The following is a 57,671-nucleotide window of genomic DNA, read 5'->3' as shown; positions in this document are numbered from 1 at the left end:
TTCCTCATATTACTTTAAATCTTCTCCGTCATAAAAAATAGGAAGGCTCTCGCCCTCCTAAAGCCACTTATAACAAATTAATGAATTTGTGCTGCAATATCTTGGTCAGTTTGTTCAACGATGTCCGCAACTTTAAGCAACTGTGCATTGATTTCATCAAGCAAGGTCGCAAACTCATCAATTTTTGGAGACAATGCTGTAAACTGTTGATCAAAGCTATCAAAAGCTGAACCTTTCCAGTTACTTCTGATAGTTTCTTGTTCGTTGCTTAATGTACGAAGAACTTGTCTTACTTCTTCGGCACCACTAGTGTATTTTTGAGCAGATGTACGTAGATCTTCTGGTGTTAATTGAATTAAAGCCATGTGAATCTCCTTTAAATTAATTTATACCTTCATTATATCAACAATTTTAGCCAACCGCAAGCTTAAAACTCAATTTTATGATAATTAATTAAAGATAAAACCCTTTTCTATCTAAGGATAAGTAAAAAGTCTTGGATGTACTGCCCCTAAAAAGTTAGACAGATAATTCTAACCTTTGGGTCAGTTCTTCCCTTTTTTGACATTCTTTTCTACTCAGTAATGATTAACCCGTTTCAGTATTTAAGAGCCGAAAAGTTCGGTATGAATGATATTCTTACTTATGTGACTGGTTTCATTTTGAAACTTTTAATTATAATGGTTTAAAATGAAACTAAAGATAGCAACCCATTAATCAAAAAAGACCAATCTTCTAATACCCTAAGACTTCTCTTCTGTGTTATACTGATATCAGTACATTCTTTGAGAGAGGAAATCCTATGAAAATCCATAAAACTGTCAATCCTGTTGCCTATGAAAACACCTACTACATAGAGGGAGACCATCACCTGATTGTGGTTGACCCAGGTAGCCATTGGGAAGCCATTCGCAAGACTATCGAAAAAATCAACAAACAAGTCTGTGCGATTCTGCTGACCCACACCCACTACGACCATATTATGAGTCTCGACTTGGTGCGTGAGACTTTTGGAAATCCTCCAGTTTATGTAGCAGAGAGTGAAGCATCTTGGCTTTATACACCTGTAGATAATCTCTCCGGTCTCCCTCGTCACGACGATATGGCAGATGTGGTCTCAAAACCTGCTGAGCACACCTTTGTTTTTCATGAAGAATACCAGCTTGAAGAATTCCGTTTTACTGCCCTACCAACCCCAGGCCACTCTATCGGTGGTGTTTCCCTCGTCTTTCCTGATGCCCATCTAGTCTTGACTGGAGATGCTCTTTTCCGCGAGACCATCGGACGGACTGACCTCCCTACAGGTAGTATGGAACAGCTTCTCCATAGCATTCAGACGCAACTCTTTACTCTTCCTAACTACGATGTCTATCCTGGACACGGTCCAGCTACGACCATCGCTCACGAAAAGACCTTCAATCCCTTTTTCTAGCAAGCAAAAAACCAAGGATGCTATCCTTGGTTTTAGTCTTACCAAATAATCACACGATCCTCTGGTGAACGCCACATACCGTCGCCTTCTTTGACATCATAAGTTGTAAAGAAGTCATCGAAGTTTGGTACTTGGATGTTGACACGGAGTTTAGCTGGCGCGTGCACGTCAACACTGGCCATGAGTTTCATCAACTCTGGACGACCTTTCATGCGCCAGATGCGAGCAAAGTTGTGGAAGAAGTCTTCGGCTGAGAAGTCTGGCTCTCTCTTGGCAGCTTCAAGGGCTGCAGCAATCCCGCCCAAGTCGGCAACGTTTTCGGATACGGTTAGTTTCCCGTTAATCGTTGCGCCGTAAGATTCTTGCCCATCAAACTGGTCGATAACTTTCTGCGTTTTTTCTTTAAAGGCAGCATAGTCGCTTTCTGTCCACCAATCCTTAAGACTACCATTTTCATCAAAAGAAGCGCCATTTGTGTCGAAGGCATGAGAAATCTCGTGGGCAATAACAGCACCAATACCACCGTAGTTAGCAGAAGATGACTGGTGCAAATCATAGAATGGAGCCTGTAAAATGGCAGCTGGGAAGACAATCAAGTTCTTCTGAGGATTGTAGTAGGCATTAACCATGTGAGCTGGCATACCCCACTCCTTGTAATCAACCGGTTGGTTCCACTTGCTCCAGCTGTGCTTGATTTCCACACGCGCAAAGGCTAGGGCATTCTCAAAGAGACTGGCAGTTTCATCTACTACTTTGTCCTTGTAGCGTTCTGGCAATTCCTCTGGATAACCAATATAAGGCTTGATAACATTGAGTTTGACAATGGCCTTATCTCGCGTTTCAGGTGTGAGCCAGTCGTTCTTAGCCAAGCGTTCCTTATAAACGTCAATCATAGTCGCTACTTTTTTCTCTACGTCTGCCTTAGCTTCTGGGGAGAATTTTTCATGCGCATACCAGAGACCAAGAGCTTGCTTGAAAGGACCTTGGGCCAAGTGATAAGCTGCCTTGACCTTATCCTGAGCTTCTGGAACACCTGAAAGGGCACGACCATAAGCACCTGACAGGACACGAATCTCATCCGTGAGATAGCTTGTTGAGAGATTCACCACACCCAAAATCAAGGTTGCTTTGAGTAGAGGCCACGCTTCTTCACTATAGAATTGGTCTGCTGCTTGCCAGAAACGTTCTTCATCTACGATGACCTTGTCTGGCGTTTGTCCAATCACCTGTTGGAAGAAATCATCCAAAGGTAGGGCAGGAGCAAATTTCTTGAAATCTTCATAAGCGTATGGATGGTAGAGTTTGGCATATTCTGAACTTTCTTCGTTAGAAAGCACCACCGCTGCAATGCGACGGTCCAATTCCAATCGTTTCTCTATTAAATCTGCGATTTCCTCATCTGAAAAATCATAGGCTTTGAGAAGATTTGTGGTACTTTCCTTCCAAAGAGTCAAAAGCTCCTCACGCTGAGGATGGTCTTCAGCGTAGTAGGTTGTATCTGGCAAGATAGTTCCTGGAGCACTGGCCCAGAGAACATTGGTTCTGGCATCCATAAAGTCTGGTGATACTCCAAATGGAAGGAAGTTTGGCTTCCCTGCTAGTTCAAACTCTGCCAGTTTGCTGGTAAAATCTGCAAAGCTCTCCAAGTCTTGGTACTCCTTGAGTAGAGGAAGGACAGGCTTGATCCCATCTGCTTCTCTCTTGTCAAAATCACGTACCATACGATGGTACTTAACAAAGTTTGCGAGGATAGCATCCTCTGGGACATCCTCACCTGCCAACCACTTGTCCGTAGTCGCTAGCATCAACTCTTCAATTTCCTCGTCTAGGTCAATAAAACCACCTGTTCGAGATTTATCAGCTGGAATCACAGCTGTTTTTTCCCATTCGCCATTGATTGCATCATAAAAATCGTCTTGATAACGTGTCATCTTGTTCTCGCTTTCATATTTTCACTTATTCCTAGCTTAGCAAAAAAATCTAGGGAATGCAATCAAAAATAAATTTCTTGTATCTTTCATTTTATTGTTATTTTATTAAATTTTTTAAAATTAACTTGACTTAATTTTTTTTTTAATGTATATTAAATACGGGAGGGAGGAATTTGTTATGATACGTATTGAACACCTCAGCGTCTCCTACAAAGAAACGTTGGCACTAAAGGATATTTCACTAGTGCTCCAAGGACCAACGATTACCGGAATTATTGGTCCAAATGGTGCTGGAAAATCAACTTTATTAAAAGGTATGTTGGGAATTATCCCACATGAAGGTCAGGCCTTTCTCGACGACAAAGAAGTCAAGAAATCTTTAAATCGAGTTGCCTATGTCGAGCAAAAAATCCATATCGACTACAATTTTCCTATCAAGGTCAAGGAATGTGTCTCTCTGGGACTCTATCCATCCATACCGCTCTTTCACACCTTAAAAGCCAGCCACTGGAAAAAAGTGGCAGATGCACTTGAAATCGTTGGGCTCTCAGACTATGCTGATCGCCAAATCAGCCAGCTCTCAGGAGGACAATTTCAACGTGTGTTGATTGCCCGTTGCTTAGTGCAGGAAGCTGACTACATCTTTTTAGATGAGCCTTTTGTCGGGATTGACTCGGTTAGTGAAGAGATTATCATGAATACGCTGAGAGACCTTAAAAAAGCTGGTAAAACAGTTCTCATCGTCCATCATGACCTCAGTAAAGTCCCCCATTATTTCGACCAAGTTTTGCTTCTCAATCGAGAATTAATAGACCTTGGTCCGACCGAAGAAACCTTTACCGAGGCCAATCTCAAAAAGGCCTACGGTAACAAACTCTTTTTCAATGGAGGTGACCTATGATAGCAGAATTTATCGATGGATTGCAAAATTTCCATTTCCTACAAAACGCCTTGATCACAGCTATTGTCATCGGAGTCGTTGCTGGAGCTGTGGGATGTTTTATCATCCTGCGTGGAATGTCTCTCATGGGAGATGCCATCTCTCACGCAGTTTTGCCTGGCGTAGCCCTTTCCTTTATTCTGGGAATTGATTTCTTTATTGGAGCGATCATCTTTGGTTTGATGGCTTCCATCATCATTACCTACATCAAGGGAAACTCTATCATCAAGAGTGACACTGCCATTGGTATTACCTTTTCATCTTTCTTAGCCTTAGGTGTCATCTTGATTAGTGTTGCCAAGAGTTCGACAGACCTCTTCCATATCCTTTTTGGGAATATCCTCGCTGTCCAAGATACAGACATGTGGATTACCATTGGTATGGGGGCATTGATTCTCTTGATTATCGGGATTTTCTTTAAACAACTATTGATTACATCCTTTGACGAGCTTCTGGCTAAAGCCATGGGAATGCCCGTTAATTTCTACCACTATCTGCTCATGGTGCTCTTGACCCTTGTGTCAGTCACTGCCATGCAAAGTGTTGGAACCATTCTTATCGTGGCCATGTTGATCACCCCAGCTGCGACGGCTTACCTTTATGCTAATAGCCTAAAGAGCATGATTTTTCTTTCATCAGGCCTAGGAGCTCTGGCTTCTGTTGTAGGGCTCTTTATCGGCTATAGTTTCAATCTCGCAGCAGGATCCAGCATCGTGCTCACATCCGCCAGCTTCTTTCTAATCAGTTTCTTTATCTCTCCTAAGCAACGATACTTGAAACTGAAAAACAAAAAAATCATTAAATAACGGGGAAACCCTTCTGGAGGAATCTAATGAAAAAATTAGGTACTTTGCTTGTTCTTTTTCTTTCTATCATTGGATTAGCTGCCTGTGCTAGCGGGAAAAAAGATACAGCATCTACAAACCAAAAACTAAAGGTTGTAGCAACTAACTCTATCATCGCTGATATTACCAAGAATATCGCTGGTGACAAGATTGATCTTCACAGTATCGTTCCTGTTGGTCAAGACCCACACGAATACGAACCTCTTCCTGAAGACGTTAAGAAAACTTCTCAAGCTGATTTGATTTTCTATAACGGAATCAATCTTGAAACTGGTGGCAATGCTTGGTTTACCAAATTGGTTGAAAATGCCAAGAAAACTGAGAACAAGGACTACTTTGCAGTTAGCGACGGCGTAGACATCATCTACCTCGAAGGTCAAAACGAGAAAGGCAAAGAAGATCCACACGCTTGGCTCAACCTTGAAAATGGGATGATTTATGCAAAGAACATCGCTAAACAGCTGATTGCTAAGGATCCTAGCAACAAGGAATTCTACGAAAAAAATCTCAAAGACTATACTGAAAAACTAGACAAACTGGACAAGGAAGCCAAAGAGAAATTTAACAATATCCCTGCTGAAAAGAAACTCATCGTAACCAGCGAAGGATGCTTCAAATACTTCTCTAAGGCTTACGGAGTTCCAAGTGCCTATATCTGGGAAATCAACACGGAAGAAGAAGGTACACCTGAACAAATCAAGACCTTGGTTGAAAAACTTCGCCAAACAAAAGTTCCATCACTCTTTGTTGAATCAAGTGTCGATGACCGTCCAATGAAGACTGTTTCACAAGACACAAACATCCCAATCTACGCACAAATCTTTACTGACTCAATCGCTGAAGAAGGGAAAGAAGGCGACAGCTACTACAGCATGATGAAATACAACCTCGACAAGATCGCTGAAGGTTTGTCTAAATAATCCATTAAAAAACGTCGTTCTCACGTGAACAGGCGTTTTTTTATCGCTTAATTTCCAGTCAAATCATTGGAAAAATCTGACAATTCTCGGTAAAATAAAAGAAAAAAGGAATGGAGTAGTTTCATGACCACTTTTCTCGGAAATCCTGTAACCTTTACAGGTAAACAACTGCAAGTCGGAGACAAGGCACTTGACTTTTCTCTTACGACAACAGATCTCTCTAAAAAAACGCTAGCTGACTTTGATGGAAAGAAAAAAGTCTTGAGTGTTGTCCCTTCTATCGATACTGGTATCTGCTCAACGCAAACACGTCGATTCAACCAAGAACTAGCCAACCTCGACAACACCGTCGTTCTTACCGTTTCTATGGACCTACCATTTGCCCAAGGACGCTGGTGTGGGGCTGAAGGCCTTGACAATGCCATCATGCTTTCAGACTACTTTGACCATTCTTTCGGGCGCGATTATGCCCTCTTGATCAACGAATGGCATCTCCTTGCGCGTGCTGTCTTTGTTCTCGACACTGATAATGTCATCCGTTACGTAGAATACGTTGACAACATCAACACGGAACCAGACTTTGAAGCTGCTATTGCCGCTGTTAAAGAACTGGATTAAAATCAAAGCCATTATGGCAGAAGGCTAGAGAAATCTAGCTTTTTTTGATATACTAGATGGAGAGAAAAGACAAGAGGAAACGAATGACGCCAAATAAAGAAGACTACCTAAAATGTATTTATGAAATCGGTACGGAAATGCAAAAAATCACCAATAAAGAAATTGCTGCCCGTATGCAGGTCTCTCCACCTGCCGTAACAGAGATGATCAAACGCATGAAAAGTGAAAATCTCATCCTCAAGGACAAGGAGAATGGCTATCTATTGACAGATATTGGCCTCAAACTGGTCTCTGAGCTTTATCGTAAACACCGTTTGATTGAAGTCTTTCTAGTTCACCATCTAGATTATACCAGCGATCAAATCCATGAGGAAGCTGAGGTCCTAGAGCACACTGTATCCGACCTCTTCGTAGAGAGACTGGATAAACTACTGGGCTTTCCTAAAACCTGCCCCCACGGAGGAACCATCCCAGCCAAGGGAGAGCTCTTGGTCGAAATTAACAACCTACCTCTAGCAGATACCAAAGAAGCCGGTAACTATCTCCTGACTCGGGTTCATGATAGCTTTGATCTACTCAAATACTTAGAAAAGCATGAAATTCATATCGGTGACCAACTCCAAGTCAAACAGTTTGATAATTTTTCCAATACTTTTACACTGGTCAACAAAGGTGAAGACCTCCAAGTTAGCATCGATATCGCCAAACAACTCTATGTCGAAAAAATCAACTAACCCCTTATTCCTGAAAGAAATCCCTCTCAGGGATTTTTCATTATTTTAGTTGTAAGTCCCATTCGTTTGTTGTAAAATGAAGTTAGATAAAAGAGGGAGGTTTTCCTATGAAAAAGCTCTTTAGAATTCATTTTGTAGCCATTGCACTCAGTGATTTGCTACTATTAGCAATTTTTATCTCCAAAACCGATCCCTCTGTAGAGTGGATGCTACTCTCTGGCTTTATTTTCATCCTTGCTCAGGGACTACTGCTATTTCGCTTGGTCTTCCGACTCAAACATCATTTCCCTGAGATTTATCCTCAAATCAATAAAAAGATTCGCTTCTACTATTTAGGGGTTCTCACCATTGACTTTCTATTATTTGTCCTTTTAGCCTTCACTAGTTCTCAGCGATTTTCCTCTCTTATGCCAATCGTCACTTCTTGCCATTCTACTTTTTATTATATAATGGCTAGCCACATAAGAGAAAACTATCCAGACTTTTACGACAAACACATTTCTTTATGGGATTGTTTCTAAACAAAAACCAAGCCAGCTGGGCTTGGTTTTCTTATCTATTTTTTGTATCAAGGATAATGGTGACTGGTCCGTCATTGACCAGTTCAACCTGCATATCTGCTCCAAAGATACCTGTCTGAACAGGTACTTCCTGAGCCAGTTTTTGATTGAAAGCGTCATAGAAGTCAGCTGCCATATCCGGCTTAGCTGCACCTGTAAAGGCTGGACGATTGCCCTTCTTAGTATCTGCAAAGAGGGTAAACTGAGAAATAGAAAGGATTTCGCCCCCAATATCCTTAATAGACAGATTCATCTTGCCTTCTGCATCTGAAAAAATCCGCATATTGACAAGCTTTCGGACTGCGTAATCCAGATCCTCCTCTTGGTCCCCTGGGCCTACACCGACCAGCAATAAAAGCCCTTGATTGATTTTTCCCTGAACCTGACCTTCAATACTCACTTGAGCTTTCTTGACTCGTTGAACGACGATTTTCATAAAAATCCTTTCTAGATCTTAGCCGTTGGTCCGTTTGACAGAGTAGACTTCTGGCACACTTTTAATCTTATCAACTACTGTCGTTAGAGTTGAGAGATTTGAGATTCCAAAGGACACATGGATATTAGCAAATTTCATATCCTTGGTTGGTTGGGCGTTAACGGTTGAGATATTCTTAGCTGTGTTGGAAAGAACTTGCAGAACATCATTTAAGAGACCTGTACGGTTGAGGCCGTAGATATCGATGTGGGCAATATATTCCTTGCTTGAGAATTGATCTTCCCATTCCACATCAAGGAGACGTTGTTCGTAGTTTTCTTGGGCGCGAAGGTTCATACAGTCCACACGGTGAATAGCCACACCACGCCCCTTGGTGATGTAGCCGACAATGTTGTCACCCGGCACTGGATTACAACACTTAGCAATCCGAACTAGGAGACCTGAGGCGCCTTCAATGACCACACCGCCCTCATGCTTGACCTTGAGCTTCTCCTTATTCTCAACCTTAACCTCACCACCCTTAACTAACTCATCAGCCTCTGCCCTAGCTTTGGCACGTTCCTCCTCACGGCGTTCCTTTTCAGTCAGACGGTTAAAGACGGTAGTAGCACTGATTTCTCCAAAACCAATAGCAGCAAAGAGGGAGTCTTCTGTCTTGTAGCTGGTCTTTTGAAGGACTTGGTCCATGTGCCGCTTGTCCATATACTTATTAGCCACATAGCAATTCTCTTGGAGCTGATTAATCAGCAGTTCGCGTCCCTTATTAACAGACAATTCCTTGTCTTGGTTTTTAAAGAACTGACGAATCTTGTTGCGCGCCTTGCTGGTCTTAACCATGTTGAGCCAGTCACGACTCGGGCCAAAAGAATTGGGGTTGGTTACAATTTCGACCTGATCCCCAGTTTTGAGCTTGGTTGTCAGCGGAACCATACGGCCATTGACCTTGGCACCAGTCGCTTTTTCACCGACTTTGGTATGGATTTCATAGGCAAAGTCGATCGGGCCTGAATCTTTCGGAAGTGAACGAACTGCACCATCTGGAGTAAAGACGTAAATCTCCTCCGCCAGATACTCTTCCTTAACGGACTCGACAAATTCCTTGGCATCGTCAGCCTGGTCCTGTAATTCCATCATTTCCTTGATCCAGTTCATACCAATCGCAGACTCTTTGCTGTTGACCTGACCTTTAATGCCTTTCTTATAGGCCCAGTGAGCTGCTACCCCGTACTCAGCCACTTCGTGCATTTCTTTGGTACGAATCTGGAATTCAATCGGCCCTTTTGGTCCATAGACAGTCGTATGGATAGACTGGTAACCATTGGCCTTCCTGTTGGCAATATAATCTTTAAAACGCCCTGGCATGGGTTTCCAAAGTTCATGTACATAGCCAAGCATGGCATAGACATCGCTATGAGTCTCTAGGATACAGCGAATGGCAATCAGGTCATAAATCTCCTCAAAGCGTTTCTTCTTATCCTGCATCTTGCGATAGATAGAGTAGATATGCTTGGGACGGCCGTAGATTTTCCCTTTTAGATTGCGTTCGGAAGTGTAGTCCTCTAACTTGGTTACTACTTCATCGACCAAAGCCTCACGCTCTCTGCGTTTTTCCTTCATCATGTGAGTGATCTTGTAAAACTCAGTTGGATTGAGATAGCGGAAGGACAGGTCTTCTAACTCCCACTTGACGCTGGAAATACCCAGACGATGAGCAAGCGGTGCATAGATTTCCATGGTTTCTCTGGAGATACGCTCTTGCTTGTCTTTTCGTAGGTGGTTAAGCGTTCTCATGTTATGCAAGCGGTCAGACAGTTTAACCAAGATAACGCGAATATCCTCAGACATGGCCATGAGCATCTTGCGGTGATTTTCCGCTAATTGCTCCTCGATCGATTTGTACTCTACCTTACCGAGCTTTGTCACCCCATCAACGATAATCCGAACATCATGACCGAACTCTCGCTCCAAATCATCCAGCGTTGCCTCCGTGTCCTCAACCACATCATGCAAAAAACCACAGGCAACGGTTACGGCATCTAGCTTAAGCTTGGCTAAAATCCCTGCCACCTGAATGGGATGAATAATATAGGGCTCGCCAGATTTACGGTATTGACCACTATGGCATTCAACTGCGTAAACCAAGGCTTTATGTACAAAAGCAACATCTTCTTTCGATAAATATTTTTGCGTTAAAGCGACAACCTCATCGCCCGTCAAATTCACTTCTTTCGGCATTTATTCTCTCCAATTCTTCCTACCATTTTATCACTTTTTTAAGAATATTAAAACTAGAAAAGCCTGTTTTCATGCCTAGACTAAGCATTTAAAAGAAAAAACACTGCAAGAGAGACTCTGCAGTGCTTTGTTATTTTATTTATCTTAGTAAACTGTTTTCTCAGTTTCCACGTCGAAGAAGTGTGCTTTGTTCAAGTCAAATCCAAGTTCAACTGTTGCACCTGTTTGCAAGTAGTCACGAGCATCCACTTTGGCAACAAATTCGTCTTTACCAACTTGACAGTAAAGGTGAGATTCTGAACCAAGCAATTCTGATACAGAGATGGTTGCTTTGACAACTGATTCTGGGAATGTTTCAAGGAAAGCAGGTTCTGCATTCACATCTTCAGGACGAATACCGAAGATCAATTCTTTTCCTTCGTAGCCTTTTTCACGAAGAACTTTCAAAGCACCTTCTGGAACTTTCAAGCGGAAACCGTCAGAAACAATTTCGTTGCCTTCTAGTTTCACATTGATAAAGTTCATAGCTGGGCTTCCGATGAATCCTGCTACAAATTTGTTAACTGGGTTTTTGTAAACTTCTTGAGGAGTTCCGATTTGTTCAACACGTCCGATAGTACCTGTACCAGCAGGGTTTTTAGTTGCTGACATGATAACGATACGGTCTGCAAGTGTCATCGCTTCTGTTTGGTCGTGAGTTACGTAAATAGTTGTAGCTCCGATACGACGGTGGATTTTCGCAATTTCAGCACGCATGGATACACGAAGTTTGGCATCCAAGTTTGACAAAGGTTCGTCCATCAAGAATACTTTTGCATCACGGACGATGGCACGACCCATGGCAACACGTTGACGTTGACCACCTGAAAGGTCAGCTGGTTTACGATCCAAGAATTCTTTCAAACCAAGAATCCCAGCAGCTTCTTGTACACGTTTGTCGATGTCTTCCTTGCTGTATTTACGCAATTTCAAACCGAAAGCCATGTTGTCATAAACAGTCATGTGTGGGTAAAGAGCGTAGTTTTGGAATACCATGGCGATGTCACGGTCTTTTGGAGCTACGTCGTTGACAACCACGCCATCGATAGATGCAGTACCTTCTGTGATGTCTTCAAGACCAGCAATCATACGAAGAGTCGTTGATTTACCACATCCTGAAGGACCTACGAAAACGATAAATTCTTTGTCTTTGATGTCCAAGTTGAAGTCTTCAACTGAGTAGTGTTCGCTGTTTGGATATTTTTTGTAAATGTTTTTAAGATTCAATTCTACCATCGAGGTGAACTCCTTTTGTCTTTTGATAGTTTTATTATAGATGAAAACGCTTTACTTTTCTATGGCAAGGTGACCAAAAAAATAAAAAAGTTCTGTGCAACTTGCACAAAACTTTAGAGAATATCTGGTAAAATCAACTGATAACAAAGGGTGAGATCCGTCAACTCCTTCAACTGAAGTCCTGTCAATTCCTCCCATCTATCAATCTTGTATTGGAGAGAATTGCGGTGCAGATAGAGTTGCTGGGCTGTTTTAGTTAAGACAGCACTATTTTCCCAAAGGGAGAGAATGATTTCCTGAATCTGATCCTGATCCAAGATCATCTGGTGCAGGCATTCTTTAATGACTCTCAGGTCCACTAGTCTTTCTCCCATACTCCATAGATAGAGTTGTGAAAAGGTGTGTACACCTTGGTGACCCTGACGCCACCATGTCTTAAACAAATCTCGCTCCGCTTTGATCAAGTCTGATAGGGCTTGAGGGCCTGTCTGAGACCAAACCTGACCTAACATGATAGATAGACGAAGGCCAAAGTCATACTCAACCGCTTCAATCGTATCAGATAAGGTTGAGCGAACAGAGGTATACTTATCTTGTTGAAGCACAAATATATAATCCTGAGCACCGACCTGTAGCACTGTTTGGCAGTTGGGAAAAAGAGTCCGCATCATGTCTAGCCAAGAGGATAGATTTTCCTGTTGGAAATAGGAAAGATGGCAATAAACCAGCTGAATTTTTTTAAATGTTTGCGGTGGCTGCCCCTTCCCCTCAATCAGATAGGGATACCAAGGATTGAGCGAACGAGCCTGCTCTTGCTGGGTCAAAAGGGCAATCAGCTGCTTTTCACGCTCGCTGAGTCCAGATTCCTCCAGCATAATCCACTGCTGAGAAGCTAAAGGGAGGGTGAGATAGCCTGGTTTCTCAATCGGCTGATCTGAAATCTGAGCCTCAGGAAACCAGTCTTGTAATTCCTTTGCAATCATATCCTAGCCCTCCACTTTTTGGATGCACCAAGAAATTAGGGTCTCTAGACGCTCCACATTTTCAGTCAGATGGAGATAGCCCATCACTGCTTCAAAACCTGTAGACATGCGATAGGTCACCACATCAGCATTTTTAGCCTTTGTGTGGCTATTGGTATTGCGACCTCGTTTGTAGATTTCTTCTTCTTTATCCGTCAAGACTTGCTCCTCCAACATGAGGGAAATCAAGCAAGCCTGAGCCTTGGCTGAGACATACTTGGTCGCCTCTTGGTGGAGCTTGTTGGGTTTGGTCATGCCTTTGAGGATGAGATGGCGACGGATATACATGGAATAAACCGCATCTCCCTCAAAAGCTAGCGCAATCCCGTTAATGAGATTGACATCAATCACGTGTCCACCTCACTCCATCTTTTGTATCCAGTAGTTTAATTCCTTGAGCAGCCAATTGGTCACGGATTTGGTCTGCTGTCGCAAAGTCACGATTAGCACGCGCTTCTTGACGTTTTTGGATTAAGGCTTCAATGTCTGCATCCAAAACTTCCTCTACAAAGACAATCCCAAAGACTTCCAACATATCTGCAAGAGCTTTCTTAACACTTGCATCATAGTTGCCAGAGTTGATCCATTTGGCCATTTCAAAGACTACTGTGATACCGTTAGCTGAGTTGAAATCCTCATCCATAGCCGCCACAAACTTATCTTTAAAGGCTTGTAACTCTTGAGTATCTACAGTTCCAGAAAATGGTTGCTCGTAGGTGTTCTTTAGATACTTGAGATTGGTCTCTGCGTCACGCACTGCCTTTTCTGTAAAGTTGATAGGCTTACGATAATGTTGTGTCGCAAAGAAGAAACGAAGCACTTGTCCATCAAGAGTTTTAAGGGCATCATGGACGGTGATAAAGTTGCCCAAGGACTTAGACATCTTGACATTGTCGATATTGACAAAGCCGTTGTGCATCCAGTAGTTAGCGAAGGTCTTGCCTGTTTTTGCTTCTGACTGAGCAATTTCATTGGTATGATGAGGAAACTCCAGATCGGCTCCACCACCGTGAATATCAATGGTATCGCCCAAAATCTCTGTTGACATGACCGAACACTCGATATGCCAGCCCGGACGACCAGATCCCCATGGACTGTCCCAAGAAATCTCGCCTGGTTTTGCAGCTTTCCAAAGGGCAAAGTCTACAGGATTTTCCTTGCGAGCTGTTTCTTCATCTGTACGACCTGAAGCACCCAGTTCCAAATCTTCCAAAGTTTTATTGGCCAATTTAGCATAGTTATGTGATTTTTCTACACGGAAGTAAACATCCCCTTGACTCTCGTAAGCATAACCTTTTTCAATCAAGTCAGCGACAAAACGAATGATGTCATCCATAAACTCCACTACACGCGGATGGCGAGTCGCAGGTTTCACGCCCAAGGCCGTCACATCCTCACGAAAGGCAGCGATATACTTGTCCGCAACCTCCTGAGGCGTGATGCCTTCTTCCTTGGCACGGTTGATAATCTTATCATCCACATCTGTAAAATTGGAAATATAGGCAACCTCATAACCACGGTATTCAAAGTAGCGACGAATGGTATCAAAAGCCACTGTTGAACGGGCATTCCCCACGTGGATATAGTTGTATACAGTTGGCCCACAGACATACATCTTAACCTTGCTGTCCTCGATTGGGACAAATTCTCGCAAATCACGAGACATGGTGTCGTAAATTTTAATCATGCGATCCACTCCCTTCTCTATTTCTGACTTTTTCGGCTGAAAACCAGCTCTGCAAAAGGGCCAAATTGTCTGAGGCTATCCAGTTGGTAAAAGCGCTGCCCTTCCTCTTGGGTAAAGAGGGGAACCCCCTTTCCTAGGATAAGGGGCGCTATCTGAATAATGAGGTGGTCGAAAAGATCCGCATCCAAGAGCGGTCCTACCAAGGAATTACCACCAATCACAAAGACATTTTTGCCTTTGTCAATCTGGTGAACAAAATCCACCACATCCCCAGCTACTGGCTGGTAATTGCTGACAGGCAGGTGTCTATCATGCGTAAAGACATAGTTTTCCGTAGCTTGATAAAAACTTTCTACATCTTGCAAATCCTGAATTTCCTCAAAGGTCCGCTTGCCCATGATGGTGATATCCATTTGCCTGTAAAAGTCATCATAGCCTGTATCCTCTACAGAACCAAGCTGATGCAGCCAGTCTATCCTGTGCTGGCTGTCTGCCAAGTAGCCATCCATGGTGATACAACCGTAAAAATATACTGCCATTCTTGTAGTTACCTTTCTAGTTCCTTTGCTATTGTCAAAGCGATAGTGAAAAAAGTCATGGCATCAGCTGTCCGCTCTTCATGGCGGGCATCCCAGGTTCGCTTATGATGATCCACATAGTCAGCTGTGTAGAAGAACTGATAGACTTTACTCTTGCGAAATTGACTCCAAGCCATGATAGCTGAAGCTTCCATGTCCACCACTTTGGCTCCAGCAGCCAAGCGACGCTTGACCTTATCAGGCGTTTCTCGATAAAAGGCATCAGTCGTCCAAGACTTTGTTCGAATGTGCTCAATGCCAGATTTGTTCAAAGCTTCTTCCATGGTTAAGAGTAGAGTTTCATCATAAGCTATTTCATCACTTGCAGGAGCGTAATGGTAACTTGTACCTTCATCACGTAGAGCTGAACTTGGTAGGATAATCTTATCTGCCTGAATAGACTGATCTAGAACTCCGCAAGAACCCAAAACAATAAAGTTCTTAAATCCTCTTGCTTTGAGTTCTTCTAAGAGTCCAACAACCATCGGGGCTCCAATCGTAGCTATAGCAACGGCTACCTTACTCCCATCTTTTTCATAGATATACCATGGAAGTTTGCCATTTAGATTGGTTAAATATCCACCTTCGTATACATCTTCAAACTGCTTTACTCTTTCAACGATTTCTCCATTAAAAGATAAAATAATTGTGTCACAGATTTCTCCACCACCACGAATACTTCGATCAGTTGGTTCGATAACAGCAGGTACATTTTCGAATTCTTCTAATAGCATTTACCTAACCTCCTACCTAAAGCATTACAACTCTCTACAACCCCGACGATCTGTGACTAGCTTCTCTAGCCTGCTCTAGTTTATTGACGTAGTACTCGCGTTTTTCTTCGACTTCGTGGATCGTTGGTTCATCCTTCTGTCCATGAACTCGGACGATTTTAGCAGGAATTCCGACGACAGTCACATCACTAGGTACGTCTGCCACGACAACTGCTGCAGCACCGACCTTGGCATTTTCACCAATTTCCACTGGTCCAATAACTTGGGCATGGGCTGATATGAGAGCTCCTTTACGAACTGTTGGATGGCGTTTCCCTACATCCTTACCAGTCCCACCAAGAGTCACTCCGTGGTAAAGCATAACGCCTTTTTCAACAATTGCCGTCTCCCCAATCACCAAGCCTGAGCCATGGTCGATAAAGACACCTGACTCTATCTGGGCACCCGGATGAATCTCAATCTGCGTCCAAAAGCGCCAAAACTGACTGTGCATTCGAGCCAGGAGTTTGAAGCCATGCTTCCAGAGAAAATGCGAGAGACGGTGGGCAGCTAAGGCCTTGACACCTGGATAAGTCAGCAAAACTTCCAAACTGTTGCGTGCCGCTGGATCATTTTCTTTTACAATATCAATGGTTTCGCGCCACCATCCCATACATTTCTCCTTTTCTTATTCTGAATCTTTTGGCGTATCTGTAACTTCTTTCTTAGGTTTGTGGTCCTTGTGATGACGTGGACGGTGAGGTCGCTCAGACTTTTCGCCTTTTTCATCATGCTCAGGTTTTGGCGGACGAGGAAGAAGTGCCTTCATAGAGGCATCGATACGGCCTTTTTCATCAATCTTGATAACCTTAACATCGACTTCATCACCGATAGCTACCAAGTCCTCGACACGGTTGGTGCGAGTCCAAGCCATTTCAGAAATGTGCACAAGTGCATCTGTCTTATCAAAGAGGTTGACAAAGGCGCCAAATTTCTCGATACGAACAACTTTAGCATGGTAAACTTCATCGACTTTGGCTTCACGAACCAAACCAGCAATGATTTCTTTGGTACGGTTAATGGCATCTTGGTCGCTAGAGTAGATAGAAACATTACCTTCTTCGTCAATATCGATTTTAACGCCTGTTTCAGCGATAATCTTGTCGATGGTTTCTCCACCCTTACCGATGACAATCTTGATTTTGTCTACATCAATCTTGATGGTATCAATTTTCGGTGCAGTTGGAGCCAATTCTGGACGAACTTCTGGAATGGTTGCTTCAATCACATCAAGGATTTCAAAACGCGCTTTCTTGGCTTGGGCAAGGGCTTCTGTCAAGATTTCTGCAGTAATCCCTTGGATCTTGATATCCATTTGAAGGGCTGTGATTCCGTCACGAGTACCGGCAACCTTAAAGTCCATGTCTCCAAAGTGGTCTTCCAATCCTTGGATATCTGTCAATACTGTGTAGTTATTTCCATCTGAGATGAGACCCATGGCAATCCCTGCTACTGGCGCCTTGATTGGCACACCACCAGCCATAAGGGCAAGAGTTCCCGCACAGATAGAAGCTTGAGAAGAAGAACCATTTGATTCCAAGACCTCAGCTACCAAGCGGATAGCGTATGGGAATTCTTCCAAACTTGGCAAAACTTGAGCAAGAGCACGCTCACCGAGAGCACCGTGACCAATTTCACGACGACCAGGGGCTCCGTAACGACCAGTTTCCCCTACAGAGTATTGAGGGAAGTTATAGTGGTGCATAAAGCGTTTCTTGTACTCTGGGTCCAAACCATCGATGATTTGAGTTTCTCCCATCGGAGCCAAGGTCAAGACTGAAAGAGCCTGAGTTTGTCCACGAGTGAAGAGACCAGAACCGTGCACACGAGGAAGGAAGTCAACAACCGCATCCAAAGGACGAATTTCATCGACCTTACGTCCGTCAGGACGCACCTTGTCTTCTGTGATCAAACGGCGCACTTCAGCGTGTTCCATTTGTTCCAAGATTTCAGCCACATCACGCATGATACGGTCAAATTCTTCGTGGTCTGCATATTTTTCTTCATACACAGCAGTCACTTGGTCTTTGACTGCTTGAGTTGCAGTTTCACGAGCCAATTTTTCTTCAACTTGAACAGCTTTTTGGAGGTCACTGTTGTAGGCCGCGATGATTTCAGCTTGCAAGTCCGCATCCACATGAAGCAATTCCACTTCCGCTTTTTCCTTACCAACTGCAGCAACGATTTCTTCTTGGAAGGCAATCAATTCTTTGACTGCTTCATGCCCTTTCAGAAGGGCTTCCAACATGATTTCTTCTGACAATTCTTTTGCACCAGATTCTACCATGTTGATGGCGTGCTTGGTACCAGCTACTGTCAATTCAAGAAGCGAACGCTCTGCTTGTTCTTGACTTGGGTTGATGATGATTTGACCATCGACATAGCCAACTTGTACCCCAGCGATTGGGCCGTCAAATGGAATATCTGAGATAGACAATGCCAAGGATGAGCCAAACATAGCTGCCATTGGAGCAGATGCATTTTCATCATAAGAAAGGACGGTGTTAATCACTTGCACTTCATTACGGAAACCTTCCGCAAACATAGGACGGATTGGACGGTCAATCAAACGCGCTATCAAGGTCGCATCCGTTGAAGGACGCCCTTCGCGCTTCATAAAGCCACCAGGAAACTTCCCAGCCGCATACATTTTTTCTTCGTAGTTGACTTGAAGTGGGAAGAAATCCCCAGTCGCCATCTTCTTAGACATCACGGCTGCAGTCAAGACAGTTGACTCACCATAACGGACGACAACAGAGCCATTTGCTTGCTTAGCAACCTGACCAGTCTCTACGATCAACTCACGACCAGCAAAAGTCGTTTGAAACACTTGTTTTGTCATGTTAATCCCCTTTGGATTGATAAAATTATACGCCTTGCCTACAAAGATCAGGATACTAAGGTCGCAAAAAGCAAAGTAAAAATAGGAAACTGGCGAAGTCTTCGATGAAGACAAGACAGTTTATCTTTTTTACACAGCTTTTCGGCCGGGTTCAATTACACAAGATACTAAGCAGTTAAGCAACTCAAAGGAAAATAGGAAATCGAACGACGGAGCGACTGCTCCTAGGTAGATTTATCTTTTTCCACAGAGTTGTAGGCGTGTTCAATTCTCAAGATACAAATCATTAGAAAGGTTTGATGCTAAAGCATTTAAACCTTTCACGCTAATCGCTATCAGGCGATTAGCTAAATGTTTTACTAAATCTCTCATCAAATAATATCGATTTGACTCACTCGTGTCGCTCTTTCTCAAAATTAGTAAGAGTCATTTAGGAAAAATTTCTGTCAAAAATTGAGAATTGGAAAAACCTTTAAAACTTAAATACCCTCATCTTTGTATCAAGTACGTACAGAGTCTATTTTATCATATTTTTCTTAAAAAGTGCGGGCTTTTCTATTAAAAAGGAACCATCCCCCTCGCTTGAGAAGAATGGTTTGCTTTTTATTACCCTAAAGACTGATGATTAAACAAGGCATGGGTTGCTTGGTGGATGTATTTGGCTGTTTCAGCATTGTTCATGGTGTAGAGATGCATACCTGCGACATCCTGAGTGACCAAGTCCACGATTTGATCCACTGCGTAGGCAAGTCCTGCTGCTCTGAGCGACTCAGGGTCATGCTCATACTTGTCTAAGATGGCCTTAAATTTACGTGGAAGGTGGATATTCTCACACGTTTTCAAGAGACGAAGCGCTTGGTTACGGTTAAGAATAGGCATGATTCCTGCATGAATGGGAACATCAATACCTGCCAAGGTACACTTATCTTGGAAATCATAGAAACGCTCATTATCAAAGAAAAGCTGCGTTACGAGACTTGAACAGCCTGCATCCACTTTTTTCTTGAGATTTTGAATATCTGAGATTTGGTTTGGCGAGTCAGGGTGCCCCTCTGGATAGCAAGCTCCGACAATATCAAAATGCGGCGCTTGTTCCTTGATGAACTCAATCAAGTCCGTTGCGTAGCGGAAATCCTTTTGCGGTTCCACATCAGGAATGATGTCCCCACGTAGAGCCAAGATTTTTCGCACACCAACCTTGTCCAAGTCCGCAAGTGTCTCTGCAACCTTGTCCTTGGTCAGATAGATAGCTGGCAAGTGGGCAATAGTTGGAATCGCCAAATCATTCTGGATAAAGTCAGCCAAACGAACCGTTGTTTCCTTGATATTAAATTTATTATTGCTAGCGGTCACACTGATAAAGTGCGGTGTCAACTCCCGCATATCCTGCAAGGCTGAAATAATTTTATCATTACCCACAGCTGGGTTTGGAGGAAACACTTCAAATGAGAGTGACGGTGTTTGGCGTGACATAGTCATTATCCTTTTCTTTTTGATTTCATGATTGCTGAGCCAGCTAGGACCAAGCTGTTCCTTGATCAGTCAGGGTCAAGAGAGAAATCTTATCTTACAATTTCTCACGCGCAGCCTTAGCTGCTTCGACAAGGCGAATCAAGCTTGCTTTTGTTTCTGGGATACCACGTGTTTTCAAACCACAGTCAGGGTTGATCCAAACTTTCTTGCTTGGTACTTTAGCAAGGATGGCTTCGATGGTGTGGTCGATTTCGCCTTCGTTCGGCACACGAGGTGAGTGGATATCGTAAACCCCAGGTCCCACTTCTGTTTGGAAGTTTTTCGCTTTGAGTTCGTCCAAGATTTCAAGGTTTGAACGGCTTGCTTCAAAGGAAATAACGTCCGCATCCATGTTGTCGATAGCTGGGATGATATCTGTAAATTCTGAGTAACACATATGTGTGTGGATTTGCGTATCTGGCGCTACTGTTGAGTGTACCAAGCGGAAGGCAGGAATTGCCCAGTCAAGGTAATCTTCGTACCAGTCGCTACGACGGAGTGGCAATTTCTCACGAAGAGCAGCCTCGTCGATTTGAATGATTTTCACACCTGCAGCTTCAAGGTCAAGAACTTCATCCTTGATGGCAAGAGCGATTTGAAGAGTTGAGTCCTTGATAGAGATGTCTTCACGTGGGAATGACCAGTTGAGGATGGTAACCGGTCCAGTCAACATACCCTTAACAGGTTTGTCAGTACGACTTTGTGCGTAGCTAGACCATTTGACAGTGATTGGGTTGAGACGAGTAACATCACCCCAGATGATTGGTGGTTTCACCCCACGCATACCGTATGATTGTACCCAACCATTCTTAGAGAAGAGATAACCTGACAAGTTTTGACCGAAGTACTCAACCATGTCGTTACGCTCGAACTCACCATGTACAAGCACGTCAAATCCAACTTCTTCTTGCCATTTGATCCATTCGTCGATAGTTTCAGCAAGGAAGGCATCGTATTCTTCTTGTGACAATTCACCCTTACGGAAGGCCAAACGTTTGGCACGGACTTCCTTAGTTTGAGGGAATGAACCGATAGTTGTTGTTGGAAGAGCTGGAAGTTTGAAAGCTTCTTCTTGGATAGCTTCACGTTCAGCAAAGGCAGGCAAACGAGTGTAGTCAGCGTCTGTCAATCCTGCAATGCGCGCACGAAGTTCTGCATTTTCACCCACACGTTCAGTCGCAAAGAGTTCTTTGTTAGCTGCAAGAGCTTCTGCTCCTTGACCATTGCGGATAGCATCCAAGTCACGAAGTTCTTCCAATTTTTCAACCGCAAAGGCAAAGTGGTTCAAGATAGCTGGTTCAAATTCTTCGTTAGCTGTTGTAAATGGCACATGAAGAAGTGAGCATGAGCTTGTCAAAACGATGTTTTCAGCTGGGATTTGCTCAAGAACAGCTAAGCTCTTTTCGTAGTTGTTGCGCCAGATGTTTTTACCATTGACGATACCTGCATAGAGAGTCTTGTCAGCTGGGAAACCACCTTTGACCAATTCAAGAGTTTTCTTACCTTCAACGAAGTCCAAACCAATGGCATCTACTGGCAAGTTCACAAGGTCAGAGTAGACGTCACGAACATCACCAAAGTAAGTTTGAAGCAAAACTTCAAGACCTTTTTTATCAGCCAAGAGTTTCTTGTAGAGGTTCAAGAAGAGAGCTTTTTCTTCAGCTGTCAAATCTTTTACAAGAGCAGCTTCGTCGAGTTGGATGCGAGTTGCACCAAGTTCAGCCAATTTTGCAAAAACTTCTTGGTAGGCAGCGACAAAGCTGTCTACGAAGTCTTCTGCTTTCACGCCTTCTTCAAAGTCTGATAATTGAAGGAAAGTGAATGGACCTACAAGAACAGGACGAGTGTTCAATCCAAGTTCTTTTGCTTCTTGGAATTCGTCAAAGATCTTGTGACCTGCAAGTTTGACTTGAGTGTCTTTTTCAAATTTAGGTACGATGTAGTGGTAGTTGGTGTTGAACCATTTCTTCATCGGAAGGGCACGAACATCCCCTTTTTCCCCTTGGTAACCACGAGCCAAAGCAAAGTAGCGTTCAAGTTCTGATAATTCCAAGTTTTGAACAGAAGCTGGCACCACGTTAAAGAGGAAGGCTGCATCTAGGAAGTTGTCATAGTGAGAAAAGTCATTTGATGGGATTTCAGTGATGCCTTTTTCTTTGACAATATTCCAGTGTTTTGCGCGCAATTCTTTTGCTGCGGCAAGGAGTCCTTCTTCTGAGATTTCTTTTCTAAAGTATTTTTCAGTTGTAAATTTTAATTCGCGGAATTCACTCAAACGAGGGAAACCGATGATCGTAGTTGACATGATGTGTCCTCCAAAATTTGTTGTTGAAACTATCTTAACAGAAAAGAAACTGTCTGTATAATTGTAAATAATTAGGCTTTGATATAGTTTGAAACTATATCACTCTTTTGGTCAAAAGAAAAAGACTTGAAACAAATGTCTCAAATCCTTTGTATAGCTTGTTTTATAGCTATATTTTAGTTAGAATGCTCAAACGAGCTATTTATGTTTCTTATAAGTGACTATGACTTAGTATTAAAAAAGACTATAACTCAATCCCCTTCTCTCGGAGATTATCTAAACACTCCTCATAGTATCCTGCGTCATGCTCACTGTAGATAGAATTGCCTAGCTTCTCCTCAGTCAAGTCTTGATAAGGAGGGCAGGTCTTGCCACGGTAGTTCTTGTCCAACCATTCTGGACTGACATTATAGCCACGGTCAGCCATCTCCTTCATGATCAAGCGATGATAGGCATAGAGACGATAGGGCGAGTGGGTAAAGACATAGTTCACCGTCGCATGCTTTCTACCCCAGCCATTGCCACGCAAAGCACAACACTCTCGGTGTTGCCCTAGGAGCTGAGGACGGGGAAGTTGTGAAATCAAAGCCTCATGCCAAAGTCTCATGGGAGTCTCCTTTCAGTAAAGTCGAATGTTGCAAGTAGGTATTGGGATAGCGTTCCAGCAAGTCTCGAGTCTTAGAAATCAAGTCTTCCTTAGAAGCCTGACCAAAGCGGTAGCGATCAAGCAAGAGCATATAGTCCTTACGCTCAGCATCTGTCGCTTTCTTTTTGAAATAACCCCAAACATGCTGAAAGGCATTGCAAACCTGACCCCTATGCTCAGGGATTTGACAGGCACGGTCAATCAGTTCTTGAACATGGCTGACCTCTACCTCTTCATTCTTGAGATACTGGCGAATCTCATTGTAAATATTGCTGGAATGGCTCAAAACGAGGTATTTGTTTCTAGTCCAGAGTTGCTGACACTGGGATTTTTGATTAGTTTGTTCCATCTTTCTCCTTGCTTTCTATCAGTTTCCAGGGAATATGGAAACAAAGTTAAATCTTAAAAATGAGCGAATCATGAGCGGAATATGAGCGAAAAAAGAAATAATAATTACTAACTGTATGGAACTTTTTCATCTTCTACAAATTTCCATAGTTTCAAGAAACAAAGTAATAATTTTCTTTTAGTTCTCTGAAACGGTCAAAACTGAGAATGCCCTCATTTTGTAGTCTGCCTAAAACGACGCTAGGATGAATATCTATCTCCTCAGCAAAACGTATGATATCCATCTTATCAAAATTTCCTTTTTCCACAAAAGCTTGATAGTCTTCCGGTCTAATCAAGAAATTTTTTGCAAACTGGTCAGCCTCTTCCTCAGAACGTCGGTAGGATTCGCTATTTCCATCATCTGATGAAAAATCGTTCTGTAAAATATGTCCTATTTCATGAAAAAGTGAGAACCAGAAAATATCGGATGCTTTGTTTCTATCCGTAAGTAAAAGCAAGGCACTACCATTACTGAATTTTTTAGTCGCTCCATTCAAATTGGCATTTGGTAGCGCGGGTAGACCGACTAGGACAACACCACAGTCTAATAAGATATCGTACAAGCGCTGTGGAAAGATTTCTGGGTCCTGTCTGGTCAACTCTCTCAAAGCAGGTAAGCTTCTTTCTAGCTTTCTACGATTGAGCTTGGTAGTTGTTACATCACGCGCTTTTTTAGACGCCAACTCCAACATGATATTGGAGTTCACGATACTTTTAGTCGTAAACTCACGCGTATTCCGATAGCTGACTAGATGGTTAAAAGATGTAAGATTTTCTAAATTTGCCACACCGAGAATCTTGCGAAGCTCGACAATCTTTTCCTTCAAACTATAGCGTTTGTCTGGAACGTAGCCTTTTTCCTTAAAATACTTGAAATCAATCAGCTCACAGATTTCTTTCTCGCTACTTTCTTCTAGCTCTTTTTGTTCTACAATCTCTGCAACTTTTACATCATAAGTATTTTGAAGATTGAGCCAGGTTTGCATAGAAACTCCACTCAGCTTAGCTAACTTATGAGCCGTTTCTTTACTGATAGACTCCTCCGCATTGACGAGCTTGCTGACTGTCTTTGCTGAAACCCCCAAACGCTCCGCAAATTCTTTCTGCGTTACGTTATAATCTTCAATCAACTCTTCAACATACTGACCTGGATGAAAAGCAATCAGGTCTTTGTATTCAACAATTTTATTAGTCATAGTGATTGCTGACCTCCTCTATTTTTAGGATTTCGATTTCAATGGGACTGGAAAATACCTTTTCTAGATCCTTTTCTCGAAAACCCACAATCAACCGATAGGAACCCCTTCGACCATCTATATCCAAAGCAAACTGACCTTGTCTCTTTCCCTTGAGTTGGTGAAAGTGGTATTTAGGAAAAGCTGTCACACTAGCCAAAGAATCTGCCGCTTCCAAAAAGTTGATCAAGAAATGCAACTTTACAGCAACCTTATCCGAAAAATCCTTTTTCGCCTGTCTCAGCTCTGTGCACTGCTTTTCAACAGTTTTGTTTGTATAGATAAGCTTCATAAGTCCCTTTCTGTATAATTAAATTACCTTTTAGGTAATTTAATTATAGCATGAATGAAAAATAAAAGCCAGCCAAAGGTTGATTTGGCTGGCATAATAGTTAATTTATAATAAGCAATGTTACCTATTTTCTTTTTATAATATAAATTCCATCACCTAATCTATAACTAGTTAATTCTACATCTGTTTCTCTCACGGTTTCTATATCATCAAATGAGAGATTTGTTATGATATGATGAGCGTGCGGAAAACCTGTAACTCCAAATATCTTAAACCCGAAAACTCCTAGAACAGGATTTAGATAACTTGCATTACTACCAACATACATTAATCCAATTAAAAGAAATAACAATAAATTCATGATAATACTAGTTGTATTATTCATATCAAAAGACAGTAACGGAGTAAAATACGTAACAATGTAGTTCATCAATGAATCACTTTCCGGTGATATTTCCATCTTTCTCGGTATTTTGATACTTTCCTTACCGTCAAACTTAAATAATTTCCATAATTTGACAACTGAAACAAAAATTAGAATAACAAAAACGGTTCGTATTAATTTATGTTCAAAATCAAAAGCTACTAATCTTTCAAATGAAAACTTTGAATAGTTAATGTTACTCAAAAGAAGCCATAAATATAATGGCAAATATGAAGTGATGAACAATGTCCACTTAGAAAAAAGATCTCGCTGCATTACATACGTCCTTCTTCAACCGTTTCAATTTCAGAAATATAAGCTGTTACAAGAGCATCTGATATAGCATTAATCAATTGAACACAATTTTTCTCATCAGTAATACTTAGCTTTCCATTACTGAACGTAACCCCTTCAATTGCTTTATAAAATTTATGATTAGAATCATTTTTTATAGTTTGTATTTTGTCAATATGTTTAACTGTTTCTGTAAAACGATTCGTATCAGAAACAATTTTAATTAACCTCGTAGCAAGTCTTTTACCATTGATCACTTTTGTTTTCAAAAAATTAATTGAAGCTTGTTCAAATATAGTTTTTATATTTGCATTAGTATTTAGAATTTCTGTTGCTTGCTCAGCAAATTTTTGATTCATTCCAAATATAGAATCAAATTTTGATTCAGCTTGATTGATTAAAATTTTATCATCATTGACAATCATCAAATCAATCTTCTTATTCAAACCAAATAGGTTATTTTGATTACGTAGATTAATTTTATTATCCGTAAAATTACCAATAATCCACTTTTTTTCTAACTGAAATGCATTTACAAACGAACCAATGAATTTAAGATTAATTAAATCATCCTTTTTTATGATAACCAAATAATTGTGTAATGTTTTTTCAGTTTCACTACTCGAACTAAGTAGATGTTGTTGTTCATCATTAAATTTTGAAATTACAGATTGAATATTTCCGTAGTTCGACACCTCTACTTGCTCATGTACATTCTTATACGTTACGACCGGATCATATGGCTTTATTTCTCGATTACTAAAAATAGATTGACCCATACTTTCAATAATTGATTTTATCACAGTTTCTTTAGTTTTTTTATCAGCATCTTGTTTATATAAAAAAATCTCATTTTTCTTAATTTTAATTAGAAAAATCTTAACATATTCATCAAAATCTGGTTGTTGACTAAAAGAAGTCAACCCGTTTTTTTCATCATTAATATTTATTGGAATCAATTTATGCCTCTTTCCCCTACTCCACCTTCACCTGTCCATTCATCAGCATTGGCAAGAGCAAATCCCGCAATTGGGTGAGTTCTTGGTTTTGGTTTTCTAAAATCTGTTTTTGTGACATTATGTGTTGTAGTTGGGCATCTATTTTAGAAATAATTTCAATAGGTGGAACTACAATTTTAGCCTGCTTTAAATGATCCTGAGTAATATGTCCCATAGTTGTTTTTCTCAACTCAGCAATCGCTTTAAATACCTTCAAATAGCTTTTCAATTCAAAGTAGATGAAGGATTTTGGATAAGTGTCCGAAGTAACTTTAAAAATATGTTGATTTAAAGCTCCTCTTTCTTTCCCCCAGATTATAACCTCTAATGTTGCAGACCACGAAAATAATATGTCTCCACTCTCTACAACTGCTTCTGTCGGAATATCTAATCTCGCTTTTTCAGAATCCTTCGAGAAGCCATTCATCATTTCTCTAATTTTAATGACAGGAAGGTAATCATCCTCATTTGTATCTGGTCTATATTTTTGCATAGCTAGTCCATTATAAAAATTCGCTATATTCCATAAAGAATCCACTCCCCACCCCTCTGGGATTTCGCGTTTGAGTTCTGGGTGATAAACCATCTTGCCGCCACTTGATTTGTAGGGTTTGCCATTCTGGTCTGGGAAATCAAACTGCACAAACCAGTAGTCATAGAGGGTCTTAGCCATGGATTCCAACTCTTGGTTGATTTGGTTGTTTAAAAGAATCTTTTTATCAATTGATGATAGTAAATCAACTATCTTATCCTGGTATACTTTTTCAGGAACTTTGATTCTCATTTTTGATAAATAGTCAATATTTATATTATCTTGGATACTCCCACTAGCAGATTTTTGAATTTCTTTCTTAATATATTCAAAGAAATAGTAAACAAATAATTCACTACTTTTTTCAGGATTTGCATTAAATCCCACAATACTATCTGGGAAACACATTGGATATGATAAAATTGCTGTTTCAGCAATATTAGCCGCTATAGTGATACAGAGTGTACCAGCTGGCCATAACTTACTTTGTTTTAACCCAAAATCATTGTAATACGAATCATTTTTAGTTATATAGAGATTTGCAGCTTTAACATCACCTGTTTGTACTAAAGGGTATTTGCCACCTTCAAATAGTTTTACGTCATTCCTAGGTCTATGTTTCGATTTACCTCTACTAAATGTACCAAGTTCAGACAAACTTGTTATTTCCCACGCAATCTCACTCATACTTCAACCCCTTCATTTGCTCTTCAATCTCCTGCTCTAAGGCATGCGATTGCTGGAAGAGGTTAGAGAGTTTGTTTTGAAAAGCGGTCATCTTAGCTTCAAACTCTTCTGCTGTGATATCTACATAGTCGATCTTGATGTCAAAGTATTGACCTGCGCTGAGAGAGTAGTTTTTCTCCTTGATATCCTCATAAGAGACTGTGACAGAAAAGTCTTCGACGGCTTCTTTCTGGATAAAGGTCTCGATGATCTTCTGCTCTTCTTCAGGAGAGAGCACAGTCTTTTGGTTCTTGCCTTCCTTGACCTTGGTTCCGAGGTTTGAGGCATCGATCAGGACGACATCGCCCTTGTTTTTCTTATCGATAAAGAGGATGGAGACGTTGGTACCTGTCGTTGCAAAGATATTAGACGGCATAGAAACGACACCTGCCAGCATTTGATTATCCACCAAGTGTTGGCGGATAGTCTTATCAATCCCAGACTGGGCCGTGATAAAGCCTGTCGGCAAGACAACAGCTGCTTGACCATCTGACTTCAAGGAGTAGATGATATGCTGAACAAAGAGCTCGTAAATCGCCATCTTATCCTTAGACTTGGCTGGAATCTTGGGCACTCCTGCAAAGAAACGCTCACTGGCTTCTCGCAAGCTCTCCACTTGGTCACGCCACTCTGAAAAGTCCAGCTTGAAAGGAGGGTTGGACACGATATAGTCCATCTTTTCAGGGTGACGATTTGCGATGATGGTATTCCCCTGTACGATATTATGAATGGAGTGTTGTAGACCATTCAAGATCAGATTGAGACGGAGGAGATTTGAGGACTTTTGCGAGATATCCTGGCTATAGACAGTGGTCTTATCCACACCGATACGACTAGCAAGGTTCATCAGCAAGGTGCCAGAACCTGCTGACGGGTCATAGATACGCACGTTTGATGGTTGGTCATTCCCCACCAGAATATCCGCGATAATCTTAGCTACAGAGTGAGGCGTGTAGTACTCGGCATACTTCCCACCGCCATCTTTATTGTAGTCCTTGATCATGTACTCAAAGAGGGTTGAGAAAAAGTCGAAGCCTTGTGAAAAAATGGTCTCATCAAACTTGACGCGTGCAAGTAGATTGATAATAGCCTTTGCCACTTCGTTGCGCTTACTGCTATCTGAGATGGTATCTGTAATCAAACGCTCGTCAAAGAGACGAATGGCCGTGTTGCCGTCCGTATGAACCGAAAAAATATCGTTATTGTCGATGGCGATTTGGTTGAGGGTATTTTCAAAAGTCTCGTAAAAAGTTGCTTCATTTTGCTGACGGTGGAGGGTTTCGATCAACTGGTCTGGCTTGAGCCAAGCCGTGCTGGTACCGATAAATTTTAGAAGCCAAGCATAATCCTCTTCACTCATATCAATTAGTTTTTCATAACTATTTGAAGCGTCAATAGCTTTTGCCTGATATAAAAATTTGTCGTTTAAAAACTTATAGAGGAAAGACTGCGTAAGAAGTTTATATTCAGCTGCTTCTCCACCTAATCCAACATGCGTAAAAACAGCCTTCAAATCATCTACCAAGTTTTTTATTTGAGTTTTAAATGTTTCACTCATAAAAGTTAATACTCCCGTTCATATTCTTCAAACAATGATTCAACTAAACGATCAACATCTTGCATTGACAATCTTCTATCAGATTGACTATCTAGGACTCCGTGTATGATTTCTTCTTCAATCAATCTCTTTAAATATCCTTCATTTTCTAATATTCCTTGGTTTTGACCGATTCTATAGTCTAATTTAACCTTAGAACCTTTGATAACGTGATAGACAAGAGGAAATTCACTGACCATAGTCGAGTTAGTTACATGCTTGTATGAACGAGCAGCCATTTCATCTCCGTTAAAGTTCATGGTCAAACGTCTCATACGAGTATAATAATCCTCCACTGACTTAAAGAGTTCTTCATAGTCTTTTTGTGTTTCCTTGATATTTTCCATTGTATAGCCTTCTTGACCATAGATAAAATGTTTTTGCATGATACGTTGGAATTCTTCGTAGAGAGAAACCCACTCAGTATCCTTTTCATCACGCTGTTTTTTAATCTTACCAGCTACCCGACGTCTCCAATCCTCCAGGTCATTAGCTGCTAGGCGAAGTTCTTCCTCTGCAATCTTGACAAAACTAAAACTGGTCTCAGACATAGCTAAATTTAAGAGCATTTGACTAGAAAAGTCAGCTGGTTTATCAATCAAGGACAGTGTCAGCATCCGTCTAGAGAGGATATTGAGCAAGATTGCGACCTGAGCAATGTCAATCTGCTCGATCAAGTGATGGTAACCAAGGAGACGAGCAATATTGTAATACTGCTTGATAGACTCCAAAGCTTTTCGTAGATCGATTAACTGCTTTCTATCCTTGATATCATTGATAGCTTGGGAAAAGTATTCCAGATTATCTGTTGGATAGTCAAGCAAGATTAGCTCAGTCTTGCTTAATTCATGAGAAATCTCGTCTGCAGGGACAAAGAGAGAGCCAAAAATATCCGCTCCATTTTCCCCAGTCAAGGCCGTATCATACTCTTGATTGAGTTCTTCCAGATAGGCACGATTGGTCCTGTCAAACTCTTTGGAAATATCCGCAAAGTCGATGACATAGCCAAAGAGATAGTCCTTATATGGGCGATTGACACGGGTTAGAGTCTGTAAAAGGTTATGAGCCTTGATTTTACGCCCTAGGTAGAGACGTTTGAGACGAGGGGCATCAAAACCTGTCAAGAGCATCGAGTAGACGATGATAAGGTCAGTTTTGCCTTCTTTGTATGCATCTACCTTGTCTTTCTTCTCTTCCTTATCTCCCTCATCATGGGGAATCAATGCGGATGTCAAGTTGATTGTTCCAGCTTTACGACGTTTTTCTAATTGCTTTTCAAGCTCACGCGCCTGCTTTGACGAGTCACAGACGATCATGCCACCAATCGTCTGATCATCAAAAATTACATCACGTGCACGATTAAAGTCCTCGATGATAAAGTCTAACATAGGTTCTACATAACGAGGGTGAGCAAAGATATCCTCCTTAGACAAGCCTCCACGTTGGATCTCTTCATTGATGGATCTGAGATTGTCTTTATAAGAAGTCTCGATATCTTCTCGCATCAGGCGTAGGGTAAAACCATCATCAATGGACTGGTTGTAGTAATATTTATGGATGTAGTCTCCAAAAATATCTCGCGTGGTCGCATGGCTTTCCTTAGTCTTGCCATCTTTCTTATAGGTAATCAATGGGGTCCCAGTCAAAGCAATCTTGATTGCATTGGTGTCTGCCTGATAGAGATTTGGTAGGTAGGAACCGCGTTCATTATAAGAGCGATGGGCTTCATCGATAAAGTAGATATTTTGACGATTGAGGTCATAACCAGAGCGGTCAGTCAAGTCTGAATTATCCTTGAACTTCTGGATATTGACCACAGCGACATCATAGCCATCTTGTTTTTGATTGAGCTCTTGAGGGCTGTTGATACGCTTAACCTTGAGCCCTCGTTTGGTAAATTCTTTAAAGGCTTGATCTGCGAGATCCAAACGATCCACGACAAAGTAAAACTGAGGGACAACTCCCTGTTTTGAGAAATAATTGGTCAGATAGCGGATATTGAAGAAAGCCAAGGCTGTCTTCCCTGAGCCTTGTGTATGCCAGATAACGCCCTTCTTAACACCTTTTGCAATCGTCTCTTCGATGGCACGTGTCGCAAAATACTGAGGATAGCGCATAACGTGCTTTTGCAGTTGCATCTGACCATCCTTGCTCTCTTCCTCTACATAGACTAGTCCAAAACGAAGCATAAAGAGCAGGCGTTCTTTCTGATACAAGGAGGATAGAAAGGCATTACAAGGTGTGTCAGGATTTAGGTTTGTTTTGAATTCTGGCTGGGACTTGAGGGCAAAGTGGTTCATATCATCTAAAACGAAGTCGATTTGGCCCTCTGTTAAGGTTGCTAAGGAATGAAGAAAATCTTCTTCTCTTTCTTCCTTAAAAGCATTAAACTTGGTTTTTGAATAGGCATTTGAACCGTAGTAAGAGCCCTGTTTCTGTTGACCTTGCCCACTGATATAGGGCAAGTTATCAGACAGAGCTATCAACTGGGTGATATTGTTAAAGCGGCGGAACTTGCGATTTTCAAAACGTTGTCTAGTCCTGTCTCGCTCCGACTGAATTCCTGTTTTCCCATCTCGAATCGCATTTGGCTGTTTCACTTCGATATAAGAAAGAGGCAGACCATTGATAAATACGACAATGTCTGGACGAAATTCATCCTGGCCATTTTTACAAGTAACTTCAAGCGCTAGATGAAAAGTATTAGCTTCAGGGTTTTCCCAGTCAATATAAACGGTATCTTCCTGACCTTGCAGGCGTCTAAAGAAAGAACGTCCCAAGTCATTTTGATCTAGTTCCAACTTGATATTGGCCAGTTCTCTCTCAAAGTCTTCCTCTGTCAGGTAGTTGTTAAATTTTAAAAATTGCTCCTTAAAAACAGATACGAGGATATTGGTATCTGGATCTCGTTCTGCAATCTCCTTCCCATTACGGGGAAGATAGGTATAGCCCAGTCTCATAAGGTGTAGAGCTGCTGGAATTTGTACCCTGGTTAATTCAGAAAAATCTTTTTTCTTTGCCATCAAAAAACCTTTCTTAAGCTTTGTAAGAATAGTTTATTCTAAACGCTTCATTCTATTCAACTGTTTCAACTATTAAAAATTTATTTTCTCTATTATTATATCATGTTTTATTATATCATGTTTCAGATGGATTTTCCCATACGCCCCTACTCGAATCGGCTTTTAACCTTCTTCTTAGTCAAGATACGGTCGTTTTTGTTAGAGAGAGCTTGGATACGGGCTTCAAGAAGGATTTTCCGTCCGGCCTCTGTTCGTGTGTAGATCAGGTGATAACGTCCAATAGTTGGCATTAGAAAGTCGAGGAATTTCTGTGCATCTTCCTTGCGCTTGTCAAAAAGACTAGGCACGACATAGTAAGGTGACTGACCTTGTCGGACCTTATCCGCCTTCAAGAGATAGCGCTGATTGTCCACTGGAGCAAAGAACTCTCCCACAGTCTGTGCAAACAGCTCCTTGTCCCTCATGTTTCCTCCCTTGAGATAGGCAAAAACCATATAGTTGTCCTTGTCCTCCTCTACCTGAACACGGGATTGATCGTCTATTAGATGCCCCGAATCTAGCAGAGCCTTTCGGATCTGCTCACCAAGGAATTGCATACGCCTATAGGGGCTTTTATAGAGGAGATAGCGTGATGTAGCAAAAACTAGAAAGAGGAGACAGGCTGCCGTAAGCCACCAAACTCTAATCAGTCTCAATCTAAACAACAAGAGCAATAAATCCACTGCTAGGAGCAACAAAGACATGCGAACCCATTTTAATGCATCAAACTGGAGCATGATTGGAATCTTCTGTTGTTGAGCAGCGACTTCAGTGACAATCTCAAATCGATCTGCCACTACGAGAGCATCTTGCCATTTTTTGCGCAAGCCTGCTCGATCCTTGGAGAGACTCTTAACTCGCTCATTATACTCGCTGATTTGCTTTTTCCTAAAGGGGGGCTTTGGAAAATCCAAACGATCCAAACCGGTCTCAATACTCTCCTGATTATAGGCCAAGCCAAGAAAATGCTCCATCCGTCGCGACAAGGTCTGCAGATCCTGATTGCTCTCTGGTCTAGGCTCCTCACCAGGAAGAGTGATAAGCGCTTGCGCTTGAACGGCTACCAGATGCCAGATGTTACTGGTCTTTTCTGGATGTCCCGGCCAGATACGAATGGCACGGCCACGCATCTGGTTACTTAGCATAAAGCTCCCCACAAAGCTTCCGAGTATTAGGGAATTAACACAAGGAGCATCCCAACCCTCTCCGAGGAGAGATTTGGTTCCGACTAGGACTTGAATCTGCCCTCGTTGAAAAAGCTCCGTCACTGCCGCTACGATTCCCTTAGCTGAGCTAGGAAAACCAATCTGCACATAATCTTTTGGATCCAAGTGACCAATAGATGAGAAACTAAGAGGAACCTGAGGCAAGAGTTCCTTCAACTCTGCTACCACATCGGTAGGCAAAATAACGACACTACCTGACAAGACAGCCAAAGATACAGGGATCTCTTGCTCCTGAGCTTTTCGACGAATGCTTTCAAAATAAGGGAGAACCCCCAACTGAGAAATGGTTGCCTGATCATCTCCCAGATAGGTGGCAAAATCCTTGCGAATATAGTCCGCTAAGACGAGTTGTCGCAAATCTTGTCCCATACTCTTATACTCAGTCAGAAAAATATCTGCAATACCAGACAATTTCCCCAAAGACTGATTTAAAATCTTGTCCCTAGACTTGGACTTGACTAGAAAAACCTGTCGCTGTTCGATCAACCCCCGTGCTTTCAAATCGGATTCTAACTTTTCCCTAAATCCATTTGGATCCTCATACCAATCTGGAGTTTGATAGAGAACGCTCTGCAACAACAGCTCGAGCCAGTAGGAATTCACCTGAGGCAGACGTTTCGTCCCCAAAAGATTCTCTAAAGAGTCAGGAATGGTCAAGCCCTGAGAATGCATATAGATCAAAATAGCCGACAAGTACTTAGGGTCTTCTAGTAGAAGATCAGATGAAATGTCTCCTTTGAGTACCTTTGAACCTGACACTAGAGCTTGAAAGTCAGGATTGACCAAAAGCTGATGGATATATTCCCACTTTCTATCTTCAAACAGCATGATGTGTTCCGACTCTTCAGCTGTTGGTGAACAGATATAGACAAAATCCTGATGAGGACAGAGGGTGTCTTCCTTGACCAGTTCAGGTATCGTGATTTCTTGGTCAATTTCCCCACACATACGGATATAGCGTTCCCAGAGTTCAGGCTCGCTGTCATAAGGTGGTGTCGCTGTCAGGGAGATGACTTGCAGCTGTTCATACTGCTTGCGAAAGGCTTCCAGACTTTTCCACCATTCATTGCGCAGGTGGTGGCATTCATCCAAGCAAAGAGTAGCAACTTTCTGAGCTCTTAGACTTGCAAGCAAATCAAACCCCACAAAATCCTCTGCTTCTCCATCTTCTTGTGATTGCAATTGGTTCATGGCGCTATGAAAAGCCTGATAGGTCACAATCGTTAATGCCTTCATCTCCTTTAAGTTTTGGGAAACGAGATCTGAAATCTTCTGTTCGTTCTCTAAAAAGGCTGTTTGGATCCTATCTACCCATTGTTCTCGAATGGTGACAGTCGGAACCAAGACAAGGGCTGGGTTGCCAAAACGAGCGATCAGCTCGATACCAATGGTGGTCTTGCCGGACCCTGGTGCCGCCACTAGGTGAACATGGTCATCTGTTTGATAGTTCTGAAAACGATCTAAGACTTCCTTTTGGTACTTTCTCCATCTTCCTTTAAATTTTAAATCTAACATTTCTTTCACCGTTATATCTCTTGACTTACTCCTTTAATTGTACCACACTTATATAAAAAGCAAGATAAGGAATCAAATTAGTCTTTATAAGAAAAATATGGTATAGTAGAACCATACTATCTATAAGGAGTTTCTATGTCACAGCATAAGCAAATGAAAGCTGTTTCTCCCCTTCTGCAGCAAGTCATCAATATTTCGTCTATCGTCGGGGGAGTCGGCACCTTGATTTTCTGTATTTGGGCCTATCAGGCTGGAGTGTTAGAGTCCAAAGAAACCCTATCAGCCTTTATCCAGCAAGCTGGGGTTTGGGGGCCACCACTCTTTATCTTTTTACAAATCCTACAAACTGTTGTTCCGATTATTCCGGGAGCTTTGACCTCAGTGGCTGGGGTCTTTATTTACGGCCATATCATCGGAACTATCTATAACTATATCGGCATCGTGATTGGCTGTGCCATTATCTTTTACCTCGTCCGTCTCTATGGAGCTACCTTTGTCCAGTCGGTCGTCAGCAAGCGCACCTATGACAAGTACATTGGCTGGCTAGATAAGGGCAATCGTTTCGAGCGGTTCTTTATCTTTATGATGATCTGGCCAGTTAGCCCAGCTGACTTTCTCTGTATGCTGGCTGCCCTCACCAAGATGACCTTCAAACGCTATATGATTATCATCGTTTTGACCAAGCCCTTTACCCTAGTGGTTTATACTTATGGTTTGACCTATATTATTGATTTCTTCTGGCAGATGTTTTGAGAGTAGAAAATAGCCTGATACTAAATATACTTTGGTATGGAAATCATGCCTATTTTTCGATAGTGAATCGAGGACTTACCTAGCCTTTCCGCCGTGATAAAAACACCTGAAATCTAATGGTTTCAGGTGTTCGGAAACTTTGAAATATTAGGCTCAAAGTTTCGGTATGGAATTTCGAAGAAAGTCGCTACCGTCCGTCATCACTTAAGGAAAGGCTCAAAAAACATTGTCTTTAAGCAAAACATCCGTTTGGTTGCCCAAGCGGATGTTTTTTTGTTTTATTTTGCGACACTCTTAGCAAGGACAAAGTTCCCAAGTGTAGCAGAACCATTTCCAGCAACTGCTGGAGTGACGATGTAGTCACGCACGTCTGGTACTGGTAGGTAGCCGTTGAGAAGAGCTGTGAATTTCTCACGCACACGGTCCAGCATGTGTTGTTGGGCCATGACTCCACCACCAAAGACGATCACGTCTGGACGGAAAGTCACAGTAGCATTGACCGCAGCTTGAGCGATGTAGTAGGCTTGAACATCCCAGACAGAACTGTTCAGTTCGATGTTTTCACCACGAATACCTGTACGGGCTTCGAGACTTGGACCAGCCGCAAAGCCTTCCAAACAACCCTTGTGGAAAGGACAAACACCGTTAAATTCTTTTTCTACATCCATTGGGTGTTTAGCCACATAGTAGTGCCCCATCTCAGGGTGACCGACACCACCGATAAACTCACCACGTTGGATAACACCTGCACCGATACCTGTACCGATCGTGTAGTAGACCAAGTTCTCAATACGGCCGCCAGCATTGTTGCGGGCAACCACTTCACCATAGGCAGAGCTGTTTACGTCTGTAGTGAAATACATGGGTACATTTAGGGCACGACGAAGGGCACCAAGTAGGTCTACATTTGCCCAGTGAGGTTTTGGAGTCGTTGTGATAAAACCATAGGTTTTTGAGTTTTTATCGATATCGATAGGACCAAAGGAACCGATGGCAAGACCTGCAAGATTATCGAATTTAGAAAAGAATTCGATGGTTTTATCGATGGTCTCGATAGGAGTTGTTGTAGGAAATTGTGTCTTCTCTACAATGTTAAAATTTTCATCTCCGACAGCACAGACAAACTTTGTACCGCCCGCTTCTAAGCTTCCATATAATTTTGTCATGATAAACCTCTTATCTTTGTTTTCTCTATTATAGCACATTTTAAAGAGCTAGATTTCTCAATATTTTAGATTTTCCTCTGTAAATCTTACCATCCAAGTAAAAACGAACAAACATGACATTTGTTCGTTTTTATGAATCTATTAAGCTTTCACTTCGATGATAGCGTCACCCTTGACAACAGATCCACTTGCGACTGGTGTCACAGAAGCGTAGTCTGCTGTGTTGGTTACGATAACCATTGTTGTGTCGTCAAGACCTGCAGCAACGATTTTGCTTGAGTCAAAGGTTCCAAGAATGTCACCAGCTTTGACCTTGTCGCCTTGAGCAACTTTTTGTTCAAAACCTTCACCATTCATAGTCACCGTATCGATACCAACATGGATCAAGATTTCAGCTCCATTAGCTGTCTTCAAACCATAAGCATGTCCTGTAGCAAAGGCGATTGATACTTCTGCATCAGCTGGTGCGTAAACCACGCCTTGGCTTGGTTTCACTGCGATTCCTTGCCCCATTGCGCCACTTGAAAAGACTGGGTCATTAACATTCTCAAGAGCAACGACATCACCAACGATAGGAGTTTGGATAGTTTCACTTTGAGGAGCTACTGGAATGTTACCAGTTGTTTCTTCTTGGACCAAACGTTCTGTCGCTACTTCAGTAGCAACTTCTTCTTCGTCTTCGTAACCAAACATGTAAGTAAGGGCGAAACCAAGAACGAATGATACAGCTACCATAAGAAGGTATTGAAGCAATTGACCGTTACCAACGTAAAGCATTGTACCAGGGATGATGGTGATACCATTACCAGTACCAGCAAGTCCAAGGATAGAAGCCAATCCACCACCGATAGCACCAGCGATCAATGAAAGGAAGAATGGTTTACGGAAGCGCAAGTTCACCCCGAAGATAGCAGGCTCTGTAATACCGAGGAAGGCAGAAAGAGCAGCTGGGAAAGCAAGTGTTTTCAGTTTAGGATTTTTAGTTTTGACACCAACGGCAACCGTCGCAGCCCCTTGAGCTGTCATCGCTGCAGTTATGATGGCGTTAAATGGGTTCACATGGTCAGCAGCAAGCAATTGCACTTCAAGCAAGTTGAAGATGTGGTGTACACCTGATACGACGATCAATTGGTGAACCCCACCGATAACCAAACCACCAAGACCAAATGGCAAGCCAAGAATCGCTTTTGTTCCGAAAAGGATATAGTTTTCAACCACGTGGAAGACTGGCCCGATGACAAAGAGTCCAAGGATAGACATGACCAAAAGTGTCACGAACGGTGTCACCAAGAGATCCAAGACATCTGGAACCACTTTGCGGAGGGCTTTTTCAAACTTGGCTCCGACCACCCCGATGATGAAGGCTGGAAGAACGGAACCTTGCAAACCAACAACAGGAATGAAGCCAAAGAAGTTCATAGCTGTTACTTCACCACCTGATGCTACTGCCCAAGCGTTTGGAAGTGAGCCAGAAACAAGCATCATACCGAGGACGATACCAACGGCTGGATTTCCACCAAATACGCGGAAGGTTGACCATACAACCAAACCTGGCAAGATGATGAAGGCTGTATCTGTGAGGATTTGGCTGTAAATGGTAACATCTTCTGGAAGTGTCATTCCAAGAGCATTCAAGAGACCACGAACACCCATGAAGAGACCAGTTGCTACGATAACTGGGATGATTGGCACGAAAACGTCACCGAAAGTACGGATAGCACGTTGGAACCAATTTCCTTGTTTAGCAGCTTCTGCTTTCATGTCTTCTTTAGAAGATGTTGGCAAACCAAGTGCAACGACTTCGTCGTACATCTTGTTTACTGTACCAGTACCAAAGATGATTTGGTATTGACCTGAGTTAAAGAAAGCTCCTTGAACTTTATCCAAGTTCTCAATCACTTCCTTATTGATTTTCCCTTCATCTTTGACCATGACACGTAGACGAGTCGCACAGTGGGCTACACTGTTGACATTTTCACGTCCGCCAAGGGCTTCGATGACCTTTTTTGCAATATCCTGATTGTTCATTTGCAAAAATCTCCTTATAAAATTTTGTTCTTGTTTGAAAGCGATTTTATTCGCCCTACGACTATTATTTTATCATGTTTCTAAAATATGTCAAGCGTTTTGCAGAATTTTTTATTCCCTTTCTTTTTTCTCTGATTATTATTGCTCGTTTTTGAGCGATATTCTCTTTTTCCTCAAAAAAATATCTTTATATTAGAGGATTCAAAGCTTTTTATTTACATTTTCTTTCATTTTTTCGTGAAAATTTGCCAGATTTCCTTTACTTGATTTCTGGCAATCGTTTGACATATTTTTCTCTTTTTTAACATAAAAGACTTGCTTTTTTTGCCGAAAACGTTTACTATTAATAATAGAATAGAACTTATGGAGGAAAGATAAAATGGAATGGACAACTGAGCGCCGTTATAGACGCTATGAAGACTGGTCTAATGATGAAATCAAGCAAATCAAGGAAAAGATGGCACAATCTCCTTGGCATACTCGTTACCATGTCGAGCCTAAAATGGGGCTTCTCAATGATCCAAATGGCTTTTCTTATTTCGATGGCAAATGGATTCTCTTTTACCAGAACTTCCCCTTTGGTGCAGCCCATGGGTTGAAGTCTTGGGTGCAGCTTGAAAGTGATGATTTAGTGCACTTTACAGAAACTGGAGTCAAAGTTTTACCAGATACTCCATTAGATAGCCACGGTGCCTACTCTGGTTCTGCTATGCAATTTGGCGATCAGTTATTCCTATTTTATACCGGAAATGTCCGTGATGAAAACTGGATCCGTCACCCATACCAGATTGGGGCTTTGATGGATAAGGATGGCAAGATTACAAAGATTGACAAGATCTTGATTGACCAGCCTGCAGACTCTACAGACCACTTCCGCGACCCGCAAATTTTTAACTTCAAAGGTCAATACTATGCTATCGTCGGTGGACAGGATTTGGAGAAAAAAGGCTTTGTTCGTCTCTACAAGGCTATAGATAATGACTACACCAACTGGCAAGCAGTTGGCGACCTTGACTTCGCTAACGATCGCACTGCCTACATGATGGAATGCCCAAATCTGGTCTTTGTAGGGGAGCAACCTGTCCTTCTCTACTGCCCACAAGGTTTGGATAAGGACGTTCTAGACTATGATAATATCTTTCCAAACATGTACAAAATCGGGGCTTCCTTTGATCCTGAAAATGCTAAAATGGTAGATGTGTCTCCATTGCAAAATCTAGACTATGGTTTTGAAGCCTATGCAACTCAAGCCTTCAACGCTCCTGACGGACGTGCATTGGCAGTAAGTTGGCTTGGTTTACCAGATGTAGCCTACCCATCTGATCGATTTGATTATCAAGGTGCCCTCTCACTGGTTAAGGAACTGACCATCAAAGATGGGAAACTCTACCAATACCCTGTCGCAGCTATCAAAGAACTTCGTGCTTCTGAAGAGGTCTTCTCAAATCGTACTCAAACCAATAACACCTATGAACTCGAGCTCAACTTGGTGGCCAATAGCCAGAGCGAGATTGTCTTACTAGCTAATAAAGAAGGCAAGGGACTTTCAATCAACTTTGACCTTGGCAATGGACAGGTAACTGTGGATCGTAGCCAGGCTGGTGAACAGTACGCCCAAGAATTTGGCACCACTCGTTCTTGTTCAATCGACAATCAAGCTACTACTGCTAACATCTTCATCGACAATTCTGTCTTTGAAATTTTCATCAATAAAGGAGAAAAAGTATTTTCTGGTCGCGTCTTTCCGCATGCCGATCAAAACGGTATCCTGATCAAATCTGGAAACCCAACCGGAACCTACTATGAATTAGATTATGGTCGCAAAACTAACTGATGTCGCAAAACTTGCAGGCGTCAGCCCCACTACCGTCTCACGGGTTATCAATAAAAAAGGGTATCTGTCTGAAAAAACCATTCTCAAGGTCAATGAAGCCATGCGAGAGCTAGGCTATAAGCCCAATAATCTGGCTCGAAGTCTCCAAGGAAAATCTGCCAAGTTGATTGGACTCATTTTTCCAAACATCAGTCATGTCTTTTATGCAGAATTGATTGATAAGTTGGAACACCAACTCTTCAAGAATGGGTATAAAACCATCATCTGTAACAGCGAGCATGACTCTGAGAAGGAACGCGAATACATCGAAATGCTGGAGGCCAATCAAGTCGACGGTATCATTTCTGGAAGTCACAACTTGGGAATCGAAGACTACAATCGTGTGACAGCACCGATTATTTCCTTTGACCGAAACCTATCACCAGACATCCCTGTCGTCTCCTCTGATAACTACGGTGGTGGGATCCTCGCAGCTCAAACTCTGGTCAAGACAGGCGCCCAGTCTATCATCATGATTACAGGAAATGACAACTCGAACTCACCGACTGGACTGCGCCATGCTGGCTTTGCCTCTGTTCTCCCGAAAGCGCCTATCATCAATGTTTCGAGTGACTTTTCTCCCGTCAGAAAAGAAATGGAAATCAAGAATATCTTGACCCATCAGAAACCAGATGCGATTTTTGCTTCGGATGATTTGACAGCCATTTTGGTTATCAAAATCGCTCAGGAGCTAGGTATCTCTGTTCCCGATGAGCTCAAGGTCATCGGCTATGATGGGACTTACTTTATCGAAAACTACTATCCTCATTTGACAACGATTAAGCAGCCTCTAAAAGAGATTGCCCACCTAACTGTCGATCTTCTCCTGCAGAAAATTGAAGGCAAGGAAGTTGCGACAACTGGTTATTTCTTACCCGTTACTCTATTACCTGGAAAAAGTATTTAAGCATAAAAAACTCAGACCAATTCGTCTGAGTTTTTTATGATCTTAAGTTTTCGAGATAACGCTGAGCTGTCTCTAAGTTGAAAGTTTTATCTGCGATGAGGCGCTCAACGAGGGGAGCAACCTCGGACTCACTAGCACCAGCTAGGAGAGCTAGGGATTTGGCCTGTAATTTCATGTGGCCTTGCTGGATGCCTGTACTCACCAAGGCTTTGAGGGCCGCAAAGTTTTGTGCAAGACCGATTGACACGATAATCTGAGCTAATTCCTTGGCAGAAGGATTTCCTAGTAGTTCATGGCTGAGGGCTACACGTGGGTTGAGACCGATAGAGCCACCCTTGGTCGCTACAGGCATGGGTAAGGTCATCTCACCAACTAATTCTTCTCTTTCCATGTCCAGCTTCCATTGACTAAGGCCTTGATAACGTCCATCTCGACTGGCAAAGGCATGGGCCCCAGCTTCGATGGCACGCCAGTCATTACCAGTGGCAATCAAAATGGCATCGATACCATTAAAAATCCCTTTATTATGAGTAGCCGCTCGGTAAGGATCAGCCTGCGCAAACTGGCTAGCCAAAGCTATTTTCTCTGCAATTTCTCGTCCTTGATCCCTTTGAGGGCTCAAATAACGAAAGGCGATACGACAGCTTGCAGTCACCAGAGAATCGGTCGCGTAGTTGGACAAGATACCCATGAGACTCTGTCCCTGACTGAGTTCTTCTAAGACTGGCTTCAAAGCCTCCAGCATGGTGTTGAGCATATTGGCTCCCATGGCTTCCTGGGTATCAACATGGAGATAAACAACAAGAAAGTCTGTTTCACCTTTGATCTGCTCTACATGCAAATCACGCGCCCCGCCACCACGTTTAACGATAGAAGGATAGGCTTGATTAGCAAGTTCCAAGAGCTCCGCCTTCTTGCTGGCAATTTTATCTTGCGCTTGTTCAGGATTAGCAACTTGGTAAAGAGCTACCTGACCAATCATCTGGCGCTCATGTACTTGAGCAGTAAAGCCACCTGCTCGCTTGATGATTTTACTTGCATAGCTAGCTGCAGCAACCACTGACGGCTCTTCTGTCACATAGGGAACTATGTAGTCCTGACCGTTCACCAAAAGCTCTGGAATGATAGAATACGGCAGAGAAAAAGTTCCCACTACATTCTCACTCAGCTGATCTGCAACAGCTAAGCTGACTTGTTCATCCTGCTCTAGACTGGTTTGCTTTTCAGGACCAAGGAGCTCCTGAGCTCGCAACAACTCAAGGCGCTCATGGTATGATTTTTTAGAAAATCCATTCCAACTTATCTTCATTATTTTTCAACCTTGCTATAACGGCGTTGGTGGTTGAGAATTTCAACCAAGGCATAGTCTTGATGTTCATAAGCTGCAAATTGGGCTGAACCAGATTCATCCAACTGTACCTCTTCGAAGAAGACCTTTTCATAGTCTGCAACAGACAATGCTGTACGTTGTTTGAGTTTGCTCAAGCGATCCTTATCAAGGTAAGCCTCATAGCCTTCGACCAATTCACCACTAAAGAACTCTGAAACCGCTCCACTTCCGTAACTGTAGAGGGCAATTTTATCTCCAGCCTTCAAATTCTCTGCATTTTCCAAAAGAGAGAGGAGCCCGAGGAAGAGGGAACCTGTATAGATATTCCCAATCATCTGACTGTAGAGAATTGATTTGTCAAAGTTTTCTTGCAAACTATCCTGTTTTTCCTGAGACAAAGTCTTATCCATCATCTTGCGCAAGCCTTTTAGGGCCAACTTAGGATAAGGCAAGTGGAAGCAGATAGCCGCAAAGTCATCCATCGTCCAATCATAGCGTTTCTTGTATTCATCCCAAGTCGTTGTCAGGCAATCAAGATACTGTTGGGTCGAGTACATGCCGTTTACATAAGGAGTGCTTGAATAGTTCGGACGCCAGAAATCCATGATGTCTCGCGTTTGAGCAACGTTATCATTGTTAAAGGCCATGATGCGCGGATTTTGCGTGATCAACATCGCTACACTTCCAGCACCCTGAGTTGGTTCACCAGGAGTTCCCACACCATACTTGGCAATATCACTGGCAATGACCAAAACCTTAGACTCTGGAGAATTTTCCACATGCAACTTGGCATAATGAAGGGCAGCTGTCGCTCCATAGCAGGCTTCTTTGATTTCAAAGCTACGGGCGAAAGGCTGAATGCCTAATAGACCATGAACAAAGACTGCCGCTGCTTTACTCTGATCAATCCCTGACTCAGTCGCGACGATGACCATATCGATTTCTTCTTTTTCTTTGTCTGTTAAAATAGAGTTGCTTGCACTAGCTGCCAAGGTAACAATGTCCTCAGTCAGTGGCGCAATACTAATTTCATTTAACAAGAGTCCCTTGCTAAATTTTTCGGGGTCAACTCCCCTCGCTTCTGCTAAGTCTTGTAATTTCAAGACATATTGACTGGTTGCAAAACCAATCTTATCAATACCGATTGTCATATTTACCTCTGTTTTTTCATTCATTGTAAAAAATCGTTTCATTCTATTTTATCACAAATAGGGGCAAAAGAGAGAAAAAAGACTTGATTCACCAAATCAAGTCTTTGCTTTGACTGCATTAGGAAGAGATTCCTCGTTGTTTTCGGATGTAGTAATAAAGCTTTAAAATCACCGTTCCACTTGCCATTCCAATGGAAATAACAAGGGCTAACATAACCACCAAAGTCGCGCTGGCAAGGGCATGACTGTAATCGCCCGTCACAAAGAAAGCTGTCGTCCGATAGGATAGATAACCTGGCACCAAGGGGGCAAGAATAGCCAAGACAAAGACCACCGCTGGCGTCTTATAGACAATACTTAAAATCTGGCTGATACAAGAGCCTACCACCGCCGCAATAAAGGTCGCAACAATAACATTGGTTGGTTCTTTGAGTACGAGATAGAGGAGCCAAACACCCATTCCCAAAACCCCACCAGGCAGAAGCATGGATCGTTGGACATTCAATACGATTAGAAAGTTTATAATGGCGAGCAAACTCGCCACTGCTTGGAGTAAAATACTTGTTAGAGTCATCTTATGTCATCAAAACCAGGGCGACAGAGGTGCCGGCCCCTAAAGCGAGGGTAATGAGCAGGGATTCAAACATCTTGCTCATACCAGAGTTGATATGATTGGTCATGATATCCCGTACCGCATTGGTCAGAGCAATCCCTGGAACAAAGGGCATGACGGCTCCTGCTATGATTAGGTCTGCCGTCGAAGGAAATCCAGTATAGCGAGCCCAGAACTGGGCAATCAAGCCAAAAACAAAGGCACCCGCAAAAGCTGTTACAAAAGGAATTCGGATAAACTTCTCGACATAGAGAGAGAAAGCAAAACCAAACAAGGTCGCAACGCCTGCTCCAAAAGCATCATAGACATTGCCGCCAAACATAATCGAGAAGAAAGGAGCACTGAGGGTTGCTGCTACAGTCACTTGGAGCTTGCTATAAGGAAGAGCTTGATTTCTGATTTCCTTCAGCTTTTTAAAAGCTGTAGAAAGATCAATCTGGCCACCCACAAGTTCTCGTGATACTTGGTTGACATCACAGACTTTTTCGATGTTATAGGAGGATGACGTCACCCGTTTCATCCGAGAAATATTGGTATTTTCAATAGAGAAGAAAATAGCTGCGGGCATGGCAAGAACATTGCAATCCACTATTCCCTGTGAATGGGCAATGCGAATCATGGTGTCCTCAACCCGATGAATCTCCGAACCACTTTTCAAGAGAATGGTTCCAGCTAGCATAATCACATCAATGACAGCATTTAACTCTTTTGATTCGTCCATTTTCTACTCCTATTTTCTACTCCCTTTATTCTATCACAAAAGTTCATGAAAAAAAATCTTTGTCATGATTTCATGACAAAGATTGGGTTAATTTCGTTCATTACTTGACGTTCTACTGCCATCTGAAGAATCCGTTGTAGGGTTGCTACCTTGATTGTTACTCTGTGAAGGCGTCGTGTCTGTTCCTGGATTTCCGTGTTGAGACGAACTTGATGAAGAAGGAAGTGGTTTTGGTTTATAAATAGAAATCTTAACACGTGTTTTATTGAGATCTACCTTTTCTCCAGGTTTAGGGTCCTGACTAACAACTGTTCCTGCAGTAGTTCCTTCAGGAGCAGTCGATACTTCCACAACTTCGATATTAGCTTCTTTTACACCTACAATCTGAGTCAAATTGTTCTTAGTAAATTCGAGACTTGAACCAATGTAACTTGGCATCGAAACACTGGTCACCTTCTTAGCAACTGTTAGGGTAATCGTGCTGGCTTTCGTGAGATCGTAAGTACTTCCTGCAGCTGGGGTTTGCCTAATGACTGTTCCTGGATCGCTTTCGCTAGATTCCTCTTCCTCAATCTTGATAAGATTTTCTGGAACCTTTTTCTCTTTGAGCTCTGCGACAACATCCGAGGACTTACGTCCTACATAGTTACTTAGTTGGAAGGATTGCTTACCTGAAGACACGATTAGATTTACTTTGCTTCCTTCTTTTCGACCACTTCCAGCTTCTGGGTCTGTTCGAATGACGCGACCTTCGGCTACTGTCTCACTGGCCTCTGTTTTTTCTTCACCTACTTCAAAATTAGCCTTTTTAAGGGCTTCTTTTGCCTCTGCTACTGTCTGTCCCGATACATTTGGAATAGCAATAGTCGCCGGAGTTCGGGAGAAGATCCAAATCAAAGAGGCTGCAACTAGCAAGGCACTGGCCAGTAAAATCATGTAGCGAGCTTTAAACTTCCGTTTTTTAGCTGGTTTTGGTACTGGTGCTTCATCTACCACCTGCTGAGTCTGCTCTTTTGATTGAGGTCGCTCTAATTGTGGCTTAGCCTTCGGAATAGAGGTTAGAGTGCTTTGTGGAACTTTAGGCAAGGTCTTGGTATCAACCTTGCTTGCCTCATCAAAGACTAGCTTTGGTTCTCTTCTACGATTGTGAGACAAACAACTCGACAAGTCCACATACATTTCTGATACAGACTGGTAGCGATCTGTCAATTTCTTGGCCGTTGCCTTGATAACGACATTTTCCAAAGCTTGTGGTACTGCTGGATTCTCAGCAATAACAGATGGAAGTGGTTTTTGGAAATGCTGGAGGGCAATAGTCACTGCACTATCCCCATCATAAGGGATATGTCCAGTCAACATTTCATAGAAAATAATCCCCATAGCATAGATGTCACTCTGCACAGTTGCCTTGGAACCACGAGCCTGCTCAGGTGAGAGATAGTGGACTGAACCGAGCATGGAATTGGTCTGTGTCAGACTGGTCTCTGCAAAGGCCACGGCAATCCCAAAGTCTGTAACTTTGGCAGTTCCATCTGGTGTCAAGAGGATATTTTGAGGTTTCAAATCTCGGTGGATAATCCCTCTCGTATGCGCCAGACGCATCGCCAAGAGAATCTGTCCCATAATACGGACGGCTTCTTCATTTGAGAGAGGGGAGTGTTCTTTGATATAACGTTTGAGGTCAAGCCCTGCCACATACTCCATAGCTAGATACTGCTGACCGTCTTCCTCACCGATATCTGTTATTCGAACGATATGGGGATGATCCAGATCCGCCATGGCTCTCGCTTCACGTTGAAAACGTGCCACAGCAATCGGATCTGTCTGATAGTTAGTCCTCAGGACCTTAACTGCCACTTCTTCCCCGTCTAGGATCAAATCCTTGGCCAAGTAAACATCCGCCATGCCTCCTCGACCAATCTGTTTGACAATCCGATATCGTCCGGCAAAAATCTTGCCGATCTGGATCATTCTACTTCCTCCTCATTCATGTGAACAAGGGCAACGGTGATATTGTCTAAACCACCTGCATTGTTGGCAAAACGAATCAAAGTTGCCGCCTTGTCTGCCAAGGAAATATCACTCGTTACAATATCGTAGATATCGCTTCCTGAGATCATATTGGTCAAGCCGTCACTGTTGAGCAAGAGGTAGTCTCCTGGCTCTAGGCTAACCATGCCAAAATCTGGTTGAATTTCATCTTTTTGCCCAATGGATTGGGTAATGATATTTTTCTGCGGATGAACTTCTGCCTCCTCTGGAGTTAGCTGGCCAGCCTTTAGCAGAGCATTAACCAAAGAATGATCACTTGTGAGCTGGCGATAATCTTCACCACGGATCAAACCAATACGAGAATCACCAATATGGGCATAAATAGCTTGATTTCCAATAATGGCTACTGCTTCAAGCGTTGTTCCCATCCCCTTATAGGCTTCGTCTTTCCCCATCTGATGAATTTTTTGATTTTCAAGTTCCAGATAGTGGGCAAACCATTCACGGATCTCATTGACGGTGTCGATTTGGGTATCAACCCAAGCCACGCCCAGATCTGTCACCGCCATCTCACTAGCGATATTGCCTGCACGGTGGCCTCCCATCCCATCAGCCAAGAGGATCATGGTGCGCCCTGCTCGGTTGACAAAGTGATTGACATAGTCTTGGTTATTTGTTCGTTTCTGACCAACATCTGTTAATAATGCTATTTCCATTGTGTCAGTTCCTTCCTAATCTGATATCTTGCGGAATTGGCTGATAAAGAATCCATCACTTCCGTATAGTTCAGGAGTAATCAAGATACAGCCATCCTTCAAAATATCCTTGCATTCGTGTTCTAGTTTAACCTGCTCGAACTCGGGGTGACTTTCTAAAAATGCCTGAACGACTTGAAAGTTTTCCTCTGAGACGATAGTGCAGGTACTATACGTTATTATACCACCTTTTCGTAAGGTTTGACAAACACTACCTAGTATTTCCAGCTGAATTTGCTGTAATGATGCGAAATCCGCCATTTCTTTATTGTATTTGATATCCGGTTTTCGGCGCAAGAGTCCAATCCCAGAACAAGGAGCATCTACTAAAATCTTGTCAAACGAGTCACGATCGAAAAACTCATGAACTTTTCTGGCGTCCAATTTTTGCGTTTGCACTCGATCTGCTACCCCCAAACGTTGGGCGTTTTCTTGGATCAAGTCCAACTTGTGATCATAAAGGTCCAAAGCCGTCACCTTACCCGATGTGAGGTAAGAGGCCATATGGACTGTTTTTCCGCCAGGAGCGGCACAGGCATCCAGTACCTGCTCATCACCTTGTAGACGAAGGGTCGGAGCAACCAATTGACTGGACTCGTCTTGTATGGTAATGGCTCCTTCTGCGAACAAATCATGGCCTGCAAAGTGACCTTGCTCCTTGACCAGACCAGTGGTTGCCAAGAGAGAATCAGTCGCCTCTAACAAAGCTTTGATTTCCTCTTTTCGACTCAAGTCGGTCACCCGGATACTCGCTTTGTTGCGCACCAAGAGACTTTCAAAAATAGCTTGCGCTCGCTCTTCGCCGTATTCTTCCTTGAGCTTAGATACTAGCCAAACTGGGAGAGAATAGGCAATGGAATCACGCTTGTTTTTGCGTTTAATACTGTCAATGTCTGGCCACCCTTCTCGCAAGATACGACGAAGGACGGCGTTGACCAATTTTTCACTGCCTTTTTTACGGACTTTGGCTATTTCCACAGCTTCATTGACTACAGCGTGATTAGGAACCTTATCCAGATACCGAAGTTGGTAGGCGCTCAGAAGGAGCAGGATATAGAGCCAGTTATCTAGCTTATCCCGGTCTTCGATAAAGTGGGACAGGTACCATTCCAGAGTCAGTTTACGTGCTACCGTTCCGTAGACAATCTCAGTTACCAAGCCCTTGTCCGCTGCCGAGAGTTGACTCCCCTTGAGGTGTTTGTTTAAGGCAATATTTGAGTATGCTTGGTTAACCAAAACATCCTCTAATACTGCTAGGGCTAGACTTCTAGCCGTTTCTACTTTAGTCACCAAATCGCTCTCCTACAGTCAATGTCCGTCCAACTCCGTTGAGGAAGGAAGTAATGTCCATCTTAGGCTTCCCAGCTGGCTGCACTTGCTTGAGAGACAGAGCCCCTTCTGCCGTAGCGACAATCAATTCCTTCTTGCCAATTGAGAGGATCTCGCCTGGAGCTCCCTGACCTTCTACAGGTAGGGCTTCATAGATCTTAAAGCGGTCTCCCTTGAGAAAAGTATGGGCAACAGGCCATGGATTCATCCCTCGGATTTGGTTAAAAAGTTGACGGTTAGTTTTGTTCCAATCCAGTTTTTCTTCTTCTGGCTTGATATTTGGCGAGAAAGTGACTTGGCTTGGATCCTGAGGCACAGGTTTGATCTCCCCAGCAATATAGCCAGGAAGGGTGTCCAAAAGCAAGTCACGACCAACAATCGCTAATTTCTCAAATAAGGTGCCGACATTGTCCTCATCTGTGATAGGAATACTGCGACGAGAAATCATATCCCCTGCATCCATTTCCTTGACCATCTCCATAATGGTCACACCAGCTTCCTCATCCCCTTGAATCAAGGCATAGTGAATGGGGGCGCCACCACGGTGTTTTGGAAGAAGGGAGGCGTGAACGTTGACCGCAAAGTCCATGCTATCAAGGAGTTTACTTGGGAGAAATTGCCCAAAAGCAGCAGTCACAATCCCATCCGCTCCTAGCTTCATAATGGCTTCCATCTCTGGACTTCCAGATAATTTTTCAGGCTGGTAGATAGGAAGGCCAGCTTCTTTGGCAGCCTGCTTGACTGGGGTTTCTTGGATTACTTTTTTACGACCGACAGCGCGGTCTGGCTGGGTCACAACAGCTAGAATCTCGTAACGATCATCTGATAACAACCCCTTCAAAACTGTCGCTGAAAAATCGGGAGTTCCCATAAAGATTAGTTTTGTCATTTCTTCTCCTTCTTATAAAAATTGTTGCGGCTCATGGTCAATACTGAGACGAAGCTCGCTATTTTCCCGTTCTTGAGTAAGAGCCAAGACATGATTCAGAGTTGGTCCCAGCTCATCTTCTAAACGGTATTTAATCAAAATCTGGTAATGATAAAGGTTGTGAGTACGGGCGATGGGTTTTGGCGTTGGTCCAAGGATTTTACTAGTTTCCGATAAACCTGAGCGCAAAATTCCCATGACTTCATAGGCACGTTTGACAACCTCTTCTTCTTTCTTGTGAGAGAGGGTAATCCCAATCGTGAAATAATAAGGCGGGTAGCCGAGTTGGCGCCTGATACCCATTTCATAGGCATAAAAGCCTTCATAGTCTTGGTCTTTAGCAAAACGAATGGCATAATGCTCTGGATTGTAAGACTGGATCAAGACCTGCCCAGCTTTTTCTGCCCGACCTGCCCGACCTGCCACCTGAGTTAAGAGTTGGAAGGTTCTCTCAGAAGAACGGAAATCAGGCAAGTTTAGGGCCGTATCCGCATTGAGCACTCCGACTAGGGTCACATTGGGAAAATCCAAGCCCTTAGCAATCATCTGAGTTCCCAACAAGATATCTGCTTCCCCTCGCCCAAACTGGTCAAGAAGAGCTTGGTGACTGCCTTTCTTTCGAGTCGTATCCACATCCATCCGCAAAATGTGTGCCTGAGGAAAGAGTTCTGCTAGCTCGTCATAAGCCTTCTGTGTCCCTGTCCCATAGTAACGAATGCTGCGGCTCTGACAGTTGGGACAGACATGAGGAATTCCCTTCGAAAAGCCACAATAATGGCAGTTCATGGTCTTGGTATCCATGTGGAGAGTCAAGGAAATGTCACAGTTGGGACAACTATCCACCGTCCCACACTCCCGACACATAACAAAGCTAGAATAACCCCGACGGTTGAGCATGAGGACTACCTGCTCTTTTTTATCCAGACGGTCTTGGATAGCTTCTAGCAAAGGAGGGGTAAAGTTTGACGTCTCATTCTGCCCGATATAGTCACGAAAGTCAATCACTTGAACCTCAGGAATGGTGGCTAAAGGATTGGCCCGTTGGGTCAGACGTAAGTGTTGATAGACACCTTTTCCAGCCCGCGCACGGCTTTCTAAGCTCGGTGTTGCCGAACCAAGGACCAGGGCTGCTTGATTGTACTGGGCTCGTAAAATGGCGACCTCTCTAGCATGATAACGGGGATTGCTGTCTTGCTTGTAGCTAGCTTCATGCTCTTCATCGATAATGATGACACCGAGATTTTTCAGAGGAGCAAAGATGGCCGATCTGGCTCCAACAACAACTTGAGCATCTCCACGCTCGACCTTGCGCCATTCGTCGTACTTTTCACCATTGGACAGGCCTGAGTGAAGAATGGCCACTTTCTCGCCAAAACGAGCAATGAAACGCTCCGTCATTTGTGGCGTCAGAGAAATCTCAGGTACCAGCAAAATAGCCGTCTTACCCTTGTCCAAGGCTCCTTGGATAATCTGCAAGTAAACCTCAGTTTTCCCACTTCCTGTAATCCCTTGAAGGAGGAAGGGAGGTTGTTGACTGCCAATAGCACTGACAACGGCATCACGCGCCTGTCTTTGTTCAGAATTCAATTCCAAAGGTTGGCTGGCTTCAATGCCTTCGAAATAAGCAGCTGAACGTTGCACTTCCTTTTGGACTATGGACACAGCACCTTGCTCCACAAAGAAATTGACTTGCTCCCGCGAGTAGGATTCTAACAAACTAGCCAGAGGCGCACTTTCAGGATGAGACAGCAGATAGTCTCTCAGTTCTGCCTTTTTCTTAGCACGCGCAGAAATCTCAATACCTTCTAACTGCTCAACATGGATCTCATACCAAGACTGGGTCTTGACCTTCTTTTGATCGACTGCCTGGTATTCTAAGCGGAGCAGACCTTTCCTAGTCAAACGCATCATCTCAGCCTGCTTGGCCAAGTCTAGAGAAGAAAAGGCTAGCGAATCTTCTGAACCAAACAAGCGCTCTTTGTCTTGCCGACTCAAACCTTCCAGAGGATAGAGAATCTTATCATAACTGGAATTTAAAAATCCCGGTAGCATGGCTTTTAGGATGGAGATTTTGTAAGAAAAGACGGACTTTCGTAGCTCCTCAGCTAGCCAGAGTTGCTCTTGAGTCAAGACAGGAGAAAAGTCTAGCACCTCTGCAATCTCTTTCAAGTCCTGATCAGCCACTTCTTCATCCGACTGGAACTCCAAGCCCAACACAATTCCTTGGATTAAACGATTGCCCTTGCCGAAGGGGACATGGACCCGCATACCGACTTCCAGCATGTCTATAAATTCCTCAGGGACCTTGTAACTGTAGGGCTGGTCCGTCTGCATTAGGGGAACATCCACGATAATCTTTGCGATCGCCATCTTCTCACCTCCTTCTTGTCAGTAAATTCTTGCAATAGAAAAAATAAGATTGAGTCCCCCCAACCTTAAATTTTTTCACCATCTTCTTTTTCTTTAGCGATTTGCTCTTTAATTTTCTTTTCTTCTTCTTCTCTGCGGCGTTTTTCTTCTTCGATACGGAGACGAACCGCTTCACGTTTTCCTTCTGGATCTGGGTGAATCGTAACGTTTCCAGACTCGATTTCTTCTAAAGCACGAAGAGTTGATTTTTCAGACTTAAACTCTTGAGTTGCTGGCGCGCCTGCTTCTAGTTCGTGGGCACGCTTTGCTTCCAAGATTACGAGTGAATATTTTGATGGTACCTTGTCCAGCAAGGTATCGATAGAGGGTTTTAACATCATTTGCTTGTACCTGTTTCCTATAGTTTATCGAGTAGTTGGAGATTTTGGCAACATCTCCTGGTAGTGACCAATGACACGGTCCACACGGAAGTGTTCTGCTTCGATCACACGCTTGACACGTTCAGCGGCGAGGGGCACCTGATCGTTGACAATGGCATAATCATACTCACGCATGAGGGCAATTTCTTCCTTGGCTTTTTCGATTCGTTGGGCAATCACTTCAGCGCTATCTGTTCCACGACCTACCAAACGATCTTGTAATTCATCCAAATCTGGTGGTGTTAGGAAGATAAAGACAGCATCTGGAACTTTCTTCTTAACCTGAAGAGCTCCCTGCACTTCAATCTCCAGAAAGACATCGATTCCCTTGTCCAAAGTTTCATTGACATAGGTCAGAGGAGTTCCATAGTAGTTACCGACATATTCTGCATATTCCAACATCTGACCTTGACGGATCAGCTCTTCAAACTCTTCACGAGTACGGAAGAAATAGTCCACCCCGTCCACTTCACCAGGACGTTGCGCACGCGTCGTCATCGATACAGAGTATTGAAATTGATTCTCAGAACTCTCAAAAATCTCTCTTCTAACCGTTCCTTTCCCAACTCCTGAAGGACCAGAAAAAACGATTAGCAAGCCTCGGTCTGCCATTATGTCTCCTTTAGTTAGTCTGTGAAATAAAGTGAAATTTCTCTCGGATACTGATGATCACGTCAGTTATCCTTCTACAGTCTTTCTATCTAGTGTAACAAAAAAGCAGTAATTTTTCAACTGCTCTTTCTTATTTATTTAGCATAATCTACTGCACGAAGTTCGCGGATCACGGTTACCTTGATATTTCCTGGGTAATCGAGATTATTTTCAATTTTCTCACGAACTTTGTGAGCCAAGATTGTGACTTTGTCGTCTTTGATTTGTCCTGGATTAACCATGATACGGATTTCACGACCTGCTTGAAGGGCAAAGCTATTTTGCACTCCTTCAAAGCCATTGGCAATTTCTTCCAAATCATGGAGACGCTTGATATAGCTTTCAAGAGACTCGCTACGAGCACCTGGACGTGCTGCACTCAAGGCATCTGCTGCAGCAACGATCACTGCAATGACGCTTTCGGCTTCCACATCGCCGTGGTGGCTAGCAATAGTATTCACCACAACTGGGTGTTCCTTGTACTTGCGTGCCAACTCCGTACCAATCTCAACGTGGCTACCTTCAACCTCGCGGTCAATAGCTTTCCCGATGTCATGAAGGAATCCAGCACGACGGGCAAGAGCTGCATTTTCACCAAGTTCACTGGCGATGATACCAGATAACTTAGCAACCTCAATCGAATGACGCAAGACATTTTGTCCATATGAAGTACGGAACTGCAAGCGTCCCATGATCTTCATTAAGTCTGGATGAAGGTTTGGCGCACCAATCTCATAGGCAGCAGCCTCACCATATTCACGGATTTTATTGTCAATCTCCTGACGGTTTTTCTCCACCAACTCCTCGATACGAGCTGGGTGGATACGGCCATCCTTGAGCAACATTTCCATGGTCATGCGCGCAATCTCACGACGAATCGGATCAAATCCTGACAAGGTCACCACTTCCGGTGTATCGTCGATAATCACATCGACCCCTGTCAAACTTTCAAAGGTACGAATATTTCGACCTTCGCGTCCGATAATGCGACCCTTCATAGTATCATCTGGCAGGTGAACTGTCGAGTTTGTTGACTCTGCTACATAATCACCAGCAATACGCTGCATGGCCTGAACCAAGATATCTTTAGCAATCTTGTCTGAACGTTCCTTGACTTCCTGCTCAGCCTCACGAATGCGACTAGCAATTTCCTTGGTCAAGTTTTCCTCTGTTTGAGCCAAGATAATATCTCGAGCCTCAGCTTGGGAAAGGGAACCGATACGTTCAAGTTCAGCTTCTTTTTGTCTTTCGACTTCCTCTAATTGCTCTTCACGTGCATCAAGGTTTTTTGCTCTATCAGAAATACTTTGTTCTTTTTGTTCAAGTGTCTTTTCTTTGTTCGTCAAATTGTCGTCTTTGCGGTCAAGACTCGTAGCTCTCTCCGTCAAACGACTTTCAATTTGCTTGAGTTCCTGACGTTCTGACTTAAATTCAGCGTCCACTTCTTCACGGTATTTTCTGGCTTCCTCTTTGGCCTCCAATAGTGCTTCTTTTTTAAGAGACTTGCTTTCGCTCTTAGCTTCATTTAGTAATAAATCCGCTTCGCGCTCAGCTTGTCCTCGTAAATTAGTTGCTTCTTGTTCAGCATTTAGAAGCATCAACTCTGCAGCCTCTTGAGATGATTTCATCTTAGCTGAGATGCTGACATATCCAATGACTAAACCAATGATGACGGCAAAAACAACAATCGCAATGGTCATGATTTCCATGTTTTTACCTCATTAAATTTGTTTATCGAATGACATACATTCCTTAATATTCTATCATAAAAAACCGATTTTCACAAACCCAAATTGAAGAGTGTCTATATATTTTTCGAGGGTCTTACTCGAAAAATTATTTTGCTTTATAGTATTCTAATTCTTTTTCTGGTAATTTGCCAATTTCAAATTCAAGGCTGTCATTTTCATTGTATTTGTATACCAAGTTCCTTAACTCTTTTATTTCCGAACCTTTTTCCCACAAATAATGTAACAACTCTTTAAAATATGATTTTTTCTTATCAATAACTTCAATAATATTTTCCGAAGCAATACTAGAATACTCCTCTTTTAGAATTGCTTTATCAATCTCATACCGATAAAGTTCACTCTCTAAGGTGTCATACAGATATCCCTCATGAAATCCTGTCGGTTTCTCTTCAAAATATTTCACAAGTGACATAAGTACACTCTCTGTTTCTTCCCAACCATTCATCCAATTGATAATGTAGTCTGCTTTCTCATTATTATCAGTTATATTTGAAAGTTCTTCTAACGACTTCTGGAACTCTCTCAAACTTGGTTTTTTTACTTTTGAATTTTTATTTTCTACAACTCTTTCACCTATATCTACATAATAAATTTTATAAATTAGTGATAAAATTTTCCCAAGGTCATCATCTCTCAAATTACTCTTTTTCAAAATGTTATCTATGACTTCTTCTGTAGATACCATTTGATGTTGATTTAGCTTAAATTTGCTATAAATAAGTTCCTTTGTTGACCCAATTTCCTCACTATTTAAAATTACAATAATTTTAAACCTTTTATTCTCAGAAAGATAGTCAATATAACCCAATAAATCATTGTAATCTGAAGGGTTATCTGAAGTTTCTGCATATGAAACACGCTCAAAATCATCAAAAATAATGATAGAATCTCGCTTCATCAAATCCGTTCCAACTGTTTTAAAGAACCATTTAAAAACTCCTCCAACAAGTGGAATAAAGTCCAAATTTCCAAGTATGGATTGTTTTTCTATTTCATTGATCAATATTTTCTCGGCTTGCTCTCTTGTTTTTATCCCAAAGCAGGAAATATAATAGATTTCTTTCTTTTTATAAATTTGATTTTCAAAAAATGTCTTTATAAAAAATGTTTTCCCACTCCCCCAAGAACCATCCAACCAGAAGACATTATGAATAGAGTCTGGACTATTTAAAAACTCTACCAGATGAGTTTGATAAGGATAGTCATCCAAATCATATTCCGGAAACAGCTCTGGATCCAGTTTCTTATAACTAACTTTTTTTAAAATTATGTCTAAAAACCAGAATAGTATTGTTGGTATAGTCAGTGCTAACAATAGTATTACACGATTCTCATACAAAATTGAAATAATA

Annotated in this window: 50 protein-coding genes (1 of these 50 running past the window's edge); 10 read left to right on the top strand and 40 right to left on the bottom strand. The window is 42.5% G+C overall.

What is annotated here, in order from left to right:
• Positions 1–8, bottom strand: partial view of a type VII secretion protein EsaA gene (esaA, locus tag HMPREF9965_RS10235; RefSeq protein ID WP_004243994.1) — the beginning only. The gene continues 3,016 nt to the left of window position 1, outside the view; the window shows 8 of its 3,024 coding nt (coding positions 1–8); its start codon is at positions 6–8; the stop codon falls past the left edge of the window.
• A 69-nt stretch (positions 9–77) separates the two neighbouring features.
• Positions 78–365, bottom strand: coding sequence for a WXG100 family type VII secretion target (locus HMPREF9965_RS10230; RefSeq protein ID WP_001173990.1), 288 nt, complete (start codon positions 363–365; stop codon positions 78–80).
• Positions 366–802: 437 nt separating this feature from the next.
• Here HMPREF9965_RS10230 and HMPREF9965_RS10225 point away from each other — a divergent pair, with 437 nt between their 5' ends.
• On the top strand, positions 803–1,432 hold the full coding sequence (locus HMPREF9965_RS10225; RefSeq protein WP_000690827.1) for an MBL fold metallo-hydrolase: 630 nt from the start codon (positions 803–805) through the stop codon (positions 1,430–1,432).
• 38 nt (positions 1,433–1,470) lie between these two features.
• Here the strand turns inward: HMPREF9965_RS10225 and HMPREF9965_RS10220 are convergent, their stop codons facing one another.
• Positions 1,471–3,363 (bottom strand): M13 family metallopeptidase, encoded by a 1,893-nt coding sequence (locus tag HMPREF9965_RS10220; protein ID WP_000199230.1) that lies wholly within the window; start codon positions 3,361–3,363, stop codon positions 1,471–1,473.
• Positions 3,364–3,541: 178 nt separating this feature from the next.
• Between HMPREF9965_RS10220 and HMPREF9965_RS10215 the strand changes: the two genes are divergently transcribed.
• From HMPREF9965_RS10215 to HMPREF9965_RS10190, 6 genes are all read left to right on the top strand, one after another.
• Positions 3,542–4,264 (top strand): metal ABC transporter ATP-binding protein, encoded by a 723-nt coding sequence (locus HMPREF9965_RS10215; protein ID WP_000618100.1) that lies wholly within the window; start codon positions 3,542–3,544, stop codon positions 4,262–4,264.
• Positions 4,261–5,109: a metal ABC transporter permease gene (locus HMPREF9965_RS10210; RefSeq protein ID WP_000559793.1), complete on the top strand. Its 849-nt coding sequence runs from the start codon at positions 4,261–4,263 to the stop codon at positions 5,107–5,109. The genes HMPREF9965_RS10215 and HMPREF9965_RS10210 overlap by 4 nt, the downstream gene beginning before the upstream one ends.
• A gap of 26 nt (positions 5,110–5,135) precedes the next feature.
• Complete coding sequence (locus tag HMPREF9965_RS10205; protein WP_000733066.1) at positions 5,136–6,068, top strand: metal ABC transporter substrate-binding protein; 933 nt, start codon at positions 5,136–5,138, stop codon at positions 6,066–6,068.
• 123 nt (positions 6,069–6,191) lie between these two features.
• Complete coding sequence (tpx, locus tag HMPREF9965_RS10200; protein WP_000206539.1) at positions 6,192–6,686, top strand: thiol peroxidase; 495 nt, start codon at positions 6,192–6,194, stop codon at positions 6,684–6,686.
• Positions 6,687–6,769: 83 nt separating this feature from the next.
• On the top strand, positions 6,770–7,420 hold the full coding sequence (locus tag HMPREF9965_RS10195) for a metal-dependent transcriptional regulator (RefSeq protein ID WP_000188539.1): 651 nt from the start codon (positions 6,770–6,772) through the stop codon (positions 7,418–7,420).
• A gap of 107 nt (positions 7,421–7,527) precedes the next feature.
• Positions 7,528–7,941 (top strand): hypothetical protein, encoded by a 414-nt coding sequence (locus tag HMPREF9965_RS10190; RefSeq protein ID WP_000732790.1) that lies wholly within the window; start codon positions 7,528–7,530, stop codon positions 7,939–7,941.
• Between the two features lie 31 nt (positions 7,942–7,972).
• Here HMPREF9965_RS10190 and dtd read toward each other — a convergent pair whose 3' ends face one another.
• The 22 genes from dtd to HMPREF9965_RS10080 form a co-directional block, all read right to left on the bottom strand.
• The gene (gene dtd / locus HMPREF9965_RS10185; RefSeq protein ID WP_000707052.1) at positions 7,973–8,416 is read right to left on the bottom strand and encodes a D-aminoacyl-tRNA deacylase; all 444 of its coding nucleotides are present in this window, start codon (positions 8,414–8,416) and stop codon (positions 7,973–7,975) included.
• Between the two features lie 18 nt (positions 8,417–8,434).
• Positions 8,435–10,651 (bottom strand): RelA/SpoT family protein, encoded by a 2,217-nt coding sequence (locus HMPREF9965_RS10180; protein WP_001123774.1) that lies wholly within the window; start codon positions 10,649–10,651, stop codon positions 8,435–8,437.
• A gap of 144 nt (positions 10,652–10,795) precedes the next feature.
• Positions 10,796–11,926, bottom strand: coding sequence for an ABC transporter ATP-binding protein (locus tag HMPREF9965_RS10175; protein ID WP_000229954.1), 1,131 nt, complete (start codon positions 11,924–11,926; stop codon positions 10,796–10,798).
• Positions 11,927–12,039: 113 nt separating this feature from the next.
• Positions 12,040–12,909: a helix-turn-helix domain-containing protein gene (locus HMPREF9965_RS10170; RefSeq protein WP_000560736.1), complete on the bottom strand. Its 870-nt coding sequence runs from the start codon at positions 12,907–12,909 to the stop codon at positions 12,040–12,042.
• Between the two features lie 3 nt (positions 12,910–12,912).
• Positions 12,913–13,299, bottom strand: a complete 387-nt coding sequence (locus tag HMPREF9965_RS10165; protein ID WP_000567903.1) for a Mini-ribonuclease 3 — start codon at positions 13,297–13,299, stop codon at positions 12,913–12,915.
• A complete protein-coding gene (cysS, locus tag HMPREF9965_RS10160; RefSeq protein ID WP_000591118.1) occupies positions 13,292–14,635 on the bottom strand; it encodes a cysteine--tRNA ligase in 1,344 nt (447 codons plus the stop codon). Before cysS ends, HMPREF9965_RS10165 begins: the two co-directional genes overlap by 8 nt.
• 17 nt (positions 14,636–14,652) lie before the next feature.
• Entirely contained in the window at positions 14,653–15,174 is a 522-nt protein-coding gene (locus tag HMPREF9965_RS10155) for a dihydrofolate reductase family protein (RefSeq protein WP_000301974.1), read from the bottom strand.
• Positions 15,175–15,182: 8 nt separating this feature from the next.
• Entirely contained in the window at positions 15,183–15,947 is a 765-nt protein-coding gene (locus HMPREF9965_RS10150; RefSeq protein ID WP_000923416.1) for a nucleoside phosphorylase, read from the bottom strand.
• Between the two features lie 34 nt (positions 15,948–15,981).
• On the bottom strand, positions 15,982–16,599 hold the full coding sequence (gene cysE / locus HMPREF9965_RS10145) for a serine O-acetyltransferase (protein ID WP_000539965.1): 618 nt from the start codon (positions 16,597–16,599) through the stop codon (positions 15,982–15,984).
• 15 nt (positions 16,600–16,614) lie between these two features.
• Entirely contained in the window at positions 16,615–18,828 is a 2,214-nt protein-coding gene (gene pnp, locus HMPREF9965_RS10140) for a polyribonucleotide nucleotidyltransferase (RefSeq protein ID WP_000166413.1), read from the bottom strand.
• A 606-nt stretch (positions 18,829–19,434) separates the two neighbouring features.
• Positions 19,435–20,301, bottom strand: coding sequence for a methylenetetrahydrofolate reductase [NAD(P)H] (gene metF / locus HMPREF9965_RS10135; protein ID WP_004244008.1), 867 nt, complete (start codon positions 20,299–20,301; stop codon positions 19,435–19,437).
• A 94-nt stretch (positions 20,302–20,395) separates the two neighbouring features.
• A complete protein-coding gene (gene metE, locus HMPREF9965_RS10130) occupies positions 20,396–22,645 on the bottom strand; it encodes a 5-methyltetrahydropteroyltriglutamate--homocysteine S-methyltransferase (RefSeq protein ID WP_000108259.1) in 2,250 nt (749 codons plus the stop codon).
• A 244-nt stretch (positions 22,646–22,889) separates the two neighbouring features.
• A complete protein-coding gene (locus tag HMPREF9965_RS10125; RefSeq protein ID WP_001241809.1) occupies positions 22,890–23,252 on the bottom strand; it encodes a TIGR02328 family protein in 363 nt (120 codons plus the stop codon).
• A complete protein-coding gene (locus HMPREF9965_RS10120; protein ID WP_000438486.1) occupies positions 23,236–23,640 on the bottom strand; it encodes a YbgA family protein in 405 nt (134 codons plus the stop codon). The genes HMPREF9965_RS10125 and HMPREF9965_RS10120 overlap by 17 nt, the downstream gene beginning before the upstream one ends.
• Before the next feature lie 151 nt (positions 23,641–23,791).
• Complete coding sequence (locus HMPREF9965_RS10115) at positions 23,792–24,877, bottom strand: HigA family addiction module antitoxin (protein ID WP_000182400.1); 1,086 nt, start codon at positions 24,875–24,877, stop codon at positions 23,792–23,794.
• On the bottom strand, positions 24,870–25,208 hold the full coding sequence (locus HMPREF9965_RS10110) for a type II toxin-antitoxin system RelE/ParE family toxin (RefSeq protein ID WP_000767871.1): 339 nt from the start codon (positions 25,206–25,208) through the stop codon (positions 24,870–24,872). Before HMPREF9965_RS10110 ends, HMPREF9965_RS10115 begins: the two co-directional genes overlap by 8 nt.
• 124 nt (positions 25,209–25,332) lie before the next feature.
• Positions 25,333–25,908 (bottom strand): hypothetical protein, encoded by a 576-nt coding sequence (locus HMPREF9965_RS10105; protein WP_001188455.1) that lies wholly within the window; start codon positions 25,906–25,908, stop codon positions 25,333–25,335.
• On the bottom strand, positions 25,908–26,885 hold the full coding sequence (locus HMPREF9965_RS10100) for a hypothetical protein (protein WP_000612317.1): 978 nt from the start codon (positions 26,883–26,885) through the stop codon (positions 25,908–25,910). Before HMPREF9965_RS10100 ends, HMPREF9965_RS10105 begins: the two co-directional genes overlap by 1 nt.
• 16 nt (positions 26,886–26,901) lie before the next feature.
• Positions 26,902–28,143 carry a restriction endonuclease subunit S gene (locus HMPREF9965_RS10095; protein WP_001289336.1) on the bottom strand — a complete coding sequence of 414 codons (1,242 nt, stop codon included), beginning with the start codon at positions 28,141–28,143 and terminating at the stop codon, positions 26,902–26,904.
• Positions 28,136–29,740 (bottom strand): HsdM family class I SAM-dependent methyltransferase, encoded by a 1,605-nt coding sequence (locus HMPREF9965_RS10090; RefSeq protein WP_000004943.1) that lies wholly within the window; start codon positions 29,738–29,740, stop codon positions 28,136–28,138. The genes HMPREF9965_RS10095 and HMPREF9965_RS10090 overlap by 8 nt, the downstream gene beginning before the upstream one ends.
• 5 nt (positions 29,741–29,745) lie before the next feature.
• A complete protein-coding gene (locus HMPREF9965_RS10085) occupies positions 29,746–32,802 on the bottom strand; it encodes a type I restriction endonuclease (protein WP_001074790.1) in 3,057 nt (1,018 codons plus the stop codon).
• 146 nt (positions 32,803–32,948) lie between these two features.
• Complete coding sequence (locus HMPREF9965_RS10080; protein ID WP_025170861.1) at positions 32,949–35,582, bottom strand: DEAD/DEAH box helicase family protein; 2,634 nt, start codon at positions 35,580–35,582, stop codon at positions 32,949–32,951.
• A 135-nt stretch (positions 35,583–35,717) separates the two neighbouring features.
• Between HMPREF9965_RS10080 and HMPREF9965_RS10075 the strand changes: the two genes are divergently transcribed.
• Positions 35,718–36,335 (top strand): TVP38/TMEM64 family protein, encoded by a 618-nt coding sequence (locus HMPREF9965_RS10075; RefSeq protein WP_000077672.1) that lies wholly within the window; start codon positions 35,718–35,720, stop codon positions 36,333–36,335.
• Positions 36,336–36,613: 278 nt separating this feature from the next.
• Here the strand turns inward: HMPREF9965_RS10075 and scrK are convergent, their stop codons facing one another.
• Both scrK and HMPREF9965_RS10065 read right to left on the bottom strand, forming a co-directional pair.
• Positions 36,614–37,501, bottom strand: coding sequence for a fructokinase ScrK (gene scrK / locus HMPREF9965_RS10070; protein WP_000164279.1), 888 nt, complete (start codon positions 37,499–37,501; stop codon positions 36,614–36,616).
• Positions 37,502–37,642: 141 nt separating this feature from the next.
• On the bottom strand, positions 37,643–39,529 hold the full coding sequence (locus HMPREF9965_RS10065; RefSeq protein WP_001064518.1) for a sucrose-specific PTS transporter subunit IIBC: 1,887 nt from the start codon (positions 39,527–39,529) through the stop codon (positions 37,643–37,645).
• Between the two features lie 379 nt (positions 39,530–39,908).
• Here HMPREF9965_RS10065 and HMPREF9965_RS10060 point away from each other — a divergent pair, with 379 nt between their 5' ends.
• A complete protein-coding gene (locus tag HMPREF9965_RS10060; RefSeq protein ID WP_000455337.1) occupies positions 39,909–41,363 on the top strand; it encodes a sucrose-6-phosphate hydrolase in 1,455 nt (484 codons plus the stop codon).
• Positions 41,344–42,309: a LacI family DNA-binding transcriptional regulator gene (locus HMPREF9965_RS10055; protein ID WP_000225976.1), complete on the top strand. Its 966-nt coding sequence runs from the start codon at positions 41,344–41,346 to the stop codon at positions 42,307–42,309. The genes HMPREF9965_RS10060 and HMPREF9965_RS10055 overlap by 20 nt, the downstream gene beginning before the upstream one ends.
• 34 nt (positions 42,310–42,343) lie before the next feature.
• Here HMPREF9965_RS10055 and HMPREF9965_RS10050 read toward each other — a convergent pair whose 3' ends face one another.
• The 13 genes from HMPREF9965_RS10050 to HMPREF9965_RS12655 form a co-directional block, all read right to left on the bottom strand.
• On the bottom strand, positions 42,344–43,618 hold the full coding sequence (locus tag HMPREF9965_RS10050) for a hydroxymethylglutaryl-CoA reductase, degradative (protein WP_000704365.1): 1,275 nt from the start codon (positions 43,616–43,618) through the stop codon (positions 42,344–42,346).
• The gene (locus tag HMPREF9965_RS10045) at positions 43,618–44,790 is read right to left on the bottom strand and encodes a hydroxymethylglutaryl-CoA synthase (RefSeq protein WP_025170860.1); all 1,173 of its coding nucleotides are present in this window, start codon (positions 44,788–44,790) and stop codon (positions 43,618–43,620) included. The genes HMPREF9965_RS10050 and HMPREF9965_RS10045 overlap by 1 nt, the downstream gene beginning before the upstream one ends.
• Before the next feature lie 118 nt (positions 44,791–44,908).
• Entirely contained in the window at positions 44,909–45,364 is a 456-nt protein-coding gene (locus HMPREF9965_RS10040) for a threonine/serine exporter family protein (protein WP_000176900.1), read from the bottom strand.
• Between the two features lies 1 nt (position 45,365).
• Positions 45,366–46,124 (bottom strand): threonine/serine exporter family protein, encoded by a 759-nt coding sequence (locus tag HMPREF9965_RS10035; protein ID WP_000344526.1) that lies wholly within the window; start codon positions 46,122–46,124, stop codon positions 45,366–45,368.
• Positions 46,125–46,211: 87 nt separating this feature from the next.
• Entirely contained in the window at positions 46,212–48,095 is a 1,884-nt protein-coding gene (gene pknB, locus HMPREF9965_RS10030; RefSeq protein ID WP_000614514.1) for a Stk1 family PASTA domain-containing Ser/Thr kinase, read from the bottom strand.
• Positions 48,092–48,832 (bottom strand): Stp1/IreP family PP2C-type Ser/Thr phosphatase, encoded by a 741-nt coding sequence (locus HMPREF9965_RS10025; RefSeq protein WP_000401537.1) that lies wholly within the window; start codon positions 48,830–48,832, stop codon positions 48,092–48,094. Before HMPREF9965_RS10025 ends, pknB begins: the two co-directional genes overlap by 4 nt.
• A 15-nt stretch (positions 48,833–48,847) precedes the next feature.
• Positions 48,848–50,161, bottom strand: a complete 1,314-nt coding sequence (rsmB, locus tag HMPREF9965_RS10020; RefSeq protein ID WP_004243995.1) for a 16S rRNA (cytosine(967)-C(5))-methyltransferase RsmB — start codon at positions 50,159–50,161, stop codon at positions 48,848–48,850.
• On the bottom strand, positions 50,154–51,089 hold the full coding sequence (gene fmt / locus HMPREF9965_RS10015; RefSeq protein WP_000163657.1) for a methionyl-tRNA formyltransferase: 936 nt from the start codon (positions 51,087–51,089) through the stop codon (positions 50,154–50,156). The genes rsmB and fmt overlap by 8 nt, the downstream gene beginning before the upstream one ends.
• Before the next feature lie 12 nt (positions 51,090–51,101).
• A complete protein-coding gene (locus HMPREF9965_RS10010; RefSeq protein WP_000951891.1) occupies positions 51,102–53,498 on the bottom strand; it encodes a primosomal protein N' in 2,397 nt (798 codons plus the stop codon).
• Positions 53,499–53,563: 65 nt separating this feature from the next.
• Positions 53,564–53,878, bottom strand: coding sequence for a DNA-directed RNA polymerase subunit omega (gene rpoZ / locus HMPREF9965_RS10005; RefSeq protein WP_002875802.1), 315 nt, complete (start codon positions 53,876–53,878; stop codon positions 53,564–53,566).
• A gap of 24 nt (positions 53,879–53,902) precedes the next feature.
• A complete protein-coding gene (gmk, locus tag HMPREF9965_RS10000; protein ID WP_000775041.1) occupies positions 53,903–54,529 on the bottom strand; it encodes a guanylate kinase in 627 nt (208 codons plus the stop codon).
• A 134-nt stretch (positions 54,530–54,663) separates the two neighbouring features.
• Positions 54,664–56,277 carry a ribonuclease Y gene (locus HMPREF9965_RS09995; protein ID WP_000404953.1) on the bottom strand — a complete coding sequence of 538 codons (1,614 nt, stop codon included), beginning with the start codon at positions 56,275–56,277 and terminating at the stop codon, positions 54,664–54,666.
• Between the two features lie 127 nt (positions 56,278–56,404).
• On the bottom strand, positions 56,405–57,671 hold a 1,267-nt coding region (locus HMPREF9965_RS12655; RefSeq protein ID WP_000530791.1), incomplete at its 5' end, for a P-loop NTPase fold protein.

It is taken from the genome of Streptococcus mitis bv. 2 str. SK95 (genome assembly GCF_000222705.1).
In the GTDB taxonomy this organism is placed as follows: domain Bacteria; phylum Bacillota; class Bacilli; order Lactobacillales; family Streptococcaceae; genus Streptococcus; species Streptococcus mitis_AY.
The sequence above is the reverse complement of the archived record's forward strand: the minus strand, read 5'-3'. Positions and strand labels throughout refer to the sequence as shown.

Excerpts from the sequence above, each read along its gene's own strand:
- HMPREF9965_RS10095 (WP_001289336.1), bottom strand. The coding sequence starts at position 28,143 with ATGAGTGAGATTGCGTGGGAAATAACAAGTTTGTCTGAACTTGGTACA.
- HMPREF9965_RS10225 (WP_000690827.1), top strand. The coding sequence starts at position 803 with ATGAAAATCCATAAAACTGTCAATCCTGTTGCCTATGAAAACACCTAC.
- metE (WP_000108259.1), bottom strand. The coding sequence starts at position 22,645 with ATGTCAACTACGATCATCGGTTTCCCTCGTTTGAGTGAATTCCGCGAA.
- HMPREF9965_RS10180 (WP_001123774.1), bottom strand. The coding sequence starts at position 10,651 with ATGCCGAAAGAAGTGAATTTGACGGGCGATGAGGTTGTCGCTTTAACG.
- HMPREF9965_RS10085 (WP_001074790.1), bottom strand. The coding sequence starts at position 32,802 with ATGGCAAAGAAAAAAGATTTTTCTGAATTAACCAGGGTACAAATTCCA.
- scrK (WP_000164279.1), bottom strand. The coding sequence starts at position 37,501 with ATGACAAAATTATATGGAAGCTTAGAAGCGGGCGGTACAAAGTTTGTC.
- HMPREF9965_RS10230 (WP_001173990.1), bottom strand. The coding sequence starts at position 365 with ATGGCTTTAATTCAATTAACACCAGAAGATCTACGTACATCTGCTCAA.
- cysS (WP_000591118.1), bottom strand. The coding sequence starts at position 14,635 with ATGATTAAAATTTACGACACCATGTCTCGTGATTTGCGAGAATTTGTC.
- HMPREF9965_RS10040 (WP_000176900.1), bottom strand. The coding sequence starts at position 45,364 with ATGACTCTAACAAGTATTTTACTCCAAGCAGTGGCGAGTTTGCTCGCC.
- HMPREF9965_RS10115 (WP_000182400.1), bottom strand. The coding sequence starts at position 24,877 with ATGACTAATAAAATTGTTGAATACAAAGACCTGATTGCTTTTCATCCA.
- HMPREF9965_RS10120 (WP_000438486.1), bottom strand. The coding sequence starts at position 23,640 with ATGGAACAAACTAATCAAAAATCCCAGTGTCAGCAACTCTGGACTAGA.
- HMPREF9965_RS10195 (WP_000188539.1), top strand. The coding sequence starts at position 6,770 with ATGACGCCAAATAAAGAAGACTACCTAAAATGTATTTATGAAATCGGT.
- HMPREF9965_RS10190 (WP_000732790.1), top strand. The coding sequence starts at position 7,528 with ATGAAAAAGCTCTTTAGAATTCATTTTGTAGCCATTGCACTCAGTGAT.
- tpx (WP_000206539.1), top strand. The coding sequence starts at position 6,192 with ATGACCACTTTTCTCGGAAATCCTGTAACCTTTACAGGTAAACAACTG.
- HMPREF9965_RS10065 (WP_001064518.1), bottom strand. The coding sequence starts at position 39,529 with ATGAACAATCAGGATATTGCAAAAAAGGTCATCGAAGCCCTTGGCGGA.
- pknB (WP_000614514.1), bottom strand. The coding sequence starts at position 48,095 with ATGATCCAGATCGGCAAGATTTTTGCCGGACGATATCGGATTGTCAAA.
- HMPREF9965_RS10060 (WP_000455337.1), top strand. The coding sequence starts at position 39,909 with ATGGAATGGACAACTGAGCGCCGTTATAGACGCTATGAAGACTGGTCT.
- fmt (WP_000163657.1), bottom strand. The coding sequence starts at position 51,089 with ATGACAAAACTAATCTTTATGGGAACTCCCGATTTTTCAGCGACAGTT.
- HMPREF9965_RS10055 (WP_000225976.1), top strand. The coding sequence starts at position 41,344 with ATGGTCGCAAAACTAACTGATGTCGCAAAACTTGCAGGCGTCAGCCCC.
- HMPREF9965_RS10080 (WP_025170861.1), bottom strand. The coding sequence starts at position 35,582 with ATGTTAGATTTAAAATTTAAAGGAAGATGGAGAAAGTACCAAAAGGAA.
- HMPREF9965_RS09995 (WP_000404953.1), bottom strand. The coding sequence starts at position 56,277 with ATGGAAATCATGACCATTGCGATTGTTGTTTTTGCCGTCATCATTGGT.
- HMPREF9965_RS10215 (WP_000618100.1), top strand. The coding sequence starts at position 3,542 with ATGATACGTATTGAACACCTCAGCGTCTCCTACAAAGAAACGTTGGCA.
- HMPREF9965_RS10105 (WP_001188455.1), bottom strand. The coding sequence starts at position 25,908 with ATGCAGCGAGATCTTTTTTCTAAGTGGACATTGTTCATCACTTCATAT.
- HMPREF9965_RS10045 (WP_025170860.1), bottom strand. The coding sequence starts at position 44,790 with ATGACAATCGGTATTGATAAGATTGGTTTTGCAACCAGTCAATATGTC.
- dtd (WP_000707052.1), bottom strand. The coding sequence starts at position 8,416 with ATGAAAATCGTCGTTCAACGAGTCAAGAAAGCTCAAGTGAGTATTGAA.
- rpoZ (WP_002875802.1), bottom strand. The coding sequence starts at position 53,878 with ATGATGTTAAAACCCTCTATCGATACCTTGCTGGACAAGGTACCATCA.
- HMPREF9965_RS10110 (WP_000767871.1), bottom strand. The coding sequence starts at position 25,208 with ATGAAGCTTATCTATACAAACAAAACTGTTGAAAAGCAGTGCACAGAG.
- HMPREF9965_RS10150 (WP_000923416.1), bottom strand. The coding sequence starts at position 15,947 with ATGCTATTAGAAGAATTCGAAAATGTACCTGCTGTTATCGAACCAACT.
- HMPREF9965_RS10050 (WP_000704365.1), bottom strand. The coding sequence starts at position 43,618 with ATGAAGATAAGTTGGAATGGATTTTCTAAAAAATCATACCATGAGCGC.
- HMPREF9965_RS10210 (WP_000559793.1), top strand. The coding sequence starts at position 4,261 with ATGATAGCAGAATTTATCGATGGATTGCAAAATTTCCATTTCCTACAA.
- HMPREF9965_RS10075 (WP_000077672.1), top strand. The coding sequence starts at position 35,718 with ATGTCACAGCATAAGCAAATGAAAGCTGTTTCTCCCCTTCTGCAGCAA.
- HMPREF9965_RS10025 (WP_000401537.1), bottom strand. The coding sequence starts at position 48,832 with ATGGAAATAGCATTATTAACAGATGTTGGTCAGAAACGAACAAATAAC.
- metF (WP_004244008.1), bottom strand. The coding sequence starts at position 20,301 with ATGTCACGCCAAACACCGTCACTCTCATTTGAAGTGTTTCCTCCAAAC.
- HMPREF9965_RS10035 (WP_000344526.1), bottom strand. The coding sequence starts at position 46,124 with ATGGACGAATCAAAAGAGTTAAATGCTGTCATTGATGTGATTATGCTA.
- HMPREF9965_RS10170 (WP_000560736.1), bottom strand. The coding sequence starts at position 12,909 with ATGATTGCAAAGGAATTACAAGACTGGTTTCCTGAGGCTCAGATTTCA.
- HMPREF9965_RS10125 (WP_001241809.1), bottom strand. The coding sequence starts at position 23,252 with ATGAGACTTTGGCATGAGGCTTTGATTTCACAACTTCCCCGTCCTCAG.
- HMPREF9965_RS10175 (WP_000229954.1), bottom strand. The coding sequence starts at position 11,926 with ATGGTAGAATTGAATCTTAAAAACATTTACAAAAAATATCCAAACAGC.
- HMPREF9965_RS10205 (WP_000733066.1), top strand. The coding sequence starts at position 5,136 with ATGAAAAAATTAGGTACTTTGCTTGTTCTTTTTCTTTCTATCATTGGA.
- HMPREF9965_RS10090 (WP_000004943.1), bottom strand. The coding sequence starts at position 29,740 with ATGAGTGAAACATTTAAAACTCAAATAAAAAACTTGGTAGATGATTTG.
- HMPREF9965_RS10220 (WP_000199230.1), bottom strand. The coding sequence starts at position 3,363 with ATGACACGTTATCAAGACGATTTTTATGATGCAATCAATGGCGAATGG.
- HMPREF9965_RS10155 (WP_000301974.1), bottom strand. The coding sequence starts at position 15,174 with ATGGCAGTATATTTTTACGGTTGTATCACCATGGATGGCTACTTGGCA.
- cysE (WP_000539965.1), bottom strand. The coding sequence starts at position 16,599 with ATGGGATGGTGGCGCGAAACCATTGATATTGTAAAAGAAAATGATCCA.
- pnp (WP_000166413.1), bottom strand. The coding sequence starts at position 18,828 with ATGACAAAACAAGTGTTTCAAACGACTTTTGCTGGTCGTGAGTTGATC.
- HMPREF9965_RS10010 (WP_000951891.1), bottom strand. The coding sequence starts at position 53,498 with ATGGCGATCGCAAAGATTATCGTGGATGTTCCCCTAATGCAGACGGAC.
- gmk (WP_000775041.1), bottom strand. The coding sequence starts at position 54,529 with ATGGCAGACCGAGGCTTGCTAATCGTTTTTTCTGGTCCTTCAGGAGTT.